This is a genomic window from Acinetobacter sp. MB5, from assembly GCF_003261585.1.
Lineage (GTDB): Bacteria > Pseudomonadota > Gammaproteobacteria > Pseudomonadales > Moraxellaceae > Acinetobacter.
The window spans coordinates 1-57,671 of the sequence record NZ_POVU01000011.1; the positions used below are offsets into that span (position 1 = coordinate 1).

Here is a 57,671-nt window from a genome sequence, read left to right on the forward strand (position 1 = left end):
GATGTGCAAGGCACGTTTCTGGGCAGTCAAACCGAGCTGCTCAAGGCTGCTGTAAATATTATTAAACACGTTTTTTTCTGCTTGGGTTTTATTTTGCGCGGTATGTTACAACAATAACCTCAAGAAAATCATTTTATTTTTGTTAATTTATTCAATATCTTGCATCAATAAATTGTGATTAGGAATGTGGTTTCTTGAATTAATGCAAATGGATTAACACTTTAAATTTAAAAACGATAAATTACCCAAACTGTATCTATTTAAACCCAAGGCAGGAAATCTCCTGCCTTACTGGCTCTTTGCATAGACATGTTTCATCATCCCTCACCAACACGATCAATTTTGAATTTAGGTGGCTAAAACTGCATGTAACACCTGTTGTTCAAGCTCTGCAAAACGCACACCTTTTTGACGTGGTCGGGGTAAATGAACATGAAACTGCTGTGCAATATGTCCTTTGTCGAGCAAGATAATACGGTCTGCCAGTTGCACCGCTTCACTGACATCATGCGTCACTAAAATGGCAGTAAAGCCTTGTTCACGCCATAATTTTTCAATCAGATTCTGCATGTCTAATCGCGTCAAGGCATCCAGTGCGCCAAGCGGTTCATCTAACAATAAAATTCGTGGACGATGTGCCAGTGCCCGCGCCAATGCTGAACGCTGACGTTGCCCACCCGAAAGCTGACTGGGCCACAGTTTGGCTTTTTCTTTGAGTCCAACTTTTTCCAGTAAGGCAAGCGCCTGTTCTGACTGCTGCTTCGGCAAACCAAGTTTGACGTTGTCCTCAATGCTTTTCCATGGCAACAAGCGCGGGTCTTGGAACATCACCCGAATATCATTGGCCTGAATCGCAGCCGTCTGTGCAGGTGCAGTAAAACTAATTTTTCCCTGACTGGTCTGTTCTAGCCCTGCGACCAGACGCAGCAAGGTACTTTTACCACAGCCACTACGTCCCACAATCGCCAGAAACTCCCCTGCCTGAATGTCCAGATTGAGGTTTTCAAGTACAGTGACACTGCCATAATATTTGTTGAGCTGTTGAATATGAATCTCAGCACCGGTGGTGGGTGCAAGCTTCGACTTGGGTGCAGTGACCAACTCATCTGCATAATCTGCAACACTTAAATCCGTCATGATGCTCTCCTCAATCGTGTTGATAACCCGCATGCCAGCGCAGTAAATAACGTTCTAGATAATGGGCAAAAACATCCGCCAGTTTACCCAGTAAGGCGTAGAGTAGAATCCCGACCAAAACCACATCGGTTTGCAAAAATTCACGGGCATTCATGGTCATATACCCGATGCCTGCCTGTGCAGAGATGGTTTCAGCAACGATTAATAAGACCCAGACCAAACCCAGTGCAAAGCGTAAACCGACTAAAATCGAAGGCATCGCGCCGGGTAAAATAATGTCTTTATACAACTGCCAGCGGGTCAAGCCATAGCTTTTGCCCATTTCAATCAACTGCGGATCAACGGAGCGAATACCATGATAGGTATTGATATAAATCGGGAAAAATACCCCAATCGCCACTAAGAACAGTTTTGCCGATTCATCAATTCCGAACCATAAAATCACCAAAGGAATGAGCGCCAGTGCAGGAATATTACGAATCATCTGCAAGGTGGTATCTAAGAGCGTTGAGGCAATTTTCGATGAACCATTGAGTAACCCGAGCAACAAGCCCAAACCACCACCGACCAACAAACCGAGCAAGGCACGCCCTGCACTAATCTTGACGTGATGCCAAAGCTCACCACTCACAGACAACGACCAAAAGGCGCTAAGCACAGCCGATGGCGCAGGTAAAATCCGACTCTCCAATAATCCTGTGACCGAAGCGACTTGCCAGAAAATCACCAGTGCCGCAGGCACCAGCCAAGGCAACGTGCGTTGCCCAAGCCGTTTTACCACTTGGGTCATACCGCCTCCTCTGCCCGTTGACGTTTTTTGTCTTCATCAGGCACATAGTTGTTGGCAATAATCTCGCCAAAGGGTCCAGTCAAATTGGGCTGTGACAGTTTTTTACGGGTTTCTAAAGGCAATAATGGGAACACCAATTCAGCAAAACGAATCGATTCTTCCAAATGCGGATAACCCGAGAAAATAAAGGTGCTGATGCCCAAATCGGCATATTCTTGGATACGTGCTGCCACCGTTTCAGGATCACCCACCAAGGCTGTCCCTGCACCACCGCGCACCAAGCCAATGCCTGCCCATAAGTTGGGCGATACTTCCAGTTTGTCACGGCGACCACCATGCAAAGCAGCCATACGATGCTGACCCACCGAATCCATTTGCGAGAATTTCTTCTGTGCAGCCGCAATGGTGTGGTCATCGACATATTGAATCAGTTCATTCGCCGCTGCCCATGCCTGTTCATTGGTTTCACGCACAATCACATGCAGACGGATACCGTAATTTAAGCTGCGTCCTTTGGCTTCAGCTTTGGCACGTACCACGGCAATCTTTTCTTTGACCGCAGCAGGTGGCTCACCCCAAGTCAGGTAGGTATCGACCTGTTCTGCCGCCAAATCAATCGCCACGTCGGAAGAACCCCCAAACCACAGCGGTGGATACGGTTGTTGTACAGGAGGATAAAGCAGTTTGGCATCATCAACATTTAAGTGTTTACCATGGAAACTGAATGATTCACCTGTATGCGAACGGGTTAAAACCTCGCGCCAGATTTTCACGTATTCATTGGCTGTTTCATAACGGGTAGCATGGTCTTCATACAAGCCATCGCCTTTCAACTCTTGCTCATCGCCCCCTGTCACCAAGTTGAGTAGCACACGACCATTGGACAAGCGGTCAAAAGTTGCTGCCATACGCGCTGCCAAGGCAGGAGTGGTCACCCCTGGGCGCAGCGCCACCAAGAATTTCAGATTTTGCGTGGCATCAATCAGGCTTGCCGCAGTAATCCACGGATCTTCACAAGAACGTCCTGTTGGAATGAGTACCCCTTCATAGCCCAAGTTGTCGACCGCAACGGCAATCTGCTTCATATAGGCATGATCCACCTGACGCGCGCCTTTGCTCGTGCCTAAATAACGACTGTCACCATGAGTAGGGATAAACCAGAAAATTTTCATTGTGTTGTTCCTTTAAATGTTAAATATCGATTTTGGTCTGTGAAACCCTGAACGCGCTTAGTGCTGCGACCAGATAATTTGGTTGATCTCGATCTGTTTAGGGATCAACTTCTCTTGATAAAAACGATCGGCAATCTCTTGCTGTGCCTTGACCACTTCAGGGGTGATCGGCTGGGTCAGTGACGGCTTATAGCGTTTGTCGAGTACACGCTGAGCGATGTCTGCATTTAAACCTGTCGCGTCTTGATACAGTTTCAACGACTCCTGAGGATGATCGACAATCCACTGCGCAGCATGATTCAGCGTGTTCAAGAACTGCTTGGTTTCCTGAGAATGGGCTTTAACAAAATCAGGATTACCAATCACAAAGTTATAGGTGGTTTCAAACGCTGTGCCGTCAATGATCGGGCGGGCATGCCCTTGTACTTCTGCGGCACTGTAGAACGGTTCCCAAATTGCCCATGCATCGACTGATTTTTTATCTAGCGCAGCGCGCGCATCGGCAGGCGCTAACCAAATCGGTTGAATGTCATTCCACGTCAGATTGGCTTTCTTCAAAACCCGCCCAAGCAAGTCATGGGCGCTTGAGCCTTTTTGTACTGCAATGCGCTTGCCTTTTAAGTCCGCAATGCTTTTGATCGGGCTATCATTGGGCACAAGTACCGCTTGCCATTTCGGATGAACATTTTCATAACCGACATACACAATGCCTTTATCCGCCGCTTGGGCAAAAATCGACGGCGTATTGCCGACCGAACCCAAATCCACCGCACCCACGGCTAAAGCTTCAAGCATTTGCGGCCCTGCGGGAAACTCTTTCCATTCAATCTTGGTTTTTGGAAACTCTTTTTCCAGCAAGTGCTGCTGTTTTAAAATAATTGAATTTAAAGATGATTTTTGAAAGCCAATGCTTAAAGTCTTTAGCTCGGTTTTCGGCTGAGATGCTGCCTGAGCATTGCCCTGTGGCTGTTCAGCAGGTTTGCTGCATGCACTCAGCGCCAAACTTAAACCTGTGCAACCAATCACTGACCACTGTTGAATACGATTCATCTTGTTTAGATCCTCAATATCAAGTTAATTCAAAAATATGTTGATAAAATTCAGTTACATTCGTGCAAACTGACAACAAATTACTGGCATAACCGCAAAGGATGGAAGTTGAATAGATGACACCGCAAAGGTGTGAAGTGGTACACAGCGATTCATGGCTTTCTGCACTCTTTTAACAAAAATGATCTGGAAGCCCATACCTTAAAGCTTTGTCTTTTGTAGAAAAATGAAGAAAAAATGGGATAGTTATGAATGCTTTTGCATAAGAAATTTTCTGCAAAGCTTTGCAAAGTTTTTGATAATCAATCGACAGTTCAATTTTTAAAATAATTTATTTTTATACAGAGACTTATTTATTTTTAAATCTAAAAAATGTGCAAATTGCAGCATTAAAATACCAATAGCCACATTCCTTGTGGCTTTTTAAGCTATACATAGCAGAATTTCAGATATCACCTTTAGCGGCTTTGCCAAAAACTCAGTTGCAAATCAGCAGTCTCCTGCTCCAGTTCAGCCACAGGGCCAATTAATTCAATGTCTTTTTGTCCATGTGCAAACACATACGCTGAAGACACGCTCATGGTCGGGTTTTCACTGTGATTGCCCGTACATTCCAGTAACCGTGTTTCACTCATGCCATACACCACCCGCCCAATGTTGGCCCAGTAAATGGTGCCTGCACACATGCAACACGGTTCAACGGCAGTATATAAAGTGCATTGCCATAAATATTCAGGTGGATAATTTGTGGCAGCCACCCGCGCCAGTGTCGATTCAGCATGATTGACCGTATCGATATTGCACTGGGTCAGTAAAACCGTTTCGTGGTCAGGTGCGACCAGTACCGCACCAAAGGGATGATGCCCTAAAGAAATGGCGCGTTTTCCCACATCATTGGACAAGCGTAAAAAACGTAAAATTTGTTCGGAATTGGGTGTCGACATGGGGTTTCCTTAAGTTGAGCCTGTGATAGCTCAGACTGATTCTAATTAGAATCCAACATAAAAATTGTAGAAATAATAGGATCCATGGGAACGTCAGTTGCATGTTTGAGGTCAGGACTACATTTGTAAGGTATTGTTTTTCAATACATCAAGACAGTGATGGTCTTTGACCGAGTTTGCAACTGACAAATGGTTTTGCCTACTTTTCCCGAAAGAAAAGTAGGTCGAACCGAAGGTTAATCAAGACATATCCGTCAAAACAGTAAGACTCCGTTATGACATTCAATATCTTAGATAAATGTCTTAATTGACCTAAGGCAAAAAAGTCTTACCCAACGAAGCAGGCAAATTCATCTTTAACAACTTCTTATCCCGAGAAATCAGCACCAACACCAAAATCGTTGCGACATAAGGCAATGCCGCTAAAAACTCGGTTGGCACATTAATCCCAAGTGCCTGCGCATGTAGCTGCAAAATGGTCACACCACCAAACAGATATGCGCCCAACAGCAAACGTGCAGGTTTCCACGCGGCAAACACCACCAATGCAATCGCAATCCAACCGCGCCCTGCCACCATGTTTTCAATCCACATCGGGGTATAAACCGTCGATAAAAATGCACCACCAATCCCCGCCATCGCACCGCCAAAAAGTACAGCACCATAACGAATTGCCAATACGTGATAACCCATCGCATGTGCACTTTCAGGCGATTCCCCCACGGCTTTGAGCAACAAGCCCAAACGGGTTTTTGCCAGTACCCACCACACCAGCACAAAAGCCAGTAAGGACAGATACACCACATAGTTTTGCTGGAACAAAATTGGGCCAATAAACGGAATCTTGGACAGCACAGGCACATTCATATTTTGCAGTCCTGGCAATGCCTGACTGACATAGTTCTGCCCGATAAAAGAGGACATTCCCATGCCAAAAATGGTCAGTGCCAAGCCACACGCCGACTGGTTGGTGCTAAGTGACAAGCTGAAAAAGGCAAAAATCAATGCCATCAACATGCCTGCGCCTGCGCCCACCCACAGCGCGGTAAATACGCTCAAATCAAACTGAACCGAAAGTGCAAATGCAGCAATTGCCCCAACCAGCATCATGCCTTCAACCCCGAGGTTAATCACCCCTGTGCGCTCTGCCACCAGTTCGCCCAAACCTGCAAAAATCAAAGGGGTCGCAGCAGCAACTGTGGTCGCTAAAATTGCGGTCATTTCTAACATATCCGTATTCTCCTTTTAGCCTTGGGTTGCCAGCACAGTCGGTTTGGTTTTCTTTTTCAAGAAGCGGTATTTATTTTCAATAAAGGCATCGGCTGCCAGTAAAAACATCAACAATAAACCTTGGAATACGCCTGCAATCGCCACAGGAAGTTGCAACTGCATTTGTGCCATTTCCCCGCCCAAATAAATCAATGCCATCAGAAATGCTGAAAGCACAATCCCAATCGGGTTTAAGCGCCCCAAATACGCCACAATAATCGCGGCATAGCCATACCCTGGCGACAAGTTTGGATTGAGCTGACCAATCGGCCCTGCCACTTCACAAATCCCTGCCAAGCCTGCCATCAAACCCGATAAAATCAGGCTAAACCACACGGTTTTTTTCGCAGAAAAACCTGCATATTGCGCTGCCGCAGCGGCTTGTCCACTGACTTCGAGCTGAAACACCTGCATGCTTTTTTTCACGAAAATCCAGAACACAATCACCAACAGCAAAGTCAAAAATACCGAGGCATTAATCCGTGTCGTTTCAGTAATCAACGGCAATAAACTTTGATCACTGAACATCACCGATTGCGGGAAGTTCATGCCATTTGGGTCACGCCAAGGACCATTAATCAAATACAGTAAGATAAAACCTGCGACATAGTTCAGCATCAGTGTGGTCAGGGTTTCTTCGGCATTAAATGCGGTTTTCAGTAAGGCTGGAATTGCGCCCCAGACTGCGCCACCGAGTGCGCCCATCATCAGCATCAGTGGCAATGTCCAAGCGCCTTCATGCCCATAACATAAAATGGCAACACCACCGCCAAAGATCGCACCCATGGTCAACTGACCTTCCGCACCGATATTAAACAGCTTGGCACGAAAACCGATTGATAACCCTAAAGCAATTAAAATCAGAGGACTGGCTTTCACCACCAGTTCACTCCAACCGTACATGGTGGTGAGTGGCTCAATAAAGAAAATGTATAAGGTTTTCAGCGGTGCATAACCAAGAAAACGAAACAGAATCATGCCAACCAACAAAGTAAAGACAATCGCTAAAACGGGCGATAACCATTTCATTAAACGAGATGGATATTCGCGGGGTTGTAATAAATGCATGTCCTTGTCCTCAACTCATCTCAGCCACAGGGGCAGACTGCATCTGCTCGTGCTGGTTTAATCCTGACATCAATAAGCCGATTTGTTCGGCATTGGTACTGGCGGTTGGCATGGCATCTGAAAGCTTGCCCTGCGCCAATACACAAATTCGGTCACTAATTTCAAATAATTCTTCGAGTTCTTCCGACACCACCACAATCGCTACGCCTTGTCGGGACAGGTCAATCAGGGTTTGCCGAATAAACATGGATGCGCCAATATCGACCCCCCATGTCGGCTGAGAGATAATCAGCACTTCAGGGTTTTGTAGAATTTCACGCCCGACAATAAATTTCTGTAAATTCCCACCTGACAGCGAGCGCGCTTCTGCGGCTGCGCCACTGGCTTTGACGGTAAATTTCTCAATGCACTGTTCGGTAAAAGCTTTGACTTTGGCAAAGTTGATCAGCTTAAAACGCGTCAGACCTTTACGATGCGCGGTCAACAAGGCATTTTGCGAAAGCGTCATATTCGGTACAGCACCGCGTCCCAAACGCTCCTCTGGTACAAAACCCAGACCAATATCACGGCGTTTGCCTGCATTCAGCGAGTTGATGCGTTGTCCTTTCAGCAGAACCTCACCGTGTTTGGCGAGGGTTTCTCCCGACAACAAACTCAGTAATTCCGCCTGACCATTGCCCGAAATGCCTGCAATCCCCAAAATCTCACCGGTGTTGACACTCAGATTGACCTCTTTGAGTGGCATGGCAAATGGATCATCCGAAGTAAAGCTCAGTTGCTTGACCTGAAAAATCTGCTGTGGCTCACCTGCATAAGCGGTATGGCTATAGGTCGGCAATTCACGCCCAATCATCAGGCTGGCGAGTTCACTGGTCGTTTTCTGTTTGGGATTAACATTGCCTGTGACTTTGCCTGAACGAATAATCGTGGCTTCATCACACAGCTCCTGAATTTCATGCAATTTATGGCTGATGTATAAAATCGAGACATCTTGTGCTGCAAGTTTTTTCAGGGTTTTAAACAGCTGCTTCACCGCTTGTGGGGTCAGCACCGAAGTCGGCTCATCCAAAATCAGCAAAGACGGGTTTTGCAATAAACAGCGAATAATCTCGACCCGTTGTCGCTCACCGACCGACAAGCTATGCACCTCACGGCGTGGGTCAATTGGCAAGCCATATTCTTCAGATACGGTTTTGATTTTTTCGCTCAGCTGTTTCAGATCGAGGCTTTTGTCTAAACCCAAATAAATATTTTCAGCAACGGTCAGGGTTTCAAACAGCGAAAAATGTTGATACACCATGCCAATGCCCAACTTTCGTGCCATAGAGGGGCTATCGATGCTTTCTTCTTTACCATTCCAGACCAGCGAACCTTGGTCGGCTTTGACTGCGCCATAGATGATTTTCATCAAGGTGCTTTTACCTGCACCATTTTCACCCAGTACCGCGTGGATCTGCCCTGGCATTACCCTTAAATGAATCTGGTCATTGGCTTTGAGGGAGTTATAGCTTTTGCTCACCCCGATAAGCTCTAAACGTGGAACTGTGGTCATTGTCTAAATCACCCATGCTTTTAATGTCTTCATTCGTACTTGTTGTTCTAATTTGCAAGCTCTATGCCAAAAAAATGCACCCGAGTTGCGGACAACTGGGTGCAGGAGTAAAGCGCTGAGTGATTATTTTGGTAGGGATCCTTCGACACCTTTCACGTAAAAATTCATTTTACTTAAAGTATCATCGGAAAGTCTGCGGCCTTTGGCAACCACTACAGCACCTGCTTGGTTATAGATTGGCCCATCGAACGGATGTTTCTGACCTTTATGAATCGCATCACGCACAGCCAATGCTTTGGCTTTTAAAGGTGCAGGTACGGCTGGGCCAAAGTTTTCGATGTCGATCGCACCTTGTGGTACACCCCACCAGATTTTGCTTGGTTTCCAAGTTTTATTGGCAATCTGGTTTAACAGCGGCACATAGATTTTTTCCCAGTGAATCACAGAAGCTGCCAATTGGGCTTTTGCACCGAACTTGCTCATGTCTGAATCCCAGCCAAAAGCATAAACGCCTTTTTGCTGTGCAGCCTGAACTACGGCTGGCGAGTCCGTATTTTGCATGAGGACATCCGCGCCTTGAGAAATTAAAGCCAATGCCGCGTCACGTTCTTTGCCTGGGTTAAACCATGAGTTCACCCAAATCACTTTGGTTTTGATTTTTGGATTGACGCTTTGCGCACCTAAAGTAAAGGCATCGATGTTACGCACTACTTCAGGAATCGGGAACGACGCCACAACCCCTAACGTATTTGATTTGGTTTTGCCGCCTGCTACAACCCCGAGCAAGTATGCCCCTTCATAGGTACGAACATCGTAAGTGCCCATGTTTTTACCCATTTTGTAGCCTGTCGCATGCATAAAAATGGTGTTCGGGAACTGGCGAGCGACTTTTTCCATTTGGTTCATATAACCAAATGATGTTCCGAAAATGACTTTATTGCCCTGCTGTGCAAGATTACGGAACACACGCTCTGCATCGGCAGTTTCAGGAACATTTTCAATATGTGATGTCGTAAATTTACCGCCAAGTGCTTTCTCAGCTTTAATACGGCCTTGGTCATGCGAATAGGTCCAGCCGTGATCGCCCGTTGGCCCGATATAAACAAACGCTGCTTTTTCCGCAGCATGCGTTGCTTGCAAGCTACCCACACACATAGACCCGACTGCTACAACCGCTGTAGCGAGTTTTTTTAACTTCGATGAAATTGGCATTCTTGAATTCTCCTTTAATCGTTATTCATTAGCGTTCTTTCATAAGCCCTTTTCTTTCTCCCTATGGGAGAAAAATAAAGAGGGTGTAAATCGTTATGAAAGAAGCCTATTCAAAATGAACCACTCACGACATCTAGACAGCATTCAAGCAATATCCATTCCATGTTAAGAACTGCGCAAAATAAATTTGATTTTTCTTACAAGATTAAAGCGAATTTACTGCTTTTTTATAAAAAATTGCTAAACTAAATAAGCAGTTTTACATTAATAGAAACAATAATTTTCTTATTTTTTGGGGTTTTAAATGAATCATATCACCACACTTCAACCAGCCATCATTCAAGGTGCCAAACAGCAAGTCATTGGACTATATGGTCAACAAATTACCACTGCGCCCGAACAATTTGCACCAGTGAGTGACTATCAGCAGCAATGTGTACTCGGTTTGAACATGAAAGATGCCATCGAACTTTATAATGAAAATAAAGTCCGAAAATTGGCACTGCCGCCCCTGCACTATATTGAAACACTCTTTGATGTGTTTGTTCAGGGTAGTCTGGACAGCAACTTGCTGGACGGTGCCAATGCTTTGGCACAACACTTCATGGAAACACTCTCTGACACAGTATTTTTCCAGCTCAAATCACAGCCTTTGGCTGATCTTGATGCGGTCATCGCCGAAGTGAAAACATTCTCGTACTGGTCACCTGTCTGGGTACTGCTTGCCAATCAATGGCATGACACCTTCAAACAAAAATGTTCTGCCTAAACACAGAAAAAAAGCTCTTATCCAATGATTGATAAGAGCTTTGAATTGAATCACTTCCTTGTTTTAAATCCTGCTTTAAGCTTGCGATAACTCTTTATGCAGACGTGGGGTCACTTGGCTTTTAATCCAGAAGCTCATGAAGAGTGAGAACACCACCGCACCAATCAAGAACATAAACACGGCATGATACCCCGACCAAGTGACGAGCGCACCGATAATCACTGGAGCCACAAACCCCGCCGCCATACCACCTGTATTGATAATTCCAAGACCACGACCAATTTGTTCTTGTGGCAATTTTTTCGCTGGTAATGCAATCACCAAAGCAAAGATCAATGATTTGAACAGGTAGACAAAACCTTGAGCAATAATCACTTGAGCAATCGTTGCAGCCGAATACATTTCATACAAACCCAAGCACATCAAGATACAGCAAGGAATAATCAAACGGCGTTCTTTACCATCGAAGTATTTATTGACAATCCAACCACCTACCGCAGTCGTCAAACCTGCGATTAAAAATGGAATCGGCAACAACCAGCCCACTGCTTTCAAATTAAGACCGCGCTCAGTCATTAAGTAAATTGGCATCCAAGTGTCCAGACCTTTATTGACAATACTGATACCGAACCACATTGCACAGATGGTCCATAAATATTTGTTTTTCAACACAAGGCTTGATGCTGTTTTGCTGTGATCCACTTGTTGGCGAACCGCTTTGCTTGAAGGTGTCAGGAAAGCAAACAAGAAAATGTAAATAAAGCCAATACCACCAATAATCATAAAGGTATTGCGCCAGTCAAATGCCAAGATCAGCGGAGCCACAATTAATGGTGCAATCATGCTGCCAATATAGTTGGATGACACCATGGCACTGGATGCATTAGAACGTGCCACACCAGAAAAATTCTCCGCAACACTTTTAAAGGACGCGGGTGGAAAACCACCTTCACCTAAACCAAACAGTAAGCGAATCACTAACAATGCCATTAAGGATTCAACCATGCCTGTCAGGATGGTAAACACCGACCACAACGCTACAGCGACTAAAATCACTTTTTTCGAGCCTATCTTATCGGCCAGCCATCCCCCAGGAATCTGCATGATGGTATAGCCAATATAGAACATACTCAGCACTGCCCCCATCTTCACAGGAGAAATCGCCAGATCCTTAATAATATGTGTTGCACTGATACTGATTGCGGTACGGTCAATAAATGAGATACACCATCCCAAGTACAGCAAGAGAAATACCAGATATTTTCGAGCCCCAATTTTCTCGATCATCGTCATTGCCAGTCTCTCCATTGATTTAAAATTCGTCGTGTTCAATATCAAAATAAGTAGACTATTGCCTTTGCTCAAGCGCATTTTGCGCAACCTTTCATTGCCAAAATGGCAAGGCTTGGCCAACGAACAATACACCATCAGGACCTTATTTCTCCTATGAAAAGACATGCACAAATGTTGCCAAATCAGCAATGGCGGGTTCTATTTATTCTAATTGTGAGAATCTGGAAAATGACTAAGATTTGAAGATAACGATCATGTAAACGCAGGATATTCAGCATGTCCAAATCTTCAGAACTGGCGTATCTCAGCGCAGTTAAACTTAAACAACTCATTGAAACAAAACAAATCTCCCCTGTTGAACTGACCCAAACCTATATTGACCGTATTGTTGAAATTGACCCAAAAATCAATTCATTTTGCGCTAAAAATTATGAGCAGGCACTTGAAGATGCCAAGCGCCAAGAACAGCAACTCATGGCGGGACAAGCACAAGGTTTGTTGTTCGGTTTACCGATTGGGATCAAAGACTTAGAAGATACTCAAGGTTTAAATACCACCTACGGCTCAATGGCCTATCAACATTATGTCCCAAAAGCTGACAATGAACTGGTACAACGCGTGCGTAACGCAGGTGCGATTATTTTAGGCAAGACTAACGTACCTGATATGGGTGCCGGGGCCAACACCCGTAACCCTGTGTGGGGTGCAACAGGCAACCCATTTAACCCAAGTTTAAATGCGGGGGGTTCATCGGGGGGGTCAGCCGCAGCTTTGGCTGCCAGTCTTGCACCACTCTGTACAGGCTCAGATACAGGCGGTTCACTACGTATTCCTGCGGCACTCTGCGGGATTTATGGTCTACGTCCATCGGCAGGTTTAGTGCCCAGCCAGCGTAAACCGTTGGGCTGGACACCAATTTCTGTCGTCGGCCCAATGGGGCGTAACGTGGAAGATACTTGGCTGCAACTGGCGGCAACCATCGGTTTATCTAAAAATGATCCACTCAGTTACGATGCGCACATGCCTGCTGACATTCGTGACCTCCCACCGATTGATCTGTCTAAACTGCGCGTAGCTTATACCGAAGACTTTGGCTGCTGCGAAGTCGATAACAACATCCGTCAGGTGTTCCGCAACAAGATTCAAAAAATTGGCAAGCTGTTCCAAAGCTGTGAAGAAATCCCGTTTAATCTGGACGATGCACACCGCTGCTTCGATGTACTCCGTGCTGAAGCATTTGTTGCAGGTCTACAAAGCACCTATGAGAAAGACCCTGATCTGCTGGGGCCAAACCCACGCATGAACTATGAAATGGGTGCGAGCATGAAATTGACCGACTGCGTCTGGGCGCAAAAAACCCAAACCCAGTATTTTAAAGATTTCCAGAAACTGTTCGATCAATACGACCTGATTTTGTCACCTGTTACGCCAGTGAGCCCTTTCTCATGGCAAAACCTGTACCTAAGCGAAGTGAATGGCAAACCGCTAGAAAATTACTACCGCTGGTTATCGTTGACTTATGTGGTGACGCTGATGACCAATCCTGCCCTGTCTTTCCCGCTCGGGCGTGATCATCTCAGTATGCCATTTGGACTGCAAATGATCGCAGGCTTCCGCGAAGACACCACCTTGCTACGTATGGCGGATGCCTTGGCACAGCACTGTGAACACGATCCTGATTTAGCACAGCCACAACTCGATCTCAGTGCATTAATGCAAACTCATACCGACTTTAAAACAGGCATTGTCAATACCAGTCAGATCCGCAAGATTGAACACGATCAAACAGCATCTGCGGTTTAAGCTCCCCCCGCATAGCAGTCGTTCGCGGCTGCTATGTGTCCTGTTCTTCAGTCACCATTTCAGGCACAGCCAGTTCATCATATAAATATTCTAAAAACACCCGTGCTGCGTCAGGCAAAATTCGCCCACTCAACTTGCACACTTCAATCGACAGTGAGTTATTTAAAATATTGTCTTTTAACGGAATCGCCTTAATCAGATTTTGATTGAGATAAGATTTTAAAACCAGTTCGGTCGAGAGCGTGACACCACCTGCCAGTACATAAGATAAAATTGCGCTAATAGTATTGGAGGTAAAAATTGGCTCAATCACCCCGCCCTGATGACTGCAACGCACATCAAACACATCACGCAGCACAATGCCACGCGGTGGCAATGCCAAACGTACCGTTTCAAGCAGCGGTAAAGTAATGTTTTTTCGATCCGCCAGTTCATGCTGCGGGGTAACAATACAGTAAATCGGGGCATTTAAACGGTGCAGCACAGAAATATCCGACTGCGGCACATGATTAAAAGTCACGCCAATATCGGCTGTGCCATCTTTAAGCTGTTTAATGACATTTTTACCGCTATCGGCATGCAGAAACACTTGAATACCAGGGTAATCTGCCTGAAATTTTGCAATAATCGAGGGTAAAAAATCCAGTGAAAAACCTGTAGAACAGGCAATTTTAATACTGCCTTTATCCAAGCCTTTCAGTGCATTGATTTCATTAAAAACCCGCTCGCTATCCAGTTGTAATTTCAGCGCATAGGCCGCCAAAATTTCCCCTGCCGAGGTCGGTTTCATGCCACGGGTTTTACGTTCGAACAGCAACACATTCAGATTGGATTCCAAATGGGCAATTTGCCGACTGATCGCAGATGAAGCCACATTGAGTTTAAGCGATGCCTCAGCAATTGAGCCACAGCGCACCACTTCCAAAAAATAGCGTAACGAGGTTTCCTGAAGAATTTTAGAGTTCATTGTCCAAACTCGGGTCAATCCATGATGATTCATCCATCTTAAAAGATTGTTGCTGCACGCAGAAGCTTTTCTACGCGCAGCAGTGATCGATTAAGTTAAGAAAAAGCCGTGCCTTGTGCTAAATATTTTTGCATTTCAGCTTCAGGCACCATACCACCACCCGTTGCCCAGACCAAATGAGTGGCATTCTGTAATTGTTGTGCTGAGAAATGTTGCGCGTCCAGATAATCCTGCGCCTGTGATACCACGACTGCGCCGTACATACCTGCCAAAGCCGAAGGTTCCAGTTGAATGTCCTCAACATCACTGAGTAAACGTAACATATCATACAGACGTTGGTCATCGAGAGTGTAATAGCCATCAATCAAACGCTGCATGGCACGCCCCACAAACCCCGACGCACGCCCCACCGCCAGACCATCGGCAGCAGTCAGGTTATCAATGCCCAAATCCTGTACTGAAATTGCATCATGTAAACCTGTATGCACACCCAGCAACATACACGGTGAATGGGTTGGCTCAGCAAAGAAACAATGCACATGATCGCCAAAAGCCAGTTTCAATCCAAACGCCACACCACCAGGGCCACCACCGACCCCGCAAGGCAAATACACAAACAGCGGATGCTCCGCATCGACCACAAGATTTTTTTGCTGGAACTGCTGTTTTAAGCGTTCGCCTGCCACGGCATAACCCAAGAACAATGTCCGTGAATTTTCATCATCAATAAAAAAGCACTGCGGATCTTGAGCCGCTAAAGCACGCCCCTGCTCCACAGCCACACCATAGTCCTGTTCGTATTCAACCACGGTCACGCCGTTGGCACGCAACTTGTCTTTTTTCCATTGACGGGCATCTGCCGACATGTGCACCGTGACGCGAAAGCCCATTTTGGCACTCATGATGCCAATCGACATCCCTAAATTGCCTGTTGAACCGACTGCAATCGCATACTGGCTAAAGAACTGTTGAAATTCAGGCGTATATAACTTGCGATAATCATCTTCAAAACTCAGCAATCCAGCCTCCAGTGCCAGTTTTTCAGCATGTGCCAACACTTCATAAATGCCACCACGCGCCTTGATCGAACCCGAAATCGGTAAATGGCTGTCCAGTTTTAACCAAAGTTGCCCAAAAATCTCTTGCTGAGATTGCTGTTGCAAAGCGTGTTGCATCGCAGGAATTGCCACACATTCCGACTCGATTTTGCCTTGTGTCGCTTCAAGTTCAGGAAATGCCAACATCAGATACGGCGCAAAACGCTGTAAACGGGCATGTGCCTGTGCCACATCTTCTGCGGTCAAGCCAACGTCCGCTAGTGCCACATCCAAGGTGGTGCTGGCAGGGTTAAACCACACCGTTTCTTCTAAATTCTGTAGCTGTTTCAGCAACGGATACTCGGCAATAAGTTGATCGATTTGAATAGGTTGCATAACAGATTTCGCTCTTGATTAAACTGCAATTCGGTTCGGTGAAAAAATATTTGGATCTGCAGTGAGTTGGACGTGCCCTATCATCATTTCCGCCAATAAACGTCCACTGGCCGCACCCAAAGTAAAACCTTGGTGTCCGTGCCCAAAGTTAAACCACAGCCCTTTGTGTCGTGGCGCCGCACCAATATACGGTTTCATATCGACACTACACGGGCGGCGACCCAGCCATGCAGGACTTGGTAAAGCTTCACCCAAGTCCAGCCAGTCACGGGCACGTTGCTGGGTTTTCTCCAGTTGCACAGGGGTTGCAGGTGCAGAAAAATGTGCAAACTCCGCACCCGTAGTCAGGCGGGTACCTTTTTTCATCGGGGCAAGCACATAGCCATATTCGGCATCGAGCATCGGACGGGTCAACTGACTACCCTGCGTATAATGTTGATGATAACCACGTTTCACAAATAACGGATTGTCATAACCCAGTTCGCTAATAAATTTCGATGACCACGGGCCGAGTGCAACAACAACATCTGGCGCAGTGAACGTCTGTCCATCGGTTTGGACTTGCCATGCATGATCTTGCTGTTTGAGTTGCTGAATCTGAGCTTGAACCATCGTGCCGCCGAGTTGTTCAAACAATCGTGCATAACGCTGTACCAGTTCACCGGGTTCAATCACACTCCACGGCTGTGTCCAGTGAATCCCGCCAAGTAAAGGATGATCAGCTTTCAAATTTGGCTCAAGTTGACTGATTTGACTGGCATTGAGAATCTGACTCGGTACGCCATAACGCTGCTGACGGTGCTCGGCATCCCGAATCCCGTCTTGCAAGGCTGCTTCACTACGATACAACTGAATCCAGCCATTTTTTAAAATCAGATCTTCCGCCTGTGCCTGAGCAATCAATTGCTGATGCTCTGCCAGTGCCACCCGAATCAGCACAGCATAATCTTTCGAAATCGCCTGATGGGTTTCTGGACTAGAATTACGCCAGTATTTCAACAATGGCGCAGCATATTCAGGCAAGGCATTTAAGTGATAATTCACCGCGCTGTCTTGTTTCAGCGCAACTTTAAACAAGCTTGCCCATTCACGCGGAAACGCATACGGCTCAACGGCTTCACTCTGGATAATCCCAGCATTGCCATAGGAAGTTTCTGTGCCCGGCGCGGACTGGTCAATCACCGTAACCGTATAGCCTTGCTGTTGCAAATGGATTGCGGTGCAAATTCCGACCATGCCTGCACCTAGCACCAAAACTTCTTTAGACATTGCTTATCCTTTTTTGGCAATCACAGTAATTTCAATTTTTGCATCAATCACCAAACCCGCAATCACGGTGGTTCTGACAGGATAAGGCTGTGCAAAAAAACGTTCATAAACTTGGTTAAATGCCACAAAATCCGATTTATCGGTCAAATACACCATCACACTGACCACATCATTTAAACTGGCTGACTGCTGTGACAAAGTCTGTGCAATCTTATTCAGCACCAATTCCGTTTGTGCTTCAATACCTTCGGGAATCGTGCCATCGGCATTTAAAGGCACTTCACCTGACAAGAAAATAAATCCATGACTTTCAACGGCTTTAGAAAATGGAAGTTGCATCTGTTTTATCCTATTTTAAATGAAAGGTATACGTCAAAATAACGCGGGTTTGATCGATTCCACGATCTAGACTGGAACGAAAGGAAGCATGGCGCAAGCGTAAAGACAGATTTTTAAACTTGCCCGACTGCACGGTATAAGCCAGTTCAGTGTCACGTTCCCATTCTTTTTGCTCGGCTGAGTTGCCTGTAATTCTGGCATCGGAACCATGCAAATATTTATTCGACAAGACCAAACCTGGCAGACCTAAACCTGCAAAGTTATAGTCATAGCGTAACCACCACGTACTTTCATGCGGCAAGATAAAATAACTAACCATCACCGTGGTTGGCGTATAAGGTCCTGCACCTTTTAAGTAAGGCAAGGCTTCACTGCCATCGACTTTTTGATAGCCCACATTAAATAAATGATGCTTGAGCTGATAGCTAAAACTCGAGGTGTACATCTGGTTGCTGATGCTGCCCGCCAGTGCCTGCCCTGAATCATAAGAATTGAAGTAACGTAAATCGCTGGTGAATTTACCTTGCCCTAAGGGTTTGGTAACTTTTAACCCCAAATAATGCTGGTCATAAGTATCTTTGAGCTGACTGAAATAGTAAGAAGCCTGTACGTCTGGACTGATTTTATAGTCCAGTCCTGCATAACTAAAAGCATCACTCGGGCGACTTTGTGTGTAACGGGTATAACCTGTATCAATGCCCAAGTCGGTATAATCACTCGAATCCCGCTGCATCACCCGATCAATGCGTCCCATGCGAAAATTCACATCTTGCAACTGGGTCGATTCAAAACTCCAGCCCCGAAAAGTTTGTGGAAACAAACGAGCAGTATTGGGAAACAGAACAGGTAGATTTACAGGCTGTAAAGTTCCATATTTTAAAATGTTATTTTCATATTTCACTTTAGCAGTGACACCAAGTCGTGCATAACCATCTTTTGAATGATGTGCATAACTCGGTTCACCTGCCAATGTTGCAGACGAGGTAGGCAACAACCCTGTACCACTGGTTTCCGCATTCGAATACAATTTCGCACCAAGCATGGCACTGACATCTAAACCAACACCGACTTTGCCTTCGGTATAGCCCGAATTAAAATTTAAAGTTGCTCCCTGTGCCCACTCTTCTTTTTTACTTTGCTGTGGACGAGTTGCCGTTTTTTCATTACGGTAATCCGAATCAAAATAATAGTTCTGTAACTTCAAACTTGAACTGGCATCCTGAAAAAATTCTGCATGTGCTGCCGATGCCATCATCCCAGTTAAACCACTTAAAACAAAAATTGCCGACCGCCGATTCATCCCCATTCCCCAATAAAAAATTCAATGGCTTGAGGATTAAGATAGAAGCGATCTTGCCTTCTCGACAATCACTTTTTTTGCAACAAACCCTTGCCAAATTGGCAATTTAAATCAGCATAGGCACTCTATTTGGAGTTAATTTAAGTCAGGGTTAATCAAGTTAAATGGCGTTAAATGATCAGCATCATCGAAAAAATATCGACTTAAAAACAGACCAATGACCAGATGGTTAAAATTAATATTTATTTTAAAATTCAATAATTTAAATAAAAATATAGTGCTCTTTATTTTTTAACAGACAACAAAAAAGGCTCAGTTTTATTCAAACTCAGCCTTTTTGTTTGGTAACAACATTTTATATTTCTAAAATGTTGGTGCGGAAGGGGGGACTTGAACCCCCACGCCCGAAAGCACTACCACCTCAAGGTAGCGTGTCTACCAATTCCACCACCACCGCATGTGCGTGCATTCTATTCGCTTCATTCAAAAAAGAAAAGTCTTTCTTGAGATTAATTTGCAGTTTTTTGCGTAGTTGATGAAGTTTCAGTCGAATTATTTGCAGGCGTTGTCACAGGTGCTGCTGCTGTTCCTAAACTATAAGCTTCAGCGGTTTGTTTCTTCGCAAGAACAGCCAAAGTAATACTGGTCACAAAGAATAATGCGGTTAAAATCGCAGTCAAACGCGTTAAAAAGTTACCTGATCCAGAAGCACCAAATACAGTCGCAGCGCCGCCACCACCAAAAGATGCACCAGCTTCTGCGCCTTTACCTTGTTGGACCAAGATCAAAACGATCATCATCACTGCCAGTAAAATATGCACAACCAACACAAATGTATGCATGTTGAATCTCCTTATGATTGAGTTGCGGCAAATGCTTGAGCAATTTGATAAAAAGACTCTGCATTTAATGACGCACCACCCACTAAAGCACCATTAATATCAGGGCATGCTGCAAGTTCATGGGCATTCTCAGGCTTCACACTACCACCATATAAAATGGCAATGTTTTGACCTGCTACGCTTAATTGTGTCAAACCTGCACGAATTTTCTCATGCATGGCTTGCGCATCTTGTGCCGATGCTGTTTTTCCTGTGCCAATGGCCCAAATGGGTTCATAGGCAATTACGATCTGCTTTTGCCAATGTTCTTCGCCAATGACAGGGGCAACATCACAAATTTGTTGTAATACAATCTGTTCAGCCAAACCTTGTTCGCGCTGTTCAAGTGTTTCACCGACACAGTAAATTACGGTCAAACCTTCGGCTAATGCCTGCGTGATTTTTGCTTTGAGCACGTCTGGTGTATCACCTAGCAATTCACGACGCTCAGAATGTCCAATTAGAACATGACGAATTTGACTATCTGCAAGTAAGGTAGCACTCACCTCACCTGTAAATGCGCCAGTTGCTGCAAAGCGTGAAACATCTTGCGCCACAGTATGCACAGTGCGAGGTGCATTGTCTAATTGCATCTGTACCCGATTTAAGGCAATTGCAATTGGTGCAACTGCTAAATAACATTGTTGTTCTGAAATTGGAGATTGCTGCAAAGATTGTTTAAATTGTTCAATCCATTGTTGGGAACTTGCCCAAACAGGGTTCATCTTCCAGTTCCCAATCACCCAAGGCACAATTGTCGAACCCGACATACAAGAAAACCCTTTCAACAAAATGGCCTTATTTTACACATTTTTTCTCAAATTGAAGCTTTTTTTGCTTTTTAATACAATTTAATCTCACAAGGCTATTTTTTTTGGCAAAATAAGCTGTGCTGTATATTCAGCAAGTTTTATATTTTTTATAATGAAGTCAAATACTCGAAATTCAGTGCTGTAACATACTATTAGCTGTATTTTGTCATAGCATTTTGTCATAACAACCGTATAATTTAATATCGAGTACGAGTATTAGCAAACGATCATATCAATAAGGCAAATACATTTATGGCAGACATTTCTACTACGCCACGTTTATCAGGCTTTGCCCGTCGTTTAGTGGCAGAAGATCACATTTCTGAAAGTAAAATGTTACAAGCGATTGAGGGGGCCAAAAAAGCACAGCAAAATCTTGTGCCTTATTTGATTGATCATTTGCATCTCTCTCCATTCACGATTGCTGAGGCCATTGCGATCGAATTTAACGAGCCTCTATTCGATCTATCCAGTTATGATCCTATACAGCTCCCACGTGAATTGGTCGATGAAAAGCACGTTCGAAAACATCGTGCAGTCCCTCTCATGCGACGAGGCAATAACATTTATATTGCCATCAGCAACCCCACTGATCTCGAAGCCATTGATGCGATTCGCTTTAACAGCAAGCTCAATCCAGAAATGGTGATCGTGGAGTATGACAAACTCGAAAAATTTATTGAGAAAAATTTTAGAGAAGAAGAACAATTTAACTTTGGTGATGAAGAGCTTGATATTTCCGTAGAAGACCATTCACCAGAAGCATCTTCTGATGATGATTCGAAGGAAGATGAAGCACCTATTGTTAAATATATTAATAAACTACTGGTCGATGCCATTCGTATGGGCGCATCAGACTTACACTTTGAACCGTATGAAAAAACATACCGAGTACGGTATCGAGTCGATGGTGTCTTAAGACAAATTGCAAATCCACCATTACAACTCGCTAACCGACTGGCTTCACGTTTAAAAGTGATGTCACAAATGGACATTTCCGAAAAACGTATTCCTCAAGATGGTCGTATCAAATTAAAACTATCCAAGACCAAAGCCATTGACTTCCGTGTTAACTCATTGCCAACCCTATTTGGTGAAAAGATCGTACTGCGTATTTTAGATCCCTCAAGTGCCATGCTCGGGATTGAGGCTCTTGGTTATGATGACGATCAAAAAGCTTTATTTCTAGAAGCCTTACATAAACCGCAAGGCATGGTTTTAATTACAGGCCCAACGGGTTCTGGTAAAACCGTATCTTTATATACTGGTTTAAATATTCTCAATACTGAAAACTCGAATATTTCCACTGCCGAAGATCCCGTCGAAATCAACCTTGAAGGCATTAATCAGGTTAACGTCAATCCCAAAGTGGGGTTAAGCTTTGCAACTGCTTTACGTTCTTTCTTACGTCAAGACCCTGATATTATTATGGTCGGTGAGATTCGTGACCTTGAAACGGCTGAAATTGCCATTAAAGCAGCTCAAACAGGTCACATGGTGCTTTCCACACTCCATACCAACAGTGCACCAGAAACTCTAACCCGTTTACGCAATATGGGGGTTCCCTCATTTAACATTGCAACATCAGTCAATTTAGTTATTGCACAACGTTTGGCACGCCGTTTATGTGCAAAGTGTAAAATTCCCCTAGAGATTCCAGCAAACAGTTTATACGAAATGGGTTTTACGGCTGAGGATTTGGCTGATCCAGAATTTAAGATTTACCAACCTGTTGGCTGTCCTGAATGTCGAGAGGGCTATAAAGGCCGTGTGGGTGTATATGAAGTCATGAAAATTACGCCTGAAATTTCTAAACTGATTATGGAAGATGGCAATGCAATTCAAATTGCCGAAGCCTCAGAACAATTGGGATTTCCAGATCTTCGCCGTTCAGGTTTAAAGAAAGTCATGCAAGGGGTGACTTCATTACAAGAAGTCAATCGTGTCACAAGTGATTAATGCATAGATAGATTACAAAAAGGATAATACTATGGCGGTAAAAAAAGCTCAGGCGATACCGATATTTGCCTATGCGGGGGTTGATCGCAAAGGTATTAAAGTCAAAGGGGAACTTTCGGCACGTAATATGGCTTTGGCAAAAATTACGCTTCGAAAACAAGGTGTTGACGTAAAATCAATTCGAGAGAAGCGCAAAAATCTTCTTGAGAATGTTTTTAAGAAAAAAGTATCGACTCTAGATATCACCATTTTTACACGTCAGCTTGCAACCATGATGAAAGCAGGCGTACCGTTGGTACAAAGTTTTGAGATTGTCGCTGAAGGCCTCGACAACCCCTCAATGCGTGAAGTCGTTCTCGGAATTAAAGCTGAAGTCGAAGGGGGGAATACCTTTACAGGTGCATTACGTAAGTATCCCCTGTTATTTGACCGATTATTTTGTTCCTTAGTGGAATCAGGGGAACAATCGGGTGCCTTGGAGATCATGCTGGAACGAGTTGCTGTTTATAAAGAAAAGAGTGAACTTTTAAAGCAAAAAATCAAAAAAGCAATGAAGTATCCAATGACAGTTATCGTGGTTGCGATTGTTGTCACCATTATTCTGATGGTGAAAGTGGTTCCTGTATTCCAAGGATTATTCAGTTCTTTTGGTGCACAACTACCTGCCTTTACCCAAATGGTCGTCAATATGTCGAAATGGATGCAGGAATACTGGTTTATTTTAATCATTGGCATTGGTTTAACTGTTTATGCTTTTCTTGAAGCTAAAAAGCGCAGTCAAAAATTTCGAGATGGTTTGGATAAGTTATCATTAAAACTTCCGATTTTTGGCGACCTCGTCTATAAAGCAATTATTGCTCGTTATAGCCGAACTCTTGCCACGACATTTGCCGCAGGTGTCCCCCTCATTGATGCACTTGAATCTACTGCAGGTGCAACCAATAACGTTATTTATGAAAAAGCCGTCATGAGAATTCGTGAGGATGTCGCCACAGGACAACAGCTCCAATTTGCGATGCGTGCAGCTAATATTTTCCCATCCATGGCGATTCAAATGGTTGCGATTGGTGAAGAATCGGGTGCACTGGATGCCATGCTCGATAAAGTAGCGACTTATTATGAAAATGAAGTGGATAACGCCGTTGATGGTTTAACTGCCATGATGGAGCCCCTCATTATGGCTGTTCTTGGGGTACTTGTAGGTGGTCTCGTGATTGCCATGTATCTGCCAATTTTCCAGATGGGTTCAGTTGTCGGTTAATAAGGTTATTCAATGCAACAACTTATTTCATATTTCGTCGAGAACCCAACTGCACTTTATATTGCAGTTGGGCTTTTTAGTTTATGTGTTGGTAGCTTTTTAAATGTAGTCATTTTTCGCACACCCAAAATGATGGAGCAGGAATGGAAACAGGAATGTCAAATGCTGCTCCACCCCGAGCAACCCATTATTGAACATGAAAAGCTCACTCTAAGCACACCTCCATCCACTTGCCCTAACTGTCATACAGCCATTCACTGGTATCAAAATATCCCTGTAATCAGTTGGCTCGCTCTTCGTGGACGCTGTGGCAGTTGTCAGCACCCGATCAGTAAACGCTATCCCCTTGTTGAAATACTCACTTGTATTTGTTCCTTGGTGGTCGTTGCAACCTTTGGTGCAACTTGGCAAATGCTATGTGGTGTCATTTTAACTTGGGTTCTTATTGCACTGACCTTTATTGATTTTGATACGCAGCTCTTACCTGATCGTTTTACCTTGACACTTGCAGGTGCAGGCTTAGCCATCAATAGCTTTTCACTCTATACCACACCCACACTGTCGATTTGGGGTGCTGTTATTGGTTTCTTATGTCTATGGGTTGTGTATATCATCTTTAAACTTGTGACAGGCAAAGAAGGCATGGGCTATGGTGATTTTAAGCTCTTAGCTGCGCTTGGTGCGTGGATGGGGCCAATGATGTTACCTCTGATTATTTTGCTATCTTCGGTGGTTGGTGCTGTCATTGGTATCATTTTATTAAAAGTCCGTAAAGAAAATCAGCCCTTTGCTTTTGGTCCATATATTGCGATTGCTGGCTGGATTGCATTTTTATGGGGTAGCCAAATTATGAAAATCTATTTAGGTCAATAAGATGTATGTGATTGGTCTAACAGGTGGTATTGGCAGCGGTAAAACGGTTGCCAGTGACTGGTTTTTTGAGCAAGGCATTCACGTTGTCGATGCTGATGTTGTTGCTCGTGAAGTCGTGCAAGTTGGGCAACCTGCTCTTCTGCAAATTCAACAACAGTTTGGAGACTGGGTACTACTCGAAAATGGTGAACTGAATCGACGTGCTTTGCGTGAGCATATTTTCCAGCATCCTGAAGCTAAAAAAATTCTGGAAAATATTACTCACCCCATCATTCGAGAAAGCATTATTCAACAGCTCCATTCTGCACAGAGTCCATATGTGATTCTGGTCTCTCCCCTGCTGTTTGAAACGGGTCAAACACATTTAACCCAACGTAATTTACTGATTGATACGCCAGAGCATTTACAGCTCTACCGTGCAACCCAGCGGGATCAAAGCTCGCATGAGCATATTCAAACCATCATGTCACACCAAATGCCTCGCGCTGAAAAACAACAGCGTGCAGATGACATTGTGATCAATGATGGTCAACTCAACCATCTCTATGCACAGCTTGAACCTTTGCATCGACAGTATTTAGATTATGCAAAAAAAACAGCTTCTTAATGTGAAGCTGTTTTTTTCTGCTCGTCCAGTTGTTCCTGCAAGGCATCTTTACGCTTAAACCAACGCCAAGGCTGCAAGGCCCCAACGCCCATCCCGATCAAACCACAAATCATCGCTGTATTTAATGGTTCGCCCAACAATGGCACAGCCACAATCGCAGCCATAAATGGTGCAAGAGTAACAATACTCCCTGTTTTAAAAGCCCCGAGACGTTCAATCGCAGCAACATAACTCAAGGTTGCGACAATCACCACCAAGATGCCATGGAAAAAGCCTTGAATGGCTAAATGCATAATACTTGCATCGTGGAAATGTTTCGGTAAAAACAGGATATAAATTGGCAAATAAATCAGGGCTGACCAAATTGCAACCCCACTCATGGATTGCCAAGCTGACAATTTCCAATGTTTCAGCAGTACCGTAAATACGCCCCACCAAATCGCCGACAGGAAAAACAGACCATCCCCGATATTCAAAGCAACATGGGTTTCTTCATACATCATCACACTCATAGCTGAAATAGCCACTAGCATAATGATCAAACTGATCCAGGTATGTTTATCAAAAGGCTGCTTAAACAGCAGATACCCTGCCACCGCAGTACACAGTGGAATACAGCCATTCAGAAAAATCGCAGCATGAGCAGCAGGCACATAATGGAACGCGGAATAGGAGGTCAGACAATAGGCAACCCCGCCAAGCAGTCCCAAAATGAACGGCTCTTTTTTCCACAAAAATGCAGTTTCCCGACGCCAGATTAAAATCGGCATCAGAATGCTAAAACCAATGGTAAAACGTAAAGCACAGATATCCCATGCACTAATATGCCATCCCGCATTGAGTCTGGAGAAGATCGTAAATCCGCCCCAAATCAACATAGTAATCGCAACAAATAAATACCCTTGATTACGTGAAGTCATTGTCAACTCGAAATGAGCTTAAACGAGATTACGTTGGCGGCAAGCCTCATACAGTGCCATACCTGTTGCAACGCTTACATTTAAGCTTTGTAGGTTACCTGACATCGGAATAAAAACGGTTTGATCACACTGGCTTTGTGTGATTGGGCGAAGACCTGTATCTTCTGCCCCCATGACAATGGTCACGGCACCTGTAAAATCAAATTTTTGAATTGGTAAAGCTTTTTCATCCAGCATTGTACCTACAACACGCACATGATGTTCTTCTTTGATATGTGCTAAGGTACGTGCCAAGTTGGTCACCTGAATAAATGCCACTTTTTCTGCACCACCTGCCGCAACTTTACGCGCAGTTGGAGTCAAACTTGCAGAGCGGTCACGCGGAACAATCACCGCTTGCACGCCCATTGCAGCCGCAGTACGAATACACGCACCCAGATTATGTGGATCTGTGACTTGATCCAGTGCCAACAATAAAGCATCTGGATTTTGTTCAAGGAGTTGATCGAGATCTTTTTCATTTAAAGTTGGATGTGGGCGCACGGCTGCCACAACCCCTTGGTGAAATGGCAAACCTGCCAGTTTTTCCAAGCTGTCACGACTCGCTTTTTGTACACTGATGCCAAATGGCTCAGCCAACTGCAAGATGCGTTGCAAACGCTGATCATCACGACCTTTGAGGGTAAATAAAGTCAGTACTCGTTCTGGCTCAAGTTCCAACAGTGATTCCACTGAATGTACGCCATAGTAGTATTCTGGTTTTGCCATGAACGGATGACCTCAAAAAACGATGCAAATAAAAAAATAAAATCCTGCAAAGCCAACTTTACAGGATTGATGATCTGCATAGTTTAACGGATTTTACCGTGTTTTGCTTAACCTTCTAGGTGGCAAACGTAGTCCAACACATCGTCAGTTTCAATTTTGAATTTGCTGTTGCCTGGCACATAAAATGACTGCCCAGCACGGAATAGTTCGCTTGTTTCGCTGTCTGCGATTTTTACGCGGCATTCACCTGAAACAATTTCCATACGTTCAGGAACATGTGTTTCAAACGTAAGTGGCTGTTCTGTTGGCATAATGACACCAAGTGTTTTTTTGGTTCCATCTTCAAATTGGATGGTATGACTGACACACAAACCACCAAAATAAACATTTGATTTTTTTACCACTGAAACATGATCATACTGAGCAGACATGCGTATTCTCCAAATAATGCGCATTTATTGTAAATAACGTAAGCCTAGTTTAAATAGGCCTGAGACTTGAATCAATCATCATCTGATTTTACGCTAAGGTAGCAATTTTTATACCGATACAACTGTTTTAGGTCAAGAATAAGCAATTGATAAAAAAATCTTGTGTACAGCGTCAAGATGTTTTGTATGATCAAGGACAAACGATGAAGCAGTTGTGACTTAAAACTTTATTCATTTAAACATCATTTTTTCGCAGTCTGGATGCGTCCATATATGTTGACTCACTTAAATCTGATTAACTTTGCTTTAGCTAATCATTTGGCCTTGGATATTGAGGCTGGTTTTAATGTCCTGACAGGGGAAACAGGCGCAGGAAAATCATTGTTGCTCGATGCCCTTTCTGTTTGTCTGGGCGAACGTACTGACAGCCATATGGTACGTTATGGCGCAGACAAGGCCGATGTGACTGCTATTTTTAGCTATGCTGAAAATTCCTTAGAGGCTCAGTGGCTAACCGCACATGAACTCGAAGATGAGTCTGGTGAAATCCATTTACGGCGTGTGATCTTTAATACAGGACGCAGTAAGGCATGGATTAATGGCCGCCCAACTAGTCTGGCTGAACTCAAAGATTTAGGACGCTTATTGGTTCAACTTTATAGTCAGCACAGTCAACAGCAATTGCTTGAACCACCCTATCCAAAGCAATGGCTCGACCGCTACAGTAACTTCGCAGAACCTGCTCAAGCCACGCGCGATGCCTACAGCACTTGGCAAAAAGCCATTCGTCAGCATGAACATGCGCTACAGGCTCAAGCCACACGTTTACAGCGAATTGCGACGCTTGAATTGCAACTTGAAGAACTCGAAGAACTACTGCCTTATAATTACACTGAAATTGAGCAAGAATTTGATCGACTCAGCCACCATGAACACATCATGCAAGACTGTGCCTATGGTTTAAATGTGCTGGATGAAGCTGAACAGAATATCAGTCAGGAACTGGCGAGCGTGCTGCGTCGCTTTGAAAGTCATGTCGGACGCAGTGAACAACTGTCCAATATTTATACCGCACTGGTCAATGCGCAAAGTGAACTTGAAGATGCAACGGGCAACTTACGGCAGTTTATTGACCGTCAGAGCTTTGACCCTGAACGTATGGAACAACTCAATCAGCAGCTTGAAGTCTTCCACCGTTTGGCACGCAAATATCGTACTCAGCCCGATGCGCTACTTGCAGAATATGCCACATGGCAAGAGGAACTTGAGCAATTACAACAACTCGATGATCCTGAAACCCTTGCTGAACAAGTCAAAGAAAATGAACAGGCATTTTTAGCATCGGCAGAACAGCTTGATCAATTACGTCGAGATGCCGCCACACCACTGGCTAAACTACTGACTGAACAGGTCAAACCTCTGGCACTGCCTGAAGCCTATTTTGAATTTAAGTTTGAACCTCTGGAACAGCCAAGTGCTGAGGGTTTAAGTTTCATTCAACTGCTGTTTACAGCCAACAAGGGTATTCCTGCACAACCACTGGCACGCGTTGCTTCAGGAGGTGAGTTGTCACGGATTGCCTTGGTGATGCAGGTCATGAATGCTGAAAAAACCGATTCCGAAGTTTTGGTATTCGATGAAATTGATGTCGGGATTAGTGGTGGGACGGCTGAAATTGTCGGACGCCTGCTCTCCGATTTGGCACGACATGTGCAGATTCTTTGTATCACCCACCAAGCACAGGTTGCCGCACAGTCTGATCAGCACTTACTGGTTCAAAAACAGCAAACAGACCCAGCCAGCAGCACGATATTTGCCCTCAATGAAGATCAACGCATTCAGGAACTGGCTCGTATGACAGGTGGCGTAGAGATCAACACAACGACCTTGCAGCATGCCAAACAGCTACGCCAATTGAAATTTCAGCATACAAAGATCGGAAATTCCTAAATAAAAACTATTGGCGAAAGCGATTTACTCTTGTATGTTGATAAAAGGACTCAATATAAGATTGAATAACTCGAATTTTAGGAGAATGGCCTAGGTGAGCAAACAATATTTGACGCATCGTTGTCTCATTGCTCCCCCTGAGATGGCAGATGATTTCTTTGCCAACACCGTGATTTATTTGGCTCGTCACGATGCCGATGGCGCACAGGGAATTATCATTAACCGCCCAGCAGGGATTCAAGTCAAAGAATTACTCAATGACTTGGAAATTGATGCAGACAATGTACAGCCGCACGAAGTCTTGCAAGGTGGACCTTTACGTCCTGAGGCAGGCTTTGTTTTACATACAGGACAGCCTGTTTGGCATTCCTCAATTGCTGTTGGCGAAAATATCTGCATTACCACCAGTAAAGATATTTTAGATGCGATTGCTCACAATGAAGGCGTTGGACGTTATCAAATTGCTTTAGGTTATGCCAGCTGGACAAAAAATCAGCTTGAAGAGGAAATTGCTCGCGGTGACTGGCTCATCTGTGATGCCGATATGGACCTGATTTTTAACTTGCCTTACCCTGACCGTTGGGATGCCGCCTATAAAAAAATCGGCATCGATCGTAACTGGCTCGCTTCCGAGATTGGTCATGCCTGAAGACACCATGCAAACGCTGATGGCTTTTGATTTTGGCACACAGAAAATGGGCATTGCAGTGGGTCAAACTGCCATCCAAAGTGTCAATCCCCTACCGCTCTTTCCCATGAAAGATGGCATTCCAAATTGGGATGAACTGTTAAAACTGGTGAAACAGTGGCAACCCGATGTCTTTTTGGTGGGTTTACCGTTGAACATGGATGATTCAGAATCTGATTTATCCATGCGCGCCCGTAAATTTGCCCGTCGCTTGCGCCATCAAACCAACATCATCACTTGGATGCTGGATGAACGCTTAACCACACGTGAAGCTCGTGAGGAACTCAGTGCCTTTCAGCGTCAGGGACGTGCCAAACGTGTAGCTGCTGATAGTCTGGCTGCGGGATTACTGCTTGAAAGCTGGTATCGTGAGCCTGAAGGGATTACGCCTTAGTATTTCAACTGAAAACAAAAAACCTGCAACAATGCAGGTTTTTTTCTTGGGCATGTCGGATAAACGCAACATTTAGGTGATGTGCCCAAAGATTGGCTTATTTTTTAGCAGACTGGTTTTGCAAGATATGAATGGTTGCGGTACGCCCAGCCACGAATGCCAATGGATTTTTCGGCTCTTCATCCAAAATAAATTTCACAGGAACGCGTTGTGCCAAACGAACCCAAGTAAATGTTGGATTGACGTTTGCCAACAGACTTGAACTGGATGAACGCTCTCGGTCATCAATCCCCGAAGCCACACCTTGGACATGGGCTTTAATTTTTTGTGAATCGCCCATTAACTGAATGGTCGCAGGATCACCCAAATGAATACGGTTCAGTTTGGTTTCTTCGAAATAACCCACGACATACAATTGCTTACGATCAATTAACGCGGCAACATCATCACCGACCTTGATATAGCTACCTGCGCGTAAACTAAAGTTCGACAGTGTGCCATCTGATGGCGCAACCACTTGAGAACGCTGCAAATTCAACAGTGCTAAATCAAGAGCACTTTGTGCAACATCAACCGCTGCTTTTTGCTGCTCAATATTGGCTTTGGCTTCTTCAATCGCTGCTTTCAACTGACCTTCTTCGGCATGAGACTGGTCACGTGTCGCAAACATCTGATCTTGTTCTTGCTTCGATACCGCTCCATCCATCAGATTGGCATAACGCGCCGCATTTTTCTCAGCGAGGCGTGTTGTTGCTTGGGATTTAACTAAATTGGCATTGGCTTGCTGTAAGTTGGCCTGCATTTGTACCATACCTGCTTTGGCTTTCCCAAGATCAGCACGTGCCTGTTCGACATCTAGTTGTTGACGAGCAACATCAATCTGAAACAGTACCTGTCCTTTCTTCACGGTTTGGTTATCTTGCACCAAAACATGAGTGACCAGACCAGATACATCTGAAGACACCTGAATAATATCGCCACGCACACGACCATCACGGGTCCAAGGCTCTGCATTGTAGTAGTCCCACAAATGTACGACTGCATAAATTGCAACGAGCAATGTGACCAATGTCACGGCAGGTCGAACGACTTTACGTGCATCAAACGAACTCATAATTTTATCCTAAACTTACATCACCTAAATTAATACGAGAACTGAGCGAAAACCCAGTGTGTCAGCAACAGACAGACCATATACAGACTGAGATTAAAGACGCCAGGAAAAGCAATCCAGTCTTTTTGAATTAGGCGATCTGTCCATCTCCCAATCAACTTAAAAGCGATAAATGCCAATATTGCCTGAATGAGCAAACTTGGTACGAAAACACCATATAGATTGAATTCACCCATGCTTGTATGCCCCTACCTGCGTTGCTGAAATATGAAAAATACTGCTACGAATATTATTAAGACTAATGCGTAAGCGCTGTTCAATATCGGTATGACTGCCCTGTTCGAGTTGCTGCTCTAAGTGAGCGATTTGTTGTACAACCTGAGTCTGAATTTCAGTTGCCAAATGCAACTGCTTTTCCTGATTACGAAAGGCGTCATCCAGCAAACTTTGTAAGTGTCCGATTTCGGCTTGTAATGCTACAGGCGTATCTGCACGTTTCGCCAGCTCATCCAGACGACTTAAATCTACAATGGCACTGGTTTCAATCAAGGCCAGATTCATTGCTGTTTTCAAGTCAGCAGACTGAACCATTTTGGTATTTAATACCCCGATTCGGTCCAGCATACTACGTAGATGAATACGAAATTCGACACCATACGGCAAATATAACGCTTCTCGCATGGCTTTATAATGTTTAGACAACAGCCTGCTCGCGCTTTCTTCAGGTGAAATGGCCCGAATAAAATAGACGGCCATCACCGCAATCACAGGTCCTGCCACGCTGCCCAAACACCCTTCAAATGATTTCAGTGGATCTATACTGTAACGATTCTGCAAATTTAAACTCATGATGAATGACACCATGGTTGGCAATGCCAGACCCGTTAATGGCGGATGCGGATAAAGCATCACAAAGAAAATCAGCGTAGGTGCAAGCACCAAGGCTAACTGCCAAAACTCCTTGACCTCTGGCATAATCCCCAAGATATAAATAATCGTAAGAATTCCTGCGTATATACTGCCACGAATAAACAACTTTAAAGCAGGAACTGGGTTATCCATCGCAGTCAAAATACAGGCCGAAACAGCAGCCAATTGCGCCATCATATAACCTGCACTCCAACCACTATAAATCCACAGTGAAAATGACACGAAAATTGCCACAACCGCAGCCAGTGCGCCACGCAGTGCCATGCCATGGTCACGATGTAAACTCGGGTAACTCGTGGTTAAGGTTGCGATAGATTCTGGAATATGTTTTTCACCACGCTGAATCAATTGCCAAATGAGTTTCACAGTAAACACATTCTGAATTAAATGACGGATATCCATTTTCAAACCATCTAATGCGACCTGTTGTTCAGGTTTTGCCAGTTGATGTAAATGAATAAAATCCTGTTCAAATTCAGTTGGTAATGCCGTTAGATCAGCTTCCTGAACCTCTGCTCTACTCACAATAAATGCACGAATATGCTGATGTAAGGTCAGCAAACCTTGCTGGTAATGTTCATCAATTGCATCGAGTTGGTGAATACGTTCTGCGGCCGCGGTCAAATTTGAGACGATCATAGTGATTTGATGCAGCAATTCCTGAATCGGCTTGGTCATGCCTTGCAACTCACCTTTTTCATAGTTCAAATGCACAGCCAAAGCATGAATATCTGCAATATCACTGGTGATAGCACCGAGCAGTTCCGTGTAATTATTATCTGCATGATGCTCGGTTAGAATCTTTTGGAAAATCTGACGGGTATCATTTAAGGTCTTATCGACACGCTGCTGAATTGCAGGCCCCAAATGCACAGGGAAAATCGTGGCAAAAACAACAGCAGTACACACTACCGCCAGTGAAATTTCAAGAACCCGCCCAAGCGCCATATCAAACACGCTAATCGTTTCAATATTATTGATTGAGTTACAAGCAATCATGGCCGTAGTATAGCCTGCCAACATAAACACATAGCTACGTGGGGTTCGGTCAAGCAGTGACACATATAAACAAAAGCCGACCCAAACTGCCAAACATGACATAAATAGAAATGGCGTATTGATCAGATGAGGTGTCATGATCGTTGCAACCACTGCACCTGCGGCAGTACCTAATAAACGATAGACCGCTTTGGAAGACACCATCCCTGAATAGGGATTGACAATAATCACTACCGTACCAATAGCCCACATTGGGTAGGTCAAATCTAGAGAAAAAGCGATATACAACGCCAACATCCCTGCAATAAAGGTTTTTACCGCAAAGATAAAATCCATTTTTGAAGGACGGAACGCCAACAACTGTTTATAGAGCAGCATGTATATCTCTCGAATATTCGGTTAGATCTTAATAATGATGATGTATTACTCTTTGTAAAAATCATAGATACCAAAGCACAAACATTTGCTAAACCAATAGCAAACGCCTGATTTTTCAAAATATCATAGCCAGCCTAGCCCATAGACTCATCTACAGGAGCGACATGTGGTTTGGAGATTTCTCTGCTGTTTGCACAACAGGAATACAAAGAGTTGAAGTGCGTTAATGCAACAGATGCAAATTAACATCTTCATTCGATATTTGGTTTGGCAATTTTTTCAAAAAAAAACATATTCGTCAACATTAATATCTTCATTTGATAATTTATGTTATTTTAGACAAACATCTTACGTTTTTTTCATGCGAAAAGATGCAGCGTTTTATAAAATATAGCGACTTACCATTTTTTCTTGGGAAATCTATTCTCTATGGCTGTTACGAGCTTTGGTAAAATTTTAACCGTTTTGGACTTATTCTCCATTTCTCGACACGTGATTAATGTCGATATTATTAGTCAGGAACTCGGTTTATCCCGACCGACAAGCTATCGCTATTTAAAAGAGTTGGTATCAGCCGATTTATTACAGCGGATCAGTGGGACATCTGGCGACTATACCCTTGGCCCTAAAATTGCGGTGCTGGATTATATTTCCCGTACTACGGATCCACTGGTTCAGGTCAGTATTCCCTATATGAAAGATATTGTGGAACATACCGAACTCAGTTGTCTGCTGACCTTTTTGAATCATGATTACTGTATCGACATTCACGATGAATCCTTTCAGGGTAACCTGATGGTGTCTTATGGTCGTGGTAGCCCACGCCCTGTGTATATCGGGGCCTCGCCAAAAATTATTGTGGCGCACATGAGCAAGCAAGGTTTGCACAACTTTTATGAACGTTATGCGCAACAACTCGGTCAAGTCGGTTTTGCTCAGGATGAAAACCACTTTATTCAGCACATGCGTAAAATTAAGAAACAGGGTTATTACTTCTCGCAAGGTGAAGTGAATCCGCTGTATTCAAGTTTGTCTGTGCCGATTAAATATTCGAGTAAAATTGCACCTGTGGCTTTGACTGTAGTCGGATCGAAAAACCGTTTTGAATACGTCAATCTGGAAAAAATTATCCAGACTTTAAAAGAACATGCGGCTGAAATTGAGAAAAAATACCTCAGTCTTGCCGAACAGGTCGAGCAGCAATCCAATCATCATTAAACCTGATGATAAAGACAACAAGGCAGATACAGATATCCGCCTTGTTGTTTTGGACTAAAGCAGATGTGTTAACTATAAAAAGTCAACCTGCCCCGTTTTAACATCGTAAATTGCACCAACAATCCCAACCTCACCGTTCTCGACCATTTCACGCAACACTTCACTATGCTTTAAAATATAGGCCATGTTGATTTTGACATTCATCATGGTGACTTCATCAATAAAACTGCGTGCCAGTTGATCATCGGTCATTTGGGTTTTGACCGTTTCAATCGCAGACATGATCGGTTTCAACACATACTGAATGTTCGGTGTATCTTTGGCTTGGCTGACATCAAGCTGCTGCTGATACATCTGACATGCCGCAGTAACAGCACCACAGTCAGTATGCCCCAACACCACAATCAGGCGAGAACCTTTGCTCTTACAGGCGAACTCAAGCGAACCTAAAACTTTTTCCCCTGCGATATTGCCCGCAATTCGTAAACTAAACAGATCTCCCACCCCAACATCAAACAACATTTCGGTTGGCGCACGTGAATCCATACAGCCCAGTACTGCTGCAATCGGATGCTGTCCGTATTTCGCAGTGATCTGAATTTGACGGGCAATATCATGTTGTAAACGTTGCTGCGATACAAAACGTTGGTTGCCTTCTTTGAGTTTTTGCAAAACCAGTTCTGGAGTCAGTTGCTGCTGCATTTCACGGGTACTGACATCGACATCAATCGCATCATCCTCATGTAATTCAGGATAATGTGCCTGAAACCCCACAAGTTTGAGATCAATCTGACGTTGTGCGGCTTTTTCCTGCTGAAACTCCTGAATCACCTGATATAAATCAGGGTCGATATACGCTGTATTACTGGCATCAATCACCACAGTTTCATGACGCTTGATTTTATTCAGCACCGACAGCAAAGCGACACGGTTTAAAAAGCTGACATTCTGTGCCAGTTCAATTCGAGTCAGGTTGCCATGTAAATGCTTTTCATGAATCACTTTGACACCGCTATGCATATTGCTATGTAAAATAAATAAGGTGCTAAGCACCAAGCCAACCATAATTCCGATTAGCAAATCGGTCAGCATGATGGCAATCACAGTGACAATAAACGGCAGGAACTGCTTCCAACCCTTTTGATAAAGCTGAATAAACAGTTTTGGCTGCGCCAGTTTATAACCTGTCAGCAACAAAATTGCAGCCAATGCCGAGAGTGGCACAACATTGAGTAATGGGGTTAAAAATAAAATTGCGACAATCAGTAAAATGCCGTGAAAAATCGTAGCCACCTTAGTCTTTGAGCCGCTGGTCGCATTGACTGAACTCCGCACAATCACCGAAGTCACAGGCATCCCCCCAACAAAACCCGACAAGGTATTGCCGATGCCTTGTGCCAGTAATTCACGATTTGGCGGTGAACTGCGCTTGTGTGGATCCATCTTGTCGGCAGCTTCCAGATTAAGCAAAGTTTCTAAAGATGCCACCACCGCTAAAGTCACTGCACCGATATAAATTTGCGGGTTATTCCAGTAGGAAAAATCAGGGAAATAAAAGATTTTTTCATTTGAAGAAAACAGATTGGGTAAATCAATCAAATGCCGCTCACCCACAGCCAAACTTGAACCTGTCTGAATCAAAATCCAGTTCAGCACCCCAGCAAAGACGACTGCGACCAGTGCCGAAGGCAGTGGCAACTTCTTTAAAGGCGTTTGATCCCATAACAAAATCAAGGCAACGGATAACACCCCGATCAGGGCTGCTCCCACATCGACATGCTGTAAAAGCTGTGGAAGACCTTGAATCCCTAAATCTTTCACAGTTGCCATATGCAACCCGAATAAATTGGGTAACTGATTAATAATTAAGATTAGACCAATGGCGACCAATAAACCCAAGATCACATTGGTCGGGACAAAGTTGGCAAAAGTCCCCAGCTTTAAAAAACCAAAGATCATTTGTATTAAGCCAGCTAAAATCACACAGAGCAGAAACGCTGAATACTGACCATCGAGCGCCATCAACTGTGTCAAAATAATCGCGGTTAAGCCTGCTGCTGGCCCTGAAACACTAATGTGTGAACCACTCAGTGCACCAACGACAATCCCGCCGATGACACCAGCAATCACACCTGACAATAACGGTGCTCCTGATGCATGGGCAATGCCCAAGCACAGTGGCAACGCCACCAGAAACACCACCAAACCTGACATTAAATCTTTCGGATAAAACTTCCGATCTAAAAATATTGTTTTCATAAACAACCGTCTAAAATGAAATAATAAGACAGCTCGTTATTTTGTTCCTATCCATTCCCTGTTGTTACCACACATCGTCCCTAATCCTTGAAGGAAAACTTCACGTGCCGAGTTCATCTTGACAGAGCGATTGATTTACAACGTAGTTTTTCACACAACAGTTGTCAGCATCTGTAATGTTATACAGTTTTATTGCTAATCCAGCTTGCCTAAGTTTAATTTTTATAATAGAGGTTTTTAAAATTTCACAATATAAATCATTGATATATTTTTCCCATATACACTATTTTAGTGACGCAGTTTGCACAATCATCGGGCATAAAAAAGCCCTGAACAGTCAGGGCTTTTTGTTTTACGGTTGCTTTAAATACGGCCATGCAGCTTTCAGATAAATAAACATCGACCACAAGGTTAAAATCACTGCGGCATACAACAAAATATATGCAAAAGTATCTAAAGGCTGCCAGTTCAGCAAAAATACGCTAATTGCAATCATCTGAAATGCAGTTTTGTATTTACCAACGGTGGATACGGCTACACTGGTGCGTGCGCCAAGTTCAGCCATCCATTCACGCAGTGCTGACACGGTAATTTCACGGGAAATAATCACAATGCCTGCAAAGGCCATGATGATGGTTGGCTTCCACTGAACTAATACCACCAAAGCAGCAGCGACCATTAACTTGTCAGCGACAGGATCGAGAAAACGTCCAAATGCTGAGGTTTGATTGAGTGCACGTGCGAGATAACCATCAAACCAATCCGTGATTGCTGCCAGAACGAAAATAGACGTCAGCAATAAATGGCGTGATAAGCTGCCCGCATGTCCTTCAACACCAATCGCAGGTGGCCAGTAAGCCACGAGTAAAAATACAGGAATGAGCACAATTCGTGCAATGGTGAGAATATTTGGAATGTTCAGGATTCGCCCTGTTGTCATAGCCACCGCCAATTTAGCCCTTGCAAGTCTGCATCGAGTGATTTTTAAACGTATTTTTGACTGATCAATACTGCCATCACTTTATACGAAATGTACAGATGTGTCGACCATAAAGCCGATGCTGTAACAGCAAAACTTGGCCCGTAGAATAGCGTCAAACCGCTGCGGCTCATTATGCAGAATTATTCATGCAACACCTGATAAATGGTTCGTGCCATCACGTCCCCCAAACCAGGGACTAAGGTCAGTTCTTTTTCTGAAGCTTTGAGCACCCCTTGAATCCCTCCAAAATGGGTCAGTAAATCACGGCGGCGTTTCGGCCCAAGTCCAGGAATAACCTCCAATACCGAACTCCCACGGCGTTTATCACGTTTTGCACGGTGTTTGGTAATCGCAAAACGATGCGCTTCATCACGTACCTGCTGAATCAGATGCAGCGCTTTATGATCTTCTGCCAACTGGATTTTATGTCCATCGGTAAAATGCAGGGTTTCCAGTCCCGGTTTACGCCCTTCACCTTTCGATACTCCAATCATGAAAGCATCTAGCCCCAAGTCTTGCATCACCTGCATCGCCATATGCAACTGACCTTTACCGCCATCAATCAACAGTAAATCAGGCAATGGCGCTTTTTTATAACGGCGCGTTAACGCCTGACGCATGGCTGCATAGTCATCTCCCGCCTGAATATCTTCAATGGCAAACTGACGATAATCCCGCTTACGTGCTCCGCCCTGATCGAACACCACACAAGAAGCAATCGTGGCTTCGCCCATGGTATGACTGATATCAAAACATTCAATCCGATCGATCGGACGATCAACAATCTGTTCCAATTGATAGAAGCGCTCATGCAATTCCTGATGCTGGTTGAGCTGACCCCGAATCGCATGTTGTACATTCATTTGTGCCAACTCGAGCCACTCGGCACGGGTTTCTCGGACATTGGCTTTGATCTGGATTTTCTTCTGAAAATGCTGACTCAGCGCCTGTTCCAGCTCCAGACGGTCTGGCAAATCCGTATTCACAATCAATTCTTGTGGAATTTCATCTGCCACCTGAAAGTAGAAATTGGCAATAAAATCACTTAGCATTTGCCCCAAGTCATCACTGAGCATGTCAGGAAAATAACTCTTTCCACCGAGCATTCGTCCATTACGCACATACATCATTTGTACGCAGGTCACCCCTGCCTGATGAGCAATCGCCAAAATATCCGCTTCGCCTTTGATTTTGTACACTGCTTGCTGGGCAGACACTTCACGCAGTAGCGCCAAACGGTCACGGTAAAACACCGCTTTTTCAAACGCCAATTCGGCGGCGGCAGCTTCCATTTTGGCAATCAGTTCTTGGTTGAGTTCTTTGGTATCGCCCTGTAAAAAGCGAATCGAGTTTTGCACATCTTGCGCATAATCTTCTGGGGAAATCAGCCCGACACAGGGTGCAGTGCAACGTTTAATCTGATACTGCAAACACGGACGTTTACGCTGGGAAAAATAGCTATTTTCGCACTGACGTACATTAAACAGTTTTTGCAAAATCAATAAGGTATCACGCGCTGCGTAAGCACTCGGATACGGCCCAAAGAATTTTCCAACCTGATGTTTGCCTTTACCCCGCCCACTGGCAATCCGTGGATACGGCTGATCGGCCGAAATGAAAATATAGACATAGGATTTATCGTCCCGCAGCATGATGTTATACGGCGGACGATGCAGTTTAATCAGGTTCTGTTCGAGTAATAAGGCTTCGGTTTCCGAGCGTACCACCAGCGTTTCAATATCATAAATCCGTGCCACCAAAGCTTGGGTTTTCGGATGTTCAATGGTTTTGACAAAGTAGCTCGATACCCGATTTTTTAGATTTTTGGCTTTGCCCACGTACAGCAGTTCACCGTCCTTGCCGAGCATTTTATAGACCCCAGGAAGGAGGGTCATTTTGGCAAGCAGTTGTTCAATGTGTTCGCGGGCGTTCGGGTTCACGGCTGGCTCAGTAATCAAAACAGGTATGACAGTATGTAGCGCCTGAACCCACAGATTTCAAGAATAAATATTTTAACGTGCTGCGGCATTACAGCTAGTCAGTTCTCGTGAACCACTGCGCCACTCTGCACCTGCTGAGTTACTATAAGCACTAATCCGACCAACTTTTGCAGCCAGATTACGGCATGACTCAACAGACAAATCATTGCCCCAAGGCCCTGACATACTGCATTCATGTCCGTTACAGTCCCAAGTTACCCATGCTCCCCCTGAAATTTGAGTCTGAACTTTGCCACGATAATGACTTGCCGCATACCATACGGTTTCCCCACGATTGCTTGGGCGACCCGCTGCCTGATTACACTGGTTCAGCGCAGGAGAACCTGCTGCCCACATCCGGCCTGCCGAATTGCCGTAATAGCGTAGCTCGCCCACTTGTGATGCCAAGTTCTGACAAGACTCTAGTGATAAATCATTGCCCCAAGGCCCTGTCAGTTGACATTCATGACCATTACATTCCCATGTCACGTCTGCCCCACCCGAAATACGGATATTCACATTTCCGCGATATTCCGTTCCTGCAAACCACGTGGTGGCATGTCCCAATACGCTTAAACTCAACCCCCCCAATAACACTGCAAATTGCTTGGTGTTCATCTCTATTTTCCCTATGATTGTTTTTGATGAATTTATCAACAATTTTATGGAATATTTATTTTCAAACAATTGATTAAAATATTGTTTTTCCCAATAAAAAAACGCCCATGATCGGGCGTTTTCAAGCACATACTTTTATCTAGATATTTTATTTAAACACATAAGGACGAATAAAAATCAGGAAGAAAATTCCAAGCATCAGTACCCATTTCAAAATGTAGTACAACTGGCGATTGGATTTTTTCAGTGCTTTGGCTTTTAAGCGAATTTGATACACATAACCAAAAGCTTTATTTAAGCCCCCTGTACGGTCACTTGCATCATTCGGTGAACTCGCTGCTGTCATGACATTTTTACCAAACCAATGGTTAAATTTTTCCATCAGTTGGCTTTTCAGTGGACGTTCAACGTCAGCGAAGAAAATAATACGGTTCTGATCCGTCGCATTTTCTGCGTAGTGAATGTAGGTTTCATCAAACACCACACTCTGCCCATCACGCCACGCATATTTTTGTCCATCAACATCAATAAAACAGCGATCATCATTCGGTGTCATTAAACCCAAGTGATAACGCAACGAACCTGCATACGGATCACGGTGACGAACCAGACGGCTGTTCGGCGCAAGTTCGGTAAACATGGCAGCTTTAATGGTCGGCAAAGTTTTGAGTAATGCCGTAGTTTTTGGGCAAAGTTCTGCCGCAGAAGGATGAGCCGAGTCATACCATTTTAAGTAAAAACGTTTCCAGCCCGTTTTAAAAAATGAGTTAAAACCTAAATCATTATATGAGTCAGCCGCTTTAATACTTCCCTGTGAATATAATGCTTTGGCTTCGTCGCGAATCATTTCCCAGTTGTCATCAAGGACTTTGAGATCTTTAAAGCGCTGCGTTTCGATATAGGGCTGATTTGGCACTTTCGAAAAGACATACATTAAAAAGTTAATGGGTGCGAGCAAAGTTGAATGGTCAAAGAACTGACGATAAAACGAATGCCGCACTTTGCCACGATATTGGATATACAATGCAGATATCACAAAAATTGCCAGAATAATCCATTTAATCATAGGTTTACTCAAAATTAATCAAGAATTCGCATCAGCCACAAAAAGCAACTGATTCTCACTTGGCGATATTTTACCAAAAATATAAAAACTTGCTATAGACAACGCGATTTGGTTTAACGTTTACAGTAATTATTTTAAAATAATTTATCTTTTTATGTTTTAAAAAGCTTCTAAAATCAACCTCTCAAGCAGGTTTATATTCGTTCTTTATAATACAAACAAACCATCATCAATCGCTTTTAATATGATTCTCTTATATTCATCTTCGCTTTATAAAACTTAAACCATTGTTTTATTTAAAAGTACATCCATGTACAGATCATCTCATTATTTTGAATCAAATCGAGCACTGTAAACACTTATTACAGGTGTGGTATGTTCTTTTCTAGAAGTTTTACAGGACACAACGTTCCAACTGTCGTCGTTTTACAGGACTTCGCCTTGAACTCTTGTAACTGCATTGGCTGAGAGGCATTGATTTCGGTTAAATCACGCCATTGCTGATAACTGCGTGCTGAAAAATAGATGCGGACATATTGCTGATGTGTGGATTTTTCCTGATATTTTTCAAAGACCAGCATACTCGCAGGTGGAATATCATTTTGAATACCATCCGCAAGCTTCCAGTTAAATCCAAGTATGGTCTGAATCTGGGAAATATTGGTATCGTGTCCCATATACATGATCAACGGGATATTGGCTGTTTGTGATTTTCCTGTCAGATCTTCAACAATGCGTTGATATAAAAACTGCCCACCAATTTGTGCGTATAGCGGAAGTTCATTCAGGTACTGATATTTAGCCCGATGTAACTGCATAAAAGGCTCCAAATCATTTGCTGAACTGACATGCCCAAAAGCTACCTCACTTTGAGGAAGATTTTCACTATATTGCAAGCGTACAGTTTCCCCAATATTGGCTGCAATCGACAGCGGCCCTGTCAATTTGACCTTGCCCTTTTCCAGTGTGATACCCCAGTCCTGATCGAGCGCTTGGCAAGCATTGGCAGCACAGACCGTATTTTTGAGGGTTTCGATTGGCTTGGCATATCGCTGTTTAATTTCCCGCTGAACACCAATTTTTGCCAAAAACTGTTGCTGGATTTTTGGGAAATACGGCGCAAAACGGTCTAAATCGACACCACTAAATAAAGGGTCTTTTTTCTGCTGTGACACATGAACAGGCACATGACATTGCCCAAACATGCCCTGAGAAACGGCTTCGCCTGTCATAGCGGTGCGCTGATCTGAATCAGCATAAATCCAGACATGCTGAGCATCGGGACAAGCCCGATTGCCAAGTTTCAGCCCCTGACTTTTCCAGAGCACCAGAGGATAGGCAACTTGACGAACCACCCCCTCATAACCACGATAACTCAACGTTCCATCGGGTACAGGCCATTTGAACCACTCTTTACCCGTGGCTTTTTCTAATGCAGCGGTATTGGTTTGCGGACGAATCCCGTGACGCATTAAAGTCACGACTTGCTCTAATTGATATTCAGGTGTCGGTTTTAACTCGGCATGCGTCTGGTGAAAGCTTGTTAACCCCAGAAACATTGAGAGATACAGTCGTTTTTGCATGTTAAATTTCTCAAGCATTCTTATAAAAATTTATAGTTAAAACCTAAGGTAAATGAAGTGGTTCGACGGTCAGATTTACTACTGTAAGATTCATTCTTCAGCTCTACATATGGCGCAAACTTTTTGGTCAGCTTATAACCCACTGTCAACTTATGGATATAATCATGTTTTTGCTGATCGTATAAATTGACATTACTGGTGTAGTACCCAAACTTATAGGCCACTTTGACACGATCAAATTTATGGGAAATCCCACCTTCAACCAGTGAACCATATTTACTTCCAGAATCACGATAATCAACTTCCTCATAACGATATTTGAGTGACAGTTTGGTTTTCTGCGGCAAGCTGTAGTTCAGGGTAATATTCGGCTTAAACTTGGTGGTTCCCCCTGTCTTGGTTGTCCAAGAAACGGCAGGTATGAGCTCAATATTCTCATTCAGATCATAATGATAATTCAGCTTATAGACATGTTCATACAGTTGGTCATTTGAGAAAGCCTGCCCTGCTGAACCATCTGCGGTTTCCTTGGGCTGCAACTTCCATTTCACCGCAACACCAATGCCATTATCAAAGGTATGACTGAGCTGGATTTTATCGGTATGTTCATTGGACAGATCTTCATACTCATGTGCATATTTCAGATCGAGTGCAAATGCATTTACACTAAACAACGGCAACAATAGAAAACTATATTTTATAAAAAAATAATTATTTTTCATGTATATAAATATATCAATAATTTAGGAATCCCAAAGACTACTTTTTCAAAATGACATTTTTTTGAAGAAATGATTGAAGTTTGATGACAGTGTATTTCGATCAAAATAAAGACAATTTAAATTCCCAGATGTGTATTCTCCCTATTCAGTTCCTCGATTCCCTTCACGACTCAATTCTGTGAATTTTTGTATGAATCCGACTCTAAACAGCAACAAAGCATTGACCTAAATGACAAAAAATACATTTTCCTAAACTTTCTGAATTACACTTTCATCCATTTAATAAGCCAATGATTTAAATCATGATAAATCAGTATAAACCTCATTTTTTGTGTGCTTATTCAACAAAAAAACTGCCCAGTTCACTTTTGATCTAAAAAATCAGTGACCATTGCGTCACGGCTTGATACAACTCGAAGCATATTTTTTGTTTAGAGTTATCGTAAGATGAAAAGCACTCCAAATGCGTGCTTTGCACAGTAACCCAATAACATCAACGAACAAGTCCTCCAGAATAAAGGAGATCAGGGCATGATCCACGCAGGCAATGCCATTACCGTCCAAATGCTACAGGACGGAATTGCAGAATTCCGCTTTGACTTACTCGGTGAGTCGGTTAATAAATTTAATAAAGCCACCATTGATGACTTCCAAGCCGCGATTGCTGCGGTACAGTCACATCCTGAAATTCAAGGCTTGGTGGTTACATCTGCCAAATCGACGTTTATTGTCGGTGCCGACATTACTGAGTTTGGTGCAAACTTCGCGCAAGGCGAAGCTGTCATTCAAGAATGGCTAGTGAGTATTCACCAGATTTTTAACAGTTTTGAAGATTTAAATATCCCGAAAGTTGTGGCGATTAATGGCATGGCTTTGGGTGGCGGTTTTGAAATGTGCTTGGTGTGTGACTATCGTGTGATGGCGAAGTCAGCTCAAGTCGGTTTACCTGAAATCAAGCTCGGCATTTTCCCAGGTTTTGGTGGCACAGTCCGTCTGAGCCGTGTGATCGGGATCGACAATGCTGTTGAATGGATGGCGATGGCTGTACCGAAAAAGTCTGATGCTGCCCTTAAAGATGGTGCAGTGGATGCTGTGGTTGCCGATGACAAAGTCGTTGCTGCTGCAATTGATTTAGTCAAACAAGCGATTGCTGGTCGCTTGGACTGGAAAGCAAAACGTCAAGAAAAACTTGAACCTGTCAAACTCAATCAAATTGAACAGATGATGGCATTTACCACAGCCAAAGCTGCGGTACTTTCTAAAGCCAATCCTGCCCAGTACCCAGCGCCAAAACTGATGTTGGACTCACTGCAAACAGGCGTGACCTTAACCCGTGATGAAGCGGTAAAAGTCGAAGCACAAGGCTTTGCTAAAGCTGCGGTGACACCACAAGCAGAAGCCTTGATTGGTTTATTCATCAACGATCAGGTTGTAAAAAAAGCTGCGAAGAAACACGAAAAAGGCGCGCATCCGATCAGCCAAGCTGCGGTGTTGGGTGCAGGGATTATGGGCGGTGGTATCGCCTACCAAACTGCCAGCAAAGGCACACCAATCATCATGAAAGATATTGGCAATGCACAACTGGCACTCGGCATGTCTGAAGCCAACAAACTCCTCACCAAACAGGTTGAACGCGGCAAATTGACTGCGGCAAAAATGGGCGAAACCCTGACCCGCATTCGTCCATCTTTAAGTTATGACGAATTTAAAGATGTCGATATCGTGATTGAAGCAGTGACTGAAAATCCGAAAGTCAAAGAAGCGGTTTTAGCGGACACTGAAAGTAAAGTCCGTGACAACACAATTTTGGCATCGAACACCTCGACCATTTCGATTACCCGCTTAGCCAAAGCATTGAAACGCCCTGAAAATTTTGTCGGTATGCACTTCTTTAACCCTGTGCACATGATGCCGTTGGTTGAAGTCATCCGTGGCGAACACACCTCAGAAGAAGCGGTTGCAACAACTGTGGTATTGGCACAGAAAATGGGTAAAACCCCGATCGTGGTGAATGACTGCCCAGGCTTCTTGGTCAACCGCGTGCTGTTCCCTTACTTCGGTGCATTTGATCTGTTACTCAAAGACGGCGCAGACTTCCAGCAAATCGACAAAGTCATGGAAAAATTTGGCTGGCCAATGGGCCCTGCCTATTTGATGGACGTGGTCGGGATCGATACAGGCGTGCATGGCGCTGAAGTCATGGCGGAAGGCTTCCCTGACCGTATGAAACCTGACTTTAAAGGTTCTATCGAAACCCTGTATGAAGCCAAACGTCTAGGTCAAAAAAATGATGTCGGCTTCTACAAATACGAACTCGACAAGAAAGGCAAAAAAGCCAAAACCGTCGATGCAACTGCCTATGACGTGATTGCCCCAGTGGTCACTGGTGAAAAACGCGAGTTTGATCCACAAGAAATTATTGACCGTATGATGTTGGCGCTGTGCAACGAAACTGTTCGTTGTTTAGAAGACAACATTGTTGCTACCCCTCATGAAGCAGACATGGCGATGATTATGGGCATTGGTTTCCCTGCCTTCCGTGGTGGCCCATGCCGTTATATCGACCAGACAGGTGTGGCTGAATACGTGGCACTGTGCAACACCTATGCCCACTTAGGCAAAGCCTATGAAGCACCGCAATTGCTGCGTGACATGGCTGAAAACAACAAGAAATTTTACGGTTAAGGAGCAGCGTGAATGACTACTTTAAATCCACGTGACGTTGTGATTGTTGATGGTGTACGTACCGCCATGGGCAAATCCAAAAACGGAATGTTCCGCAATGTGCGTGCCGAGCATCTTTCGGCTGCCCTGATTCGTGCTTTGGTGGCGCGTAACAGCTTCGATGTCAATGAAGTTGAAGACGTGATCTGGGGCTGTGTCAATCAGACCCTTGAACAAGGCTGGAACATTGCCCGTAATGCAAGCTTGCTGGCTGGCTTACCGAAAACTGTGGCAGGTCAAACCGTCAACCGTTTGTGTGGTTCATCCATGCAAGCGATTCATACGGCGGCTGGGCAAATCGCAACGCATCAAGGTGATATTTTCATCATTGGTGGTGTCGAACACATGGGTCATGTCAACATGATGCATGGCGTTGACCTGAACCCTGAAGCGTCTAAACACTATGCCAAAGCCTCAAACATGATGGGCTTGACCGCAGAAATGTTGGGGCGCATGAATGGCATTAGCCGTGAAGAACAAGACGCGTTTGGGGTTGAATCACACAAACGTGCTTGGGCAGCCACTCAAGAAGGTCGTTTTAAAAATGAAATCGTCGGTGTCGAAGGTCACAATGCCGATGGCTTTAGAATCTTCTGCGATGTCGATGAAGTAATTCGTGCCGATGCAAACTTGGCAGCATTCCAAGCACTTCGTCCTGCATTTGACCCGAAAGGTGGTACAGTGACGGCGGCAACTTCATCGGCATTGTCGGATGGTGCATCTGCCATGCTACTGATGTCTGCTGAACGTGCCAAAGATTTAGGGCTTAAACCGCGTGCCGTGATTCGTTCAATGGCGGTTGCAGGTTGTGATGCAGCGATCATGGGTTATGGCCCTGTCCCTGCGACACAAAAAGCCTTGAAACGCGCAGGTTTAAGTATGTCTGACATTCAGACCATTGAGCTGAATGAAGCTTTTGCTGCACAAGGTTTGTCGGTGATGAAAGGCTTGGGTATTTATGACAAGCAAGACATGATTAATCTGAATGGTGGTGCGATTGCGCTCGGTCACCCATTGGGCTGTTCAGGTGCGCGTATTACCACGACCTTGCTGAATGTGATGGAGCAAAAAGATACGCAAATCGGGCTTGCGACCATGTGTATTGGTTTAGGTCAGGGTATAGCAACCATTATTGAACGTGTTTAATGTTTAATTAAATACTGAGATAAAAAGAAAATCCCCGCTCAGTGCGGGGATTTTTATATATGCTTCACTAAATGCAACACCCAAATATCATCCAATAAAGGCTGTCCAACATTGGCATCGATTGGATAATCCTCCGTTTCGCCTGTCAGCACATAACCACGGCGCAAATAAAATTCAATCAGCTCGGTTCGGCAAGACAACACCGACATTTCAAAGCCTGTAACTGCAAAATTGGCTTGAGCAAAATCTTCTGCAAGCTGCAACACCTGTTTACCCAAGAACTGATTTTGTCGCTGCGGGTGTGTGGTCAACATCCCAATATAAGCATGATCTTGCTGTTTCTGAACATGTAGACAGGCAACTAACTCCGCAGCATCAAACATCAATAAAATTTTAGAATCAGCAACAAATAAATCCTGAAGCTGTTCAGCAGAAATTCGATCTCCACTGACCACTTCGGCTTCTGATGTCCAACCACGTAGTTCTTTGGAGCGGTAAGATAAATTCACCAATTCAACAATCTCGGGAATATGCTGTTTTGTTGCTTTAACTATCATATATTTGTTTATTTATTAATTACATAATTCACCATGAGATCATGATTTTTCTAACATTGTCATTAAACATGGTGAAAAAAATAATGACCCACGATAAGCACCTTGTATGGTTTTTAACATCACCATTCCCCACAACAATACAATACATCCCGCAAAGCCTAAACCGATATAGAACAAAACATAGCTTTGTATTTGCTGAGCAAGATTTAAAATCGCCAGATCAAATACCCCCAAAGGAAACGTTAGCCCCCACCATCCCAAATTAAAGCTCAACCCTGTACGACTATATCTATAGATGGTAAACAACGCGATAGCGAGCCACCACAAGCCAAAGCCCAGCAAAATTAAACTGATCCAAATTCCAGCATAATGCATCAAATTGCCTAATTCCGCTAAATGGTAAGTAGTCAGAATACGAGGTGCTTGCTGACCCAGCAGTAACAATGCCAATGCGCCCGTCCCAATCGGTCCCAATGCCAAACACATTGAGATAGCCATTTGCGCTTCGGGTAAGCGATGTAATGCCAAACGCAGCAATAAAATCGTCAAGACTGCAAATGCAGGTAGAACAGACATTCCCCAAAGTACATAACAGCCAAAGAGTAAATTCACAGCAGTTTGATCTGCTGGCAAATGCGCCAACAACACACCTCCTGAACTTGCCACAACTTCTGCCGTGACAATGGGTAATAACCAAATCGCAGTCATAGTATTTAACTGATGCTGCTGATAAACAAACATCAGCATTGGCACACCCACCGCCACAATCACCGCCAAGATGACATCGACTCCCCATAAGAACTCAGCCAAGACCAAATGTTGCGGCATGAATTTAACCAGTCCATTAATGATGGTTGCCAATCCCATCGGGATTGCACCAAAGAAAAAAGCCATGCTTGAATGTTGAAAAATCTGTTTGGCTTCATGCGGATAAAAAAGCCAACGTAGGCTATACAGCACAGAAAATAAGATAAACAGTCCAATATTTGCTAACCATAATAGACGTGCCAACTCCCAGCAGTATGCAGTCATTAGTGGGGATTCGCTCAGAAGAAGTGCCACCACTCCAGTTCCCATATTGACCGTAAACCAGTTTGGTGTGAAATACCGAATCAACTGCCGTGGCTGTTCAAGTAAATAAAATGGCTGTTGCATCACAAATATCCTGTGGCTATTTGTGATGATCTTAAAATAACCAAATAATCAATAAAATTGATTAATTTTTATTTTATAAATTAATTTTATTGATATAAAAGTAATCAATTCATCAGCTACTCCACCAAAACCGCAGAATATGAAAGAAAATCGGTGCAGAAAAACAAATCGAATCAATCCGATCCAGCATGCCCCCATGCCCATGAATCAATTGCCCCCAGTCTTTCACCCCACGATCACGCTTAATCGCAGACATCACCAAGCCACCAAAGAAACCAAACACACATAAAATAAAAGCAATCAACGCAGCTTGCCACGTGTTAAACGGCGTGAGCCACGACATAGCAACACCGACCAACACCGCTAAAAACATACCGCCCAAAAGCCCTTCTACAGTTTTCGATGGCGACAACACAGGCGCAACTTTGTGTCGACCAAACAACTTGCCACAGATGTATTGCAACACATCCGAAATTTGCACCACCAGTACCAACCAGATCACCAGCCAGACATTCGGTTTCCCAAAATGCGCCACATGCAAATTCAGCAAAGCAGGCACATGCGAAATACAGAACACCGACACCATTAAGCCCCAATGAATCTTGGCGCTACGCTCCAAAAAGCGTGTGGTGTCTTCATGTTTTAAGGTGGCAATCGGAATCAGTAGAAATAAATACAGTGGAATAAAGATGGTAAATAAGCCGTACCAGTCGATATACACCAAGTAATACTGATATGGAATCACGATATAAAACGCGATCAACAACGGCAGATAATCCCCGCGCCGCGTGGGCAACAAGCTAATAAATTCACGCAAGGCAAAAAATGAAATCAGGGCAAACAGCACTATCACACTGACTTGCCCCAAGTAAATCGCAATACCCAAAACTAACAACATCACCCACCATGCATTGATTCGCATGTTGAGATTGTCGATAACCGCATGTGGCGCAAACTGAATCCGATATTTCAGATAACCACCAATCAGCGATGCCATCAGTAAAATCACTGCCAGTGTTGCGAACAGTGCATTGGTGGTATGGAACTGTTCTAAATTCATTGATATTCAAACTCTTTTAATTTTAATAACTGCTGCTGTGCGTAGGCTAGAAACTCATCTTTGGGCATCGCTTGGGTATGCTGCAAGGGTTCACCAAAAATCACCGTAGACAATAACGGTAAGGGAATAATCGCACCTTTGGGCATCACCCGCTTTAAGTTAGAAATCCACACAGGCACAATTTCCACCTGTGGAAACTGTTGCTGCAAATGATATAAACCACTTTTAAACTCAAGCAGCTCACAATCATCATTCAGGTTACGTGTCCCTTCGGGAAAGAAGATGATGGAATCCCCTTGCGCTAAAATATCTTTCACGGGTTGCAAAGGATCATCCTCTGCATGTTGCCGATGGCGCTGAATGACAATCCCTGAAAAGGTATCCTGAATAATAAAACGCCGAAAACGGTTTTTTAGCCAGTAATCTGAGGCTGCAATCGGATGGGTTTGATGGCGTACACGGCGTGGCAGAGACGACCACAACAAAATGAAGTCAATATGGCTGTTATGGTTGGCAAAATAAATGCGCTGTTTCAGTTCGGGCTGACAGCCCCGCCAAATGCTGCGCGCACCTGTCAGGAGTCGCGCACTATAGCGTGTCATAATCGACAGCATTTCTGCCATTGCACGCGTCAACATATTGTTCTCCAGCTTGTTCTTATTGCATATTTTCAGGATGATCAATCATCATCCAAAGTTATTTGCCAAACATTGTAGAGAAGCACTCTGATTGATAAAAGCATTTTTCAACTGATCATGGTACTAGAACATACCTATTTCCCATCTAAGAACATGATTTCTATGTGCTATTTCTATTCTCCGATTCGATTCAATCAACACGCATCAACATGTCCTACGTTGCAGATTTAACAACCTGTGTTGCACTAAGTCACTTTTCATTCAGAATTATTGGCCTTACCATGTGAAATCTATCTATTTAAGAGTCTATATATGCGTGTAGATATTTGGTCAGATGTGGTCTGCCCGTTTTGTTATATTGGCAAAAAGCGTCTAGAACATGTCGCTGAACAGGCAGGTATCGAACTTGATATTCACTGGCACAGCTTTGAACTTGATCCAAATGCCCCTGTGAAACATACAGTGAATAATACTGAGCGTCTGGCACAAAAATATGGGCGTACAGTGCCTGAAATGCAAGAGATGCAACGTAATATTGCTGCACTGGCTGCCAGTGAAGGGATTGACTTTCAATGGGAAAAAGCCAATTCAGGTAACAGTTTCAATGCTCACCGCATTATCCACTTGGCTCAAAGTAAAGGTTTAGGCAATCAAGCCAAAGAAGCTTTCTTTCATGCTTACATGACCGAAGGACTCTCGATTGGCGAGCATGAAGTGATTGAAGAAATTGCCTCTCGAATTGGGTTGGATCATGCTGAAGTTGAGTATGTGCTCGATTCAGATGAATTTGCCGAATTTGTTCGCCATGACGAAAAAATTGCCCATGAACAGCTCAATGTGACAGGCGTGCCATTTTTTGTTTTTGAACAAAAATTAGCGGTCTCAGGTGCGCAGTCTCAGGAAATTTTCCTGCAAGCTTTAAAGCAAGCCAGTGATATTCAACCCGATGCCAATGCTGCTCAATGTGATGAGCAACAGTGTGATATTCCCCCATCTTCAGCGCAGTAATTCTGCGCTTTCTAAAAACAAGAAAAAAATCACACTATTTTAGAAATATAATAAATATATCAAACAATTATAAAGTACCCAAAGATAAAGTAATGTTTTTCCTAGACACGGGTTTTAAACTCAAAGAACTTGGTTATAATTCTAGACATCTGTGCTTTTTTATCGGACTGCCATGCTACAGTTACAAGAATTTTTACAAGAAAAAATTCGCTATGATCAGCTTAATTTGGATGAACTGATTGAACTTGCAAATTGTTATACAGATCAGAATACCGATGAATATAAAATTCTAGAATTGACTTTAAATCAATTACTTACACAATATCTCAACAAAGCTAAAAACTATATTAGCAAGTAAGGTGATTGAAGCAATGAATTTATTAGAAAAAGCATTACTGATTAAAGACATTCAACAAACCATTATTCTTGCTGATAATGAACGTGCTCCTCTCTTTCAACGTGCACAGGCAGTCCACCATCTGAAAGAAATTTTTCAAATTTGCGAAAAACCCATTACCATCCAATCCCCTAAAAGCACTCACTCATCAGAAGTACAAATTCACTTATGCAATGAATTACTCAAACTGTCCAAATTCCAAAATAGCCACCGCGGTTTATTCTATGATCGCTCCTTGCTATTGCAAGCCCTGAACCAGAATCCAAACATGGGCTGGGCAATTTTATACGATCTCGATCAGAAACTTTGGCAAATCTGGCTGATTCCACAGGCACGACGGGGTGCAATTCACTGTAGCTGGAAAGGCCATCTCAATGAAGCTTATCAATGGATGTTGCAGCAGCAGAATTTGTTGCAATGTCTACTGACAGATGATGAGTTTAATCAGCGCTTAGGTATTGAAACACCGATCCGTCCTGAAACCAGCTCAGAAGAGCCAACTGTTCCATCAGAGAGCGAAGCTCCTGCGGACACAAACAAGCCAATAACGCCTGAAAGACCTGAACGTAATCTGGATATTCATCAAATCTTGCCGATGCGTATCGAAGGATTTCCACAGCTCTGCTTTGAAGTGATTTTTCAAAATCAAAATGAAATTTCCCAGTACCTAACCTGTTTTAGTTTGTTTCAACGGACTACAGACATTCACTATGCACCAACGGTGATTGCGGAACGCATGAATACCGAAGGGCAGTTTCTCGGTTATATCGCCATTTTAGGGGTTCGTGACATTCAAACCGCAGGGCAACTTGCACAGCAATATTGCCTGCAAACTGAGACCATGCTAGCCAGTGTCAAAACGCTGTCTTGGGGACAGTTCCAAACCAGCTATCACAGTATAGACTTGCTGTTTAATGAATACCTACAAGCCAAAAATCTATGGCAACAACAACATATGTATTCTTTTATTCCTGCATCCATGATTTTGCCACAACGCTTTATCCCATTTGAAGAAACTCAAGCAACTGTGGAAACGCCATTGCTTTTAATCAAAGAGCGACAAAAATATCGTGTTGTACATGGTGAACGGCGCCTCAAACTAATGCCGAATGAAATTGCTTATCCATGTATCTTATTATCACGTAACGATGGCATAAGTTGGCAGTTGTTCCGTGAGATTATTGAAACATTGCCACAACCCATTAGCGTTGAAGCACTGTATACACAAACACAAAAATTACTGGTTGAACATCAATTTTAAGCGTTTGTTAAAATAGTGGGTGTATCTTTGCATCATAAACAAATGTTTTTGATGCTTTATGCTCATGACTCATTTTCATACCTTTGCCGCAAATAACCCATTCACCTTATTCATGTTAGTTGCCTCAACAGGGGCAGTTGCATCTCTCTGTTCTAATGCCTCACTGCATTCTTTATTTGTGCTTTCATCTAACAATAGTTGCCATGTTCATCACCCAAATCACCATACATGGCGACACTCAACTTTACATCAAGATCAAGCACCTCCAAACTATCCTTTTGCACCTCAATTCGATCCGACATCCCCTGAATTAATTCAGGAATTGATGGCGCCCTTTGGTCATGACTCTTTGGCAGAGAAAGCCCAGTCGGCAGAACAAAGTCATCGAAAACGTCGCGTTTTTGGTATCAATCATCATAAAACAGCTTCCCACAAAAAGGTCAGTACAGACAGTCACTGGGTCAAACACGTTTTATCTGATTTATCGAAAATGCTGCCTTTCCAAAATGACATGAATCTCGGTTCCAATTCAGACTCAGATGTTTATGTTGAATTAAGCGCGGAAAAAAACTGGAAGCTGAGTCCTAAGTTTAGCTTTAATGCCGCTCAAACTTTTCGTTATGGCGCGGAAAGTCGGAATTATTCAGAAACCAATTTCAAATTCACTCAACAAGAATCCAAAACAACCCTCGCATCAACCCAATTTTCAGTGGTCAAAACCTATGACGAAACTTATACATGGGACAACCACTTATTTCGCCAGCAACAATTTCCTGATGATAACCGTCTGACCTATGGCATTTATTCCAACGGCATTTATGATAAAACCAAGCGCGATATTGAAGTGCAAAGCTGGGGACCTTACCTGTCTTGGCGACGCCCACTCTGGCGAAACTGGATCTATATTGAAAATGAAGTGTCTTATTACAAGGACTTAACCAGTGATAATGGTCGGCACATTTTAAGCACTTCACTACAATTTGATACCAACTTCTAGATATTCAACACTGTGACATAAGAACCATTTCCAAACTGAAATTGTTTTCAATATTCACAAGACTATCACTTTAAATTAAATATATGATTTTTAATTATTTTTTAAAAAATAAAGCACAATTCACAACTAAAATAGCGTACACTTTACACTCTAGTCCCCGCTTTTTCGATTGTGATCTTACCACCATGCTCATACCCCATTTTGATGATACTCATGATGATGACTTCATTCATCCTGAACAGCGTGCTCAGGCAGCCAGCAAAACGACATGGGTGAGTGTTACGGTTAATTTATGTCTTTCGATTCTGCAAATTATCATTGGTCTTTTCTCCAAATCACAAGGTTTAGTTGCAGATGGGATTCACTCCCTCAGCGATCTGATTGCAGATTTTATTGTCCTGATTGCCAACCATTTCAGTCATAAAGATGCTGATGATGATCATCCTTTTGGGCATTATCGCTTTGAAAATGCAGCCTCTTTAATGTTGGGATTACTGTTATTGGGTGTCGGTATTGGCATGTCAATTTCTGCTATTCACAAGATCATGCATCATGAGGACATTCCTCAAGTCCATAGCATTGCCATTTATGTGGCAGCGACTGCCCTGATTGCCAAAGAACTCCTGTTCCGTTACATGCTCCGCATCGCAAAACAGGTTAAATCCAGTATGCTGGTCGCCAATGCATGGCACGCTCGTTCCGATGCCGCATCATCGTTAGTTGTTATGGTCGGGATTATTGGAAATTTGATGGGTTACCCAATTTTAGACCCAATTGCGGCCTTAATTGTCGGCTGTATCATCCTGAAAATGGGCGGTGAGTTTGCATGGGAAGCACTGAGTGATTTAATGGACCGTGCAGCCGATGACAGCGAAGTCCAAGCCATTCGCCAAACTTTTCTCAGTACAGCAGGCATTAGCGGCGTACATAACATCCGTAGCCGAAAAATGGGCGACATGATTATTGTCGATGCACATATTGAAGTCGATGGTTCGCTCAGTGTACGAGAGGGACATGATATTGCGGTCAATGTCCGCAATCAGATTATGCAAAAGCACCGTGTCATTGATGTGATTACACATATCGATCCTGTATAAATCAAGACTGGTTAACCACCAACAAAAAATAATTAAAAAAAAATCTTATATTTATACCAGATACCCTACAACACAAACATCTGGGTAAAGACCAACAGCGCGAAAGCCAAATCGACAAAATCAGCATAGTATTTCTGTATCTTTGTGAATTATGCTGACCTTTCGGCAGCATATTCAATCATCAGGGAATAAAAATATATGAAAAAAATTCGAGTTGAAACAGAGATCAATGCGCCCTTAGAAAAAATCTGGGCTGGTTATAATACCCCTCAGGATATTGAAAAATGGAATAGTGCTTCACCCGACTGGCATACGGTAAAAGCAAGTTCTGACTTTACCGTTGGGGGAAAATTCTGTTCGCGGATGGAAGCCAAAGATGGCAGTATGGGATTTGATTTTGCTGGTGTTTTTACAAAAATTATTCCACAACAATTGGTCGAATATGACTTTGGTGAGCGTCATGCCAAAGTTGAATTTTTACAGAAACCGCATAGCGTCATAGTTAGCGTAGAATTTGATCCAGAAGATGAATTCCCAATCGAACAGCAGCGAATGGGTTGGCATGCAATTTTGAATAATTTCAAAGCCTACATCGAACAGTAAGTAGACTTTTATTTCCGCAATTCAATAAAAAACCGAGCGATGCACTGCTCGGTTTTCCAAACACTTAAAACTCTAACAATTTATTTTAATAATAAGCTGTTAATACGTTTCACGTATGCTGCAGGATCTTCAGGTAAGCCACCTTCTGCAATCACCGCCTGATCAAAAATCACATTAGCCAAGTCGTCGAACTGCGCTGAGTTGTCGAGTTTTTTCACCAATGGGTGTTCAGGGTTAATCTCAAGAATTGGTTTGCTCTCAGGAACAGC

The 57,671-nt window shown here is 43.6% G+C and carries 53 protein-coding genes and 1 tRNA gene (1 of these 54 running past the window's edge); 18 read left to right on the forward strand and 36 right to left on the reverse strand.

Translation table 11 applies throughout. The features are described from left to right. Positions 1–348: 348 nt before the first annotated feature. The 9 genes from C1A47_RS12625 to C1A47_RS12665 form a co-directional block, all read right to left on the reverse strand. Positions 349–1,137 carry an ABC transporter ATP-binding protein gene (locus C1A47_RS12625; RefSeq protein WP_111895381.1) on the reverse strand — a complete coding sequence of 263 codons (789 nt, stop codon included), beginning with the start codon at positions 1,135–1,137 and terminating at the stop codon, positions 349–351. Positions 1,138–1,147: 10 nt separating this feature from the next. Then, positions 1,148–1,927 carry an aliphatic sulfonate ABC transporter permease SsuC gene (ssuC, locus tag C1A47_RS12630; RefSeq protein WP_111895382.1) on the reverse strand — a complete coding sequence of 260 codons (780 nt, stop codon included), beginning with the start codon at positions 1,925–1,927 and terminating at the stop codon, positions 1,148–1,150. Further along, positions 1,924–3,099 carry an FMNH2-dependent alkanesulfonate monooxygenase gene (gene ssuD / locus C1A47_RS12635; protein WP_111895383.1) on the reverse strand — a complete coding sequence of 392 codons (1,176 nt, stop codon included), beginning with the start codon at positions 3,097–3,099 and terminating at the stop codon, positions 1,924–1,926. The genes ssuC and ssuD overlap by 4 nt, the downstream gene beginning before the upstream one ends. A 57-nt stretch (positions 3,100–3,156) precedes the next feature. Then, the gene (locus tag C1A47_RS12640) at positions 3,157–4,149 is read right to left on the reverse strand and encodes an aliphatic sulfonate ABC transporter substrate-binding protein (protein WP_111895384.1); all 993 of its coding nucleotides are present in this window, start codon (positions 4,147–4,149) and stop codon (positions 3,157–3,159) included. A gap of 458 nt (positions 4,150–4,607) precedes the next feature. Then, positions 4,608–5,093, reverse strand: a complete 486-nt coding sequence (locus C1A47_RS12645; RefSeq protein WP_111895385.1) for a nucleoside deaminase — start codon at positions 5,091–5,093, stop codon at positions 4,608–4,610. A gap of 312 nt (positions 5,094–5,405) precedes the next feature. Beyond that, complete coding sequence (locus tag C1A47_RS12650) at positions 5,406–6,323, reverse strand: ABC transporter permease (RefSeq protein ID WP_111895386.1); 918 nt, start codon at positions 6,321–6,323, stop codon at positions 5,406–5,408. A gap of 15 nt (positions 6,324–6,338) precedes the next feature. Next, a complete protein-coding gene (locus C1A47_RS12655) occupies positions 6,339–7,430 on the reverse strand; it encodes an ABC transporter permease (RefSeq protein ID WP_111895387.1) in 1,092 nt (363 codons plus the stop codon). A 10-nt stretch (positions 7,431–7,440) separates the two neighbouring features. Continuing rightward, positions 7,441–8,982, reverse strand: a complete 1,542-nt coding sequence (locus C1A47_RS12660; RefSeq protein WP_111895388.1) for an ABC transporter ATP-binding protein — start codon at positions 8,980–8,982, stop codon at positions 7,441–7,443. 123 nt (positions 8,983–9,105) lie between these two features. Then, entirely contained in the window at positions 9,106–10,194 is a 1,089-nt protein-coding gene (locus C1A47_RS12665; protein ID WP_111895389.1) for a BMP family ABC transporter substrate-binding protein, read from the reverse strand. Positions 10,195–10,498: 304 nt separating this feature from the next. On the opposite strand from C1A47_RS12665, the gene C1A47_RS12670 reads away from it, so the two are divergent. Beyond that, positions 10,499–10,963, forward strand: coding sequence for a hypothetical protein (locus tag C1A47_RS12670; protein WP_111895390.1), 465 nt, complete (start codon positions 10,499–10,501; stop codon positions 10,961–10,963). Positions 10,964–11,038: 75 nt separating this feature from the next. Here C1A47_RS12670 and C1A47_RS12675 read toward each other — a convergent pair whose 3' ends face one another. Beyond that, complete coding sequence (locus tag C1A47_RS12675) at positions 11,039–12,256, reverse strand: MFS transporter (RefSeq protein WP_111895391.1); 1,218 nt, start codon at positions 12,254–12,256, stop codon at positions 11,039–11,041. A 276-nt stretch (positions 12,257–12,532) separates the two neighbouring features. On the opposite strand from C1A47_RS12675, the gene C1A47_RS12680 reads away from it, so the two are divergent. Then, complete coding sequence (locus tag C1A47_RS12680; RefSeq protein WP_111895392.1) at positions 12,533–14,059, forward strand: amidase; 1,527 nt, start codon at positions 12,533–12,535, stop codon at positions 14,057–14,059. 31 nt (positions 14,060–14,090) lie between these two features. Here the strand turns inward: C1A47_RS12680 and C1A47_RS12685 are convergent, their stop codons facing one another. From C1A47_RS12685 to tpiA, 8 genes are all read right to left on the reverse strand, one after another. Then, positions 14,091–15,026, reverse strand: a complete 936-nt coding sequence (locus C1A47_RS12685; RefSeq protein ID WP_111895393.1) for a LysR family transcriptional regulator — start codon at positions 15,024–15,026, stop codon at positions 14,091–14,093. Positions 15,027–15,121: 95 nt separating this feature from the next. Next, a complete protein-coding gene (locus tag C1A47_RS12690; RefSeq protein WP_111895394.1) occupies positions 15,122–16,459 on the reverse strand; it encodes a D-serine ammonia-lyase in 1,338 nt (445 codons plus the stop codon). An 18-nt stretch (positions 16,460–16,477) separates the two neighbouring features. Further along, on the reverse strand, positions 16,478–17,728 hold the full coding sequence (locus C1A47_RS12695) for an NAD(P)/FAD-dependent oxidoreductase (RefSeq protein ID WP_111895395.1): 1,251 nt from the start codon (positions 17,726–17,728) through the stop codon (positions 16,478–16,480). A 3-nt stretch (positions 17,729–17,731) separates the two neighbouring features. Continuing rightward, positions 17,732–18,067: a RidA family protein gene (locus C1A47_RS12700; protein WP_111895396.1), complete on the reverse strand. Its 336-nt coding sequence runs from the start codon at positions 18,065–18,067 to the stop codon at positions 17,732–17,734. Positions 18,068–18,077: 10 nt separating this feature from the next. Beyond that, positions 18,078–19,367: an OprD family porin gene (locus C1A47_RS12705; RefSeq protein ID WP_162625947.1), complete on the reverse strand. Its 1,290-nt coding sequence runs from the start codon at positions 19,365–19,367 to the stop codon at positions 18,078–18,080. A 372-nt stretch (positions 19,368–19,739) separates the two neighbouring features. Then, positions 19,740–19,824: transfer RNA gene (locus tag C1A47_RS12710), tRNA-Leu, on the reverse strand. Positions 19,825–19,876: 52 nt separating this feature from the next. Next, positions 19,877–20,209: a preprotein translocase subunit SecG gene (gene secG, locus C1A47_RS12715; protein WP_111895398.1), complete on the reverse strand. Its 333-nt coding sequence runs from the start codon at positions 20,207–20,209 to the stop codon at positions 19,877–19,879. Between the two features lie 11 nt (positions 20,210–20,220). Continuing rightward, the gene (gene tpiA, locus C1A47_RS12720; protein WP_111895399.1) at positions 20,221–21,018 is read right to left on the reverse strand and encodes a triose-phosphate isomerase; all 798 of its coding nucleotides are present in this window, start codon (positions 21,016–21,018) and stop codon (positions 20,221–20,223) included. 294 nt (positions 21,019–21,312) lie between these two features. Here tpiA and pilB point away from each other — a divergent pair, with 294 nt between their 5' ends. From pilB to coaE, 4 genes are read left to right on the forward strand one after another with little or no spacing between them, the layout of a single operon-like run. Then, entirely contained in the window at positions 21,313–23,019 is a 1,707-nt protein-coding gene (pilB, locus tag C1A47_RS12725; RefSeq protein ID WP_111895400.1) for a type IV-A pilus assembly ATPase PilB, read from the forward strand. Positions 23,020–23,050: 31 nt separating this feature from the next. After that, positions 23,051–24,280 (forward strand): type II secretion system F family protein, encoded by a 1,230-nt coding sequence (locus tag C1A47_RS12730; protein WP_111895401.1) that lies wholly within the window; start codon positions 23,051–23,053, stop codon positions 24,278–24,280. A 12-nt stretch (positions 24,281–24,292) separates the two neighbouring features. Next, the gene (locus C1A47_RS12735; protein ID WP_111895402.1) at positions 24,293–25,153 is read left to right on the forward strand and encodes a prepilin peptidase; all 861 of its coding nucleotides are present in this window, start codon (positions 24,293–24,295) and stop codon (positions 25,151–25,153) included. A 1-nt stretch (position 25,154) separates the two neighbouring features. Then, positions 25,155–25,760, forward strand: coding sequence for a dephospho-CoA kinase (gene coaE, locus C1A47_RS12740; RefSeq protein WP_111895403.1), 606 nt, complete (start codon positions 25,155–25,157; stop codon positions 25,758–25,760). On the opposite strand, the gene C1A47_RS12745 is transcribed toward coaE, so the two are convergent. The 3 genes from C1A47_RS12745 to C1A47_RS12755 form a co-directional block, all read right to left on the reverse strand. Then, entirely contained in the window at positions 25,757–26,680 is a 924-nt protein-coding gene (locus C1A47_RS12745) for a DMT family transporter (RefSeq protein WP_111895404.1), read from the reverse strand. The two genes, coaE and C1A47_RS12745, sit on opposite strands and share 4 nt — an antisense overlap. Positions 26,681–26,698: 18 nt before the next feature. Beyond that, on the reverse strand, positions 26,699–27,448 hold the full coding sequence (gene rlmB, locus C1A47_RS12750) for a 23S rRNA (guanosine(2251)-2'-O)-methyltransferase RlmB (RefSeq protein WP_111895405.1): 750 nt from the start codon (positions 27,446–27,448) through the stop codon (positions 26,699–26,701). A gap of 107 nt (positions 27,449–27,555) precedes the next feature. Further along, on the reverse strand, positions 27,556–27,879 hold the full coding sequence (locus tag C1A47_RS12755; protein ID WP_111895406.1) for a pyrimidine/purine nucleoside phosphorylase: 324 nt from the start codon (positions 27,877–27,879) through the stop codon (positions 27,556–27,558). A gap of 273 nt (positions 27,880–28,152) precedes the next feature. On the opposite strand from C1A47_RS12755, the gene recN reads away from it, so the two are divergent. From recN to ruvX, 3 genes are all read left to right on the forward strand, one after another. After that, the gene (gene recN, locus C1A47_RS12760; protein ID WP_111895407.1) at positions 28,153–29,829 is read left to right on the forward strand and encodes a DNA repair protein RecN; all 1,677 of its coding nucleotides are present in this window, start codon (positions 28,153–28,155) and stop codon (positions 29,827–29,829) included. A gap of 94 nt (positions 29,830–29,923) precedes the next feature. After that, positions 29,924–30,478 (forward strand): YqgE/AlgH family protein, encoded by a 555-nt coding sequence (locus C1A47_RS12765; RefSeq protein WP_111895408.1) that lies wholly within the window; start codon positions 29,924–29,926, stop codon positions 30,476–30,478. Next, entirely contained in the window at positions 30,471–30,911 is a 441-nt protein-coding gene (gene ruvX, locus C1A47_RS12770) for a Holliday junction resolvase RuvX (protein ID WP_111895409.1), read from the forward strand. Before C1A47_RS12765 ends, ruvX begins: the two co-directional genes overlap by 8 nt. 97 nt (positions 30,912–31,008) lie before the next feature. Here the strand turns inward: ruvX and C1A47_RS12775 are convergent, their stop codons facing one another. Genes C1A47_RS12775 through C1A47_RS12785 form a run of 3 tightly spaced genes read right to left on the reverse strand, consistent with a single transcriptional unit; the run spans position 31,009 to position 34,332 of the window. Then, the gene (locus C1A47_RS12775) at positions 31,009–32,025 is read right to left on the reverse strand and encodes an HlyD family secretion protein (RefSeq protein WP_111895410.1); all 1,017 of its coding nucleotides are present in this window, start codon (positions 32,023–32,025) and stop codon (positions 31,009–31,011) included. A 29-nt stretch (positions 32,026–32,054) separates the two neighbouring features. After that, positions 32,055–32,261 (reverse strand): DUF1656 domain-containing protein, encoded by a 207-nt coding sequence (locus C1A47_RS12780; RefSeq protein ID WP_111895411.1) that lies wholly within the window; start codon positions 32,259–32,261, stop codon positions 32,055–32,057. Then, entirely contained in the window at positions 32,254–34,332 is a 2,079-nt protein-coding gene (locus tag C1A47_RS12785; protein WP_111895412.1) for an FUSC family protein, read from the reverse strand. The genes C1A47_RS12780 and C1A47_RS12785 overlap by 8 nt, the downstream gene beginning before the upstream one ends. Positions 34,333–34,761: 429 nt before the next feature. Here C1A47_RS12785 and C1A47_RS12790 point away from each other — a divergent pair, with 429 nt between their 5' ends. Continuing rightward, a complete protein-coding gene (locus C1A47_RS12790; protein WP_111895413.1) occupies positions 34,762–35,550 on the forward strand; it encodes an IclR family transcriptional regulator in 789 nt (262 codons plus the stop codon). Positions 35,551–35,622: 72 nt separating this feature from the next. On the opposite strand, the gene C1A47_RS12795 is transcribed toward C1A47_RS12790, so the two are convergent. From C1A47_RS12795 to C1A47_RS12825, 7 genes are all read right to left on the reverse strand, one after another. Continuing rightward, the gene (locus C1A47_RS12795) at positions 35,623–37,809 is read right to left on the reverse strand and encodes a solute carrier family 23 protein (protein WP_205669594.1); all 2,187 of its coding nucleotides are present in this window, start codon (positions 37,807–37,809) and stop codon (positions 35,623–35,625) included. Positions 37,810–38,161: 352 nt separating this feature from the next. Further along, entirely contained in the window at positions 38,162–38,749 is a 588-nt protein-coding gene (gene pgsA / locus C1A47_RS12800) for a CDP-diacylglycerol--glycerol-3-phosphate 3-phosphatidyltransferase (protein ID WP_111895415.1), read from the reverse strand. A gap of 182 nt (positions 38,750–38,931) precedes the next feature. Then, positions 38,932–40,731, reverse strand: a complete 1,800-nt coding sequence (gene uvrC, locus C1A47_RS12805; RefSeq protein ID WP_111895445.1) for an excinuclease ABC subunit UvrC — start codon at positions 40,729–40,731, stop codon at positions 38,932–38,934. Between the two features lie 72 nt (positions 40,732–40,803). Continuing rightward, the gene (locus tag C1A47_RS17740; RefSeq protein WP_413772966.1) at positions 40,804–41,127 is read right to left on the reverse strand and encodes a hypothetical protein; all 324 of its coding nucleotides are present in this window, start codon (positions 41,125–41,127) and stop codon (positions 40,804–40,806) included. A 409-nt stretch (positions 41,128–41,536) separates the two neighbouring features. After that, a complete protein-coding gene (gene lpxO, locus C1A47_RS12815) occupies positions 41,537–42,454 on the reverse strand; it encodes a lipid A hydroxylase LpxO (RefSeq protein ID WP_111895417.1) in 918 nt (305 codons plus the stop codon). A 362-nt stretch (positions 42,455–42,816) separates the two neighbouring features. After that, complete coding sequence (locus C1A47_RS12820; protein ID WP_162625948.1) at positions 42,817–44,037, reverse strand: histidine-type phosphatase; 1,221 nt, start codon at positions 44,035–44,037, stop codon at positions 42,817–42,819. Positions 44,038–44,057: 20 nt separating this feature from the next. After that, complete coding sequence (locus tag C1A47_RS12825; RefSeq protein WP_111895419.1) at positions 44,058–44,759, reverse strand: oligogalacturonate-specific porin KdgM family protein; 702 nt, start codon at positions 44,757–44,759, stop codon at positions 44,058–44,060. Positions 44,760–45,290: 531 nt separating this feature from the next. Between C1A47_RS12825 and fadB the strand changes: the two genes are divergently transcribed. Then, positions 45,291–47,444 (forward strand): fatty acid oxidation complex subunit alpha FadB, encoded by a 2,154-nt coding sequence (gene fadB / locus C1A47_RS12830; RefSeq protein WP_111895420.1) that lies wholly within the window; start codon positions 45,291–45,293, stop codon positions 47,442–47,444. Positions 47,445–47,456: 12 nt separating this feature from the next. After that, positions 47,457–48,629 (forward strand): acetyl-CoA C-acyltransferase FadA, encoded by a 1,173-nt coding sequence (fadA, locus tag C1A47_RS12835; RefSeq protein WP_111895421.1) that lies wholly within the window; start codon positions 47,457–47,459, stop codon positions 48,627–48,629. A 53-nt stretch (positions 48,630–48,682) separates the two neighbouring features. Here fadA and C1A47_RS12840 read toward each other — a convergent pair whose 3' ends face one another. The 4 genes from C1A47_RS12840 to C1A47_RS12855 all read right to left on the reverse strand — a co-directional run bounded on the left by C1A47_RS12840 (position 48,683) and on the right by C1A47_RS12855 (position 52,039). After that, positions 48,683–49,186 (reverse strand): GNAT family N-acetyltransferase, encoded by a 504-nt coding sequence (locus C1A47_RS12840; protein WP_111895422.1) that lies wholly within the window; start codon positions 49,184–49,186, stop codon positions 48,683–48,685. A gap of 39 nt (positions 49,187–49,225) precedes the next feature. Further along, entirely contained in the window at positions 49,226–50,341 is a 1,116-nt protein-coding gene (locus C1A47_RS12845; RefSeq protein WP_111895423.1) for a C4-dicarboxylate ABC transporter, read from the reverse strand. A gap of 112 nt (positions 50,342–50,453) precedes the next feature. Next, complete coding sequence (locus C1A47_RS12850; RefSeq protein ID WP_111895424.1) at positions 50,454–51,401, reverse strand: phosphatidate cytidylyltransferase; 948 nt, start codon at positions 51,399–51,401, stop codon at positions 50,454–50,456. Then, a complete protein-coding gene (locus C1A47_RS12855) occupies positions 51,398–52,039 on the reverse strand; it encodes a lysophospholipid acyltransferase family protein (protein ID WP_111895425.1) in 642 nt (213 codons plus the stop codon). The genes C1A47_RS12850 and C1A47_RS12855 overlap by 4 nt, the downstream gene beginning before the upstream one ends. A gap of 312 nt (positions 52,040–52,351) precedes the next feature. Between C1A47_RS12855 and C1A47_RS12860 the strand changes: the two genes are divergently transcribed. From C1A47_RS12860 to C1A47_RS12885, 6 genes are all read left to right on the forward strand, one after another. Further along, the gene (locus C1A47_RS12860; RefSeq protein WP_111895426.1) at positions 52,352–53,047 is read left to right on the forward strand and encodes a DsbA family oxidoreductase; all 696 of its coding nucleotides are present in this window, start codon (positions 52,352–52,354) and stop codon (positions 53,045–53,047) included. A 172-nt stretch (positions 53,048–53,219) separates the two neighbouring features. Beyond that, positions 53,220–53,405, forward strand: a complete 186-nt coding sequence (locus C1A47_RS12865; RefSeq protein ID WP_111895427.1) for a hypothetical protein — start codon at positions 53,220–53,222, stop codon at positions 53,403–53,405. A 13-nt stretch (positions 53,406–53,418) separates the two neighbouring features. After that, complete coding sequence (locus tag C1A47_RS12870) at positions 53,419–54,705, forward strand: hypothetical protein (RefSeq protein WP_111895446.1); 1,287 nt, start codon at positions 53,419–53,421, stop codon at positions 54,703–54,705. 64 nt (positions 54,706–54,769) lie between these two features. Continuing rightward, positions 54,770–55,702: a hypothetical protein gene (locus C1A47_RS12875; protein ID WP_227539780.1), complete on the forward strand. Its 933-nt coding sequence runs from the start codon at positions 54,770–54,772 to the stop codon at positions 55,700–55,702. A gap of 185 nt (positions 55,703–55,887) precedes the next feature. Then, complete coding sequence (locus C1A47_RS12880) at positions 55,888–56,799, forward strand: cation diffusion facilitator family transporter (protein WP_111895428.1); 912 nt, start codon at positions 55,888–55,890, stop codon at positions 56,797–56,799. A 198-nt stretch (positions 56,800–56,997) separates the two neighbouring features. Beyond that, positions 56,998–57,402, forward strand: coding sequence for an SRPBCC domain-containing protein (locus tag C1A47_RS12885; RefSeq protein WP_111895429.1), 405 nt, complete (start codon positions 56,998–57,000; stop codon positions 57,400–57,402). Between the two features lie 80 nt (positions 57,403–57,482). On the opposite strand, the gene htpG is transcribed toward C1A47_RS12885, so the two are convergent. Next, on the reverse strand, positions 57,483–57,671 hold the final stretch of the coding sequence (htpG, locus tag C1A47_RS12890) for a molecular chaperone HtpG (RefSeq protein WP_111895430.1). It continues 1,734 nt past the right edge of the window; the window shows 189 of its 1,923 coding nt (coding positions 1,735–1,923); its start codon lies off the right edge, out of view; its stop codon occupies positions 57,483–57,485.

Bases quoted from the DNA above. Each gene is read 5' to 3' on its own strand.
- C1A47_RS12650 (WP_111895386.1), bottom strand. From the start codon at position 6,323: ATGTTAGAAATGACCGCAATTTTAGCGACCACAGTTGCTGCTGCGACC.
- C1A47_RS12875 (WP_227539780.1), top strand. From the start codon at position 54,770: ATGACTCATTTTCATACCTTTGCCGCAAATAACCCATTCACCTTATTC.
- C1A47_RS17740 (WP_413772966.1), bottom strand. From the start codon at position 41,127: ATGTGGGCAGCAGGTTCTCCTGCGCTGAACCAGTGTAATCAGGCAGCG.
- C1A47_RS12755 (WP_111895406.1), bottom strand. From the start codon at position 27,879: ATGTCTGCTCAGTATGATCATGTTTCAGTGGTAAAAAAATCAAATGTT.
- C1A47_RS12670 (WP_111895390.1), top strand. From the start codon at position 10,499: ATGAATCATATCACCACACTTCAACCAGCCATCATTCAAGGTGCCAAA.
- C1A47_RS12625 (WP_111895381.1), bottom strand. From the start codon at position 1,137: ATGACGGATTTAAGTGTTGCAGATTATGCAGATGAGTTGGTCACTGCA.
- ssuC (WP_111895382.1), bottom strand. From the start codon at position 1,927: ATGACCCAAGTGGTAAAACGGCTTGGGCAACGCACGTTGCCTTGGCTG.
- C1A47_RS12690 (WP_111895394.1), bottom strand. From the start codon at position 16,459: ATGCAACCTATTCAAATCGATCAACTTATTGCCGAGTATCCGTTGCTG.
- C1A47_RS12865 (WP_111895427.1), top strand. From the start codon at position 53,220: ATGCTACAGTTACAAGAATTTTTACAAGAAAAAATTCGCTATGATCAG.
- C1A47_RS12675 (WP_111895391.1), bottom strand. From the start codon at position 12,256: ATGACGATGATCGAGAAAATTGGGGCTCGAAAATATCTGGTATTTCTC.
- C1A47_RS12880 (WP_111895428.1), top strand. From the start codon at position 55,888: ATGCTCATACCCCATTTTGATGATACTCATGATGATGACTTCATTCAT.
- C1A47_RS12820 (WP_162625948.1), bottom strand. From the start codon at position 44,037: ATGCAAAAACGACTGTATCTCTCAATGTTTCTGGGGTTAACAAGCTTT.
- C1A47_RS12825 (WP_111895419.1), bottom strand. From the start codon at position 44,759: ATGAAAAATAATTATTTTTTTATAAAATATAGTTTTCTATTGTTGCCG.
- fadA (WP_111895421.1), top strand. From the start codon at position 47,457: ATGACTACTTTAAATCCACGTGACGTTGTGATTGTTGATGGTGTACGT.
- C1A47_RS12660 (WP_111895388.1), bottom strand. From the start codon at position 8,982: ATGACCACAGTTCCACGTTTAGAGCTTATCGGGGTGAGCAAAAGCTAT.
- fadB (WP_111895420.1), top strand. From the start codon at position 45,291: ATGATCCACGCAGGCAATGCCATTACCGTCCAAATGCTACAGGACGGA.
- C1A47_RS12685 (WP_111895393.1), bottom strand. From the start codon at position 15,026: ATGAACTCTAAAATTCTTCAGGAAACCTCGTTACGCTATTTTTTGGAA.
- C1A47_RS12700 (WP_111895396.1), bottom strand. From the start codon at position 18,067: ATGCAACTTCCATTTTCTAAAGCCGTTGAAAGTCATGGATTTATTTTC.
- C1A47_RS12665 (WP_111895389.1), bottom strand. From the start codon at position 10,194: ATGCCAATTTCATCGAAGTTAAAAAAACTCGCTACAGCGGTTGTAGCA.
- C1A47_RS12680 (WP_111895392.1), top strand. From the start codon at position 12,533: ATGTCCAAATCTTCAGAACTGGCGTATCTCAGCGCAGTTAAACTTAAA.
- pilB (WP_111895400.1), top strand. From the start codon at position 21,313: ATGGCAGACATTTCTACTACGCCACGTTTATCAGGCTTTGCCCGTCGT.
- C1A47_RS12655 (WP_111895387.1), bottom strand. From the start codon at position 7,430: ATGCATTTATTACAACCCCGCGAATATCCATCTCGTTTAATGAAATGG.
- C1A47_RS12855 (WP_111895425.1), bottom strand. From the start codon at position 52,039: ATGTTGACGCGTGCAATGGCAGAAATGCTGTCGATTATGACACGCTAT.
- C1A47_RS12745 (WP_111895404.1), bottom strand. From the start codon at position 26,680: ATGACTTCACGTAATCAAGGGTATTTATTTGTTGCGATTACTATGTTG.
- C1A47_RS12780 (WP_111895411.1), bottom strand. From the start codon at position 32,261: ATGGGTGAATTCAATCTATATGGTGTTTTCGTACCAAGTTTGCTCATT.
- C1A47_RS12885 (WP_111895429.1), top strand. From the start codon at position 56,998: ATGAAAAAAATTCGAGTTGAAACAGAGATCAATGCGCCCTTAGAAAAA.
- C1A47_RS12860 (WP_111895426.1), top strand. From the start codon at position 52,352: ATGCGTGTAGATATTTGGTCAGATGTGGTCTGCCCGTTTTGTTATATT.
- C1A47_RS12840 (WP_111895422.1), bottom strand. From the start codon at position 49,186: ATGATAGTTAAAGCAACAAAACAGCATATTCCCGAGATTGTTGAATTG.
- C1A47_RS12795 (WP_205669594.1), bottom strand. From the start codon at position 37,809: ATGAAAACAATATTTTTAGATCGGAAGTTTTATCCGAAAGATTTAATG.
- pgsA (WP_111895415.1), bottom strand. From the start codon at position 38,749: ATGACAACAGGGCGAATCCTGAACATTCCAAATATTCTCACCATTGCA.
- C1A47_RS12870 (WP_111895446.1), top strand. From the start codon at position 53,419: ATGAATTTATTAGAAAAAGCATTACTGATTAAAGACATTCAACAAACC.
- C1A47_RS12845 (WP_111895423.1), bottom strand. From the start codon at position 50,341: ATGCAACAGCCATTTTATTTACTTGAACAGCCACGGCAGTTGATTCGG.
- coaE (WP_111895403.1), top strand. From the start codon at position 25,155: ATGTATGTGATTGGTCTAACAGGTGGTATTGGCAGCGGTAAAACGGTT.
- C1A47_RS12850 (WP_111895424.1), bottom strand. From the start codon at position 51,401: ATGAATTTAGAACAGTTCCATACCACCAATGCACTGTTCGCAACACTG.
- secG (WP_111895398.1), bottom strand. From the start codon at position 20,209: ATGCATACATTTGTGTTGGTTGTGCATATTTTACTGGCAGTGATGATG.
- C1A47_RS12640 (WP_111895384.1), bottom strand. From the start codon at position 4,149: ATGAATCGTATTCAACAGTGGTCAGTGATTGGTTGCACAGGTTTAAGT.
- rlmB (WP_111895405.1), bottom strand. From the start codon at position 27,448: ATGGCAAAACCAGAATACTACTATGGCGTACATTCAGTGGAATCACTG.
- C1A47_RS12775 (WP_111895410.1), bottom strand. From the start codon at position 32,025: ATGAGTTCGTTTGATGCACGTAAAGTCGTTCGACCTGCCGTGACATTG.
- tpiA (WP_111895399.1), bottom strand. From the start codon at position 21,018: ATGTCGGGTTCGACAATTGTGCCTTGGGTGATTGGGAACTGGAAGATG.
- C1A47_RS12730 (WP_111895401.1), top strand. From the start codon at position 23,051: ATGGCGGTAAAAAAAGCTCAGGCGATACCGATATTTGCCTATGCGGGG.
- C1A47_RS12735 (WP_111895402.1), top strand. From the start codon at position 24,293: ATGCAACAACTTATTTCATATTTCGTCGAGAACCCAACTGCACTTTAT.
- C1A47_RS12695 (WP_111895395.1), bottom strand. From the start codon at position 17,728: ATGTCTAAAGAAGTTTTGGTGCTAGGTGCAGGCATGGTCGGAATTTGC.
- C1A47_RS12785 (WP_111895412.1), bottom strand. From the start codon at position 34,332: ATGCTGCTCTATAAACAGTTGTTGGCGTTCCGTCCTTCAAAAATGGAT.
- C1A47_RS12790 (WP_111895413.1), top strand. From the start codon at position 34,762: ATGGCTGTTACGAGCTTTGGTAAAATTTTAACCGTTTTGGACTTATTC.
- recN (WP_111895407.1), top strand. From the start codon at position 28,153: ATGTTGACTCACTTAAATCTGATTAACTTTGCTTTAGCTAATCATTTG.
- C1A47_RS12645 (WP_111895385.1), bottom strand. From the start codon at position 5,093: ATGTCGACACCCAATTCCGAACAAATTTTACGTTTTTTACGCTTGTCC.
- ssuD (WP_111895383.1), bottom strand. From the start codon at position 3,099: ATGAAAATTTTCTGGTTTATCCCTACTCATGGTGACAGTCGTTATTTA.
- ruvX (WP_111895409.1), top strand. From the start codon at position 30,471: ATGCCTGAAGACACCATGCAAACGCTGATGGCTTTTGATTTTGGCACA.
- C1A47_RS12705 (WP_162625947.1), bottom strand. From the start codon at position 19,367: ATGAATCGGCGGTCGGCAATTTTTGTTTTAAGTGGTTTAACTGGGATG.
- lpxO (WP_111895417.1), bottom strand. From the start codon at position 42,454: ATGATTAAATGGATTATTCTGGCAATTTTTGTGATATCTGCATTGTAT.